The following is a 57,094-nucleotide window of genomic DNA, read 5'->3' on the forward strand; positions in this document are numbered from 1 at the left end:
GGCGCGGGCATGGTCGTGGGCGCCCTATCCGCACCGAAAATTTCGCGCTTGCTACCCTTTGGCCGGGTGCTCATCGTCGGGCCGTTGTGCGGGCTCGCCGCCTCGTTGACGCTGTGCGCCACCCTTCTCGTGCCTTCGCCATGGATCGCGGCCGCCGCCTACTTTCAACTCGGCTTCGGCCCGATCCTGTGGGTCATCAGCTCGACCACATTGCGTCAAGCAATCACACCCCAATCGATGCTCGGACGCGTCTCGGCCCTGATCAGCACCGCCACGTATGGCTCGCGTCCGCTTGGCGCCTTGATCGGCGCAACACTAGGCGGCGCGGCGGGCGCTCGTCCTTGCCTCGTCGTGGCGGTCGCGGCATTCGCCATCCAAGCGCTCATCATCTTGCGCTCGCCCGCCGCGCGCCTCGCCAAACTTCCCGATCACATCGAATAGCGGAGCAAACGCGGCTCAAGCGCGACCGGCTAGCGCCTTATCGAACGCCCCATCCGACCCATGCGAGGACCGCCGACAGTCGACCGCTCCAAGGAACAACGGCACGGTTAGACGAAGCCCCGCTCCAATGGCCGGCGCTGCGTGCCGCATCAAACCAGCGCCGGTTTGGTCACCATCAAAAAGTAGACGATGACCATGGCGACGAATGCCGGGTAGCCGAGCCATTCCCATGTCCGCGCGTAAGTCCAATACGTCAGCGGCAACGACGCATCGCCTCGCTCCGCGCAATCCGCGGCAATGCGCGTCATTTGAATCTGAATCCAGACAACAGGTAACCAACACAGCCCCGCAATCACGTAAAGCGCGACGGATGCAACCACCCATGGCGTGTTCCAAGGCCAGCCCGCGGTATGCACGAGCCACAATCCCGATATCGGTTGAAACAGAACGGCCGGTGTCGTGAACCACCAGTCGGCACGCACGACCAAGCGGGACACAGCGGCGATGGCTTGAACGGAACCCGTGCGGTTGATGAAGAACAAATAGAAAGCACTGCCGAATCCCGTACCGACAAGCAGTACCGAAGACAAAATGTGCAATGTCTTGACGAGCAAATAGGCATTCATGCCCGCGTCTCCTGGCTGAATAGAATGAAAAGAATCGCGAGAATCGGCACGTTCTTCAGAATCGGCGCGAACGGCTCGATCAGGAATTCGGGAAGTACCACCGCAATCAGAAGCGTGTAAGCGGCGATGAGCGTGGCCTGCACGAGCCAAAGCACCCTCCCCGGCTTGATCAACGTGGCCATGCCGAACGCGAGATCGAGCGCGCATGCGCCATAGAGCGCGACGTGAGCGGCAAAGCCGTGCAATCCGAATCGGCTCAATCGTTCGAGGCTCGCCGCTTGTGGGTACGCGACGGCACTCACGAACGCGGTCCCGATCCATACGATCGCCAGCGCAATGCGAAGCAACAATGCATGCCACCCGGCAAGCGCCTCGATTCGCGAACTGCGCGCTTCGCCGGCGCCGATAAATGTCTCGATACCGCGCGGTGTTCGCCCCAATGCCGTCGCGAACGGCCCCGGCGCTGCGGTATTTCCACGCTGCAGCATCCGCCATGTATCGGGCGTCAACATCGCGCCGGGCACCTTGGCACCGCAAGCCGCGCTAATACGCATCACTGCGGGCGCAACTCGCACCGAAAACGCAGCAGGCAGTCCCATCGATTCACGATAGATCTTCAACATCTCGCGATACGTCACCTCGGTGGCGCCTACCGCCTCGATACACGAGGATGAAACCGTGCCACTCGAGTTCAACAACTTTGCAACGAGATCGCAGAGATCGTCGATATGGACAGGTCTCAGAACTTGCTCGCCGCCCCCGGGTAGGAAGTGAACCGGCACGCTCGCCAAAGCGCGAAAAAAACGCGCCGACGTCCCTTGCGAGCCGTACACCAACGCAGGCCGAATGACATGCGCCTTTGCGGGGCCCTCGTCCGATAACAGAAACTCGTCGGCCCGGCACTTGCTAGCGAAGTACGGAGTCTCGCGCGATTGCGCGCCCAGCGCCGAGATCTGAACCACATGCCGCACGCCTTGCAGACGGCAGGCCGTGAACAGCGCAATCGGTGCCTCGGCGTGCATGCGCGCGAACGTCTGCGGGCCTCGCTCGACGATGATGCCCGCCGCGTTGACCACGGCATCGATCCCCCGCAGTTTGTCGAGCCAAGCTTCCACGGTGACGTCCGTGGCGTAGTCGATAGCGACGTCTCCCACGCGTTCGGCTCGCCGCACGCCGCGCACGACTTCATGTTCTTCGTCCGACAGTCGCCGGCAAATCGCACTGCCGATAAAGCCGCTCGCCCCGCACACCAAAACCTTCATGACGCGCTCCTACTTGGTTGGCGCCGACGTGAACCTGCCGTCGCGCGCGACATCCTCTCTATCCATTCGCTTTTACAGTTATTTCTGTAAAGAGAGAAATTACTATCGCAAAAAAAAAAACGGGCCGTCGGCCCGCCATGCCAGCGCACTACGTCTTGCTTCCACGAACCGTCCGACTGATGCGCGCCCCGATACCCAGTGCCTTCATCAATGTTTCGGGCTTCAGTCGCAGCATCTCGTCGGCCCATGTGGTCAACGTTTCGAGAAATTCCATCGTCTCCTTGATCCGCTGCGCGCTTTCCTTCGGCTCCTGCGTCAACTCGGGACTCATCAAACAGTCGCGCAATACGGTCAGCGTCGGGTCGATCTCGCGTTGACGCCGCCCTTCCACGATCAACCGAAACAACTCCCAAACGTCGGTGGACGTCTGGAAATGGTCGCGCCGGTCGCCAATCGTGTGCGCCACGCGCACGAGGCGCCATGCCTGCAATTCCTTGAGGCTCGTACTGACATTCGAACGCGCGACCGAAAGCGTTTCCGCGATCTCATCGGCCGCCATCGGCTTACCGGCCAGAAACAACAACGCATGAATCTGAGCAACGGTGCGATTCACCCCCCACCGCGAGCCCATTTCGCCCCAATGGAGAATGAATTTTTCGGAAACAGGTGTGAGGTTCATAGGGCCAATATAGTTATTTCTGACATTTCAGTCAAGACAGAAATTTAAAAAGTCAAAAGCCCTACGCACGGGGCCCTGTGCCGTGACCTACCCTCGCACCGAGAGCGCCCGCACACCGCCGTCTCGAGCGCTACCGCCTTCCAGCAGCGCTTCATAGACGTCCACGTACTCGAGCGCCATGCGCATGCTCGTGAAGCGGGTTTCGAAGACGGTCCGGCAACGGCGTCGATCGATCGCGCCCAAACGCGCGATCGCATCGACCGCGGCATCCGCGTCGTCCACGATGTACCCCGTCACTCCATCGTCGAGCACTTCCGGAACCGCGCCGCAACCAAACGCAATGGTCGGCGTGCCGCACGCCATCGCCTCGATCATGACCATGCCGAACGGCTCCGGCCACTGAATCGGAAAAACCAGCGCGCGCGCTTTGGACAGCAATTCGATCCGCGCTTGGCCGCCCACCTCCCCCAAATAATCGACGGTATCGCGGTTGGCCTCGATCAACGGCGCGATCCGCTCTTCGAAATACTGCTTTTCGCCGGGATGCACCTTGGCGGCCATCTTCAGTCGCACCCCGGCCCGGCGCGCGATGTCGATCGCAAGATCGGGCCGCTTTTCGGGCATCATTCTGCCGAGAAATAGTAAGTAGTCCTCTGGATCTTCACACAGCCCGAAAGCCTCTTCGGGCAAACCGTGATGAATCGTCGCTTGCCAATTCGCCCAAGCAATCGGCTCTCGCTGGCAGTTCGATATCGACACGAGCGGCGCCTCGGAAAACTCACGGAGCAACGGGCCATGATCGGCCGGTAACAGGCGCCCATGCAGGGTCGTGACATGCGCGCACGGCAGGCGGCGCGCCGAAGGGAAGTACAGCGGGTCCGTATGAAAATGGACGACGCCGAAACGCCCGGCCCGTTGGACCACGGCTTCCACTTCGCGCACGTGATGCGTCAGCGTGTCCCATACCGCGGCGTCCCGCCACAATCCGCGCTCACAGATGGGGACGAGTTCGGCCGAGGTCGTCGAATCGGCGGTCGCGAATAGCGTGACATGGTGCCCGAGCGCGACCAGGGCCTCTGTCAGGTAATGAACAACGCGTTCCGTGGCCCCATATCCATAGGGCGGCACCGATTCGTACAACGGCGCGACTTGGGCAATACGCATCGATAGGCCTCCACGTCCAACGAATTTTCCGCGATCGCACCCTCGATAGGCGCGCGGCGCAGCGTGAGGGCAGATGCACGAGCCGTGCCCGTGTCTGCCCCGCGGCCGTTGCGCGCACATGCGCAATGACGCCAAGGCCCCGGCTCCCGCGGCAGGCTGTTAATATGCCCGGACGCCAATCCCTTCTTCCGCCATCATGACGCGTACGTTCGATCACCGGAATCTGGCCATGCTGTTGTTGCAGGCGCGCGAGGCGCTAATGGGCGTATTTCGGCCGATCCTGAAGGACTTTTCGCTGACGGAGCAGCAATGGCGAATACTTCGCACGCTCGATGAAGCGCCGCGCAACGAACTCGAAGCGGGCCAAATCGCCAAGTTGTCGTGCATTCTGAGCCCAAGCCTCACCGGGGTGCTCGATCGAATGGAGCGCGACGGGCTCGTGTCCCGTGAGCGGCCACCCGAGGACCAGCGCAAGTGGATCGTCGGCTTGACCCCGAAAAGCCGCGCGATGATCGCGCAAATCCGGCCGCGGGTCGATGCACAGTACGCGCTGCTCGAAACGCGCCTGGGCCAGCCGATGCTCGAGGACATCTATCATCGCCTCGATACGCTGATCGAAGCGGTGCCGGCCGGTCAAGATAACGGTGACACGATGGCGGCCGCTTTGGTCAAGGAGCCCGGCCTGTGACACACCTCGTTTTTATCTGCGGCCACGCCGGCACCGGTAAGACGACGATCGCCAAGCGCCTCGTCGGCTCGCTCATGCGCGAGACGGGCGAAGCGTTCTGTCTGCTCGACAAAGACACGCTCTACGGGCGCTACAGCGCCGCGGCAATGGGTGCATTGACGGGCGATCCCAACGATCGCGACAGCCCGTTATACCTCGAGCATCTCCGTGACCCGGAATACCAGGGGCTCCTCGATACTGCCAGGGAAAACCTCGAGTTGGGCGTCGGCGTGATCGTAGTCGGGCCGCTTTCGCGCGAAGTACGCGAGCGCAAGCTCTTCGATCGCGCCTGGCTGGGCATCGGAGCCGATATCGAAATTCGGATCGTCTGGGTCTACACGTCGGAAGAAACGGCGCATGCCCGCATCGTCGCGCGTCACAATCCGAACGACGCCTACAAGCTCGCGCATTGGGACGAATACCGGCAGCGCCGTTTCGTTCCGAGCGGATCGGCGCGCGAGGGTCTCATCATGTTCGACAACACGGCGCCGACGGCAGCCGAATTCGACGCGCTCTTACGCAACGTATTGAAACCGGCCGGGAACAGCTGAAAGCGGAAATTGCGCAATCGCTTGGCGGGAGGTTCGCCACGCATGCGCTGGCGCATGCGTGGCTGCCCTCTTCTTCGAGCGGCATTCTCGAGGCCCTGCTCAGTGCCGCTTCTTCTTCGCGGCGCGCCGCATGGCGCCGCCGCTCTCTCAGGCCGCCCTCGGTCCGGCGTTGCGCCGGACGGGCGATCGTCTCCCTCGGCTGTCGGCCGCGGCTGTGGCTATGGCTGTGCCCCCAATCGTTAGGCCGCCACCATCGTGTCGAGCGTCGCGCCTTCGTACAGACGGCCGAATCGGTTATCGAGAAACTCGACGAGCGAGACTTGCTCTTGCCGCACGAAGCCGTTTTGCGGCAGCTTGCCTTCGCGGAACAAGTCGAGCACCGCGCACATGGCGCCCGCCGTCGTGATTTGAATCGCGCTCATAGGCATGCCGCACACCGTCTTCGCGAAGATCTTGCGCGTGAAGACGTCTTGCACCAATTGACCGTTGCGCATGCCCGTCACCGTCACGAAGATCAACACGACGTCTTGCGCGGTGGACGGCACGGCACGGCGCATGATCGTCTTGAGCGTGTCGCGGTCTGTCGCCAGACGCAGATCTTCGAGCAAGAACTTCACGAGGTCGCGGTGGCCCGGATAACGCACCGACTTGTAATCGAGCGTTTCGACGCGGCCCGACAGCGTCTCGCACAGCGTACCGAGACCGCCCGACGTGTTGAACGCCTCGTATTCGGTGCCGTCGAGCGAAAAATGCTCGAGCCCTTCCAGCGGCTGCACCCATTGCGTACGCGCGTCGCGGATCGCTTCGCACGGTTGGCAATATTCGTTGATCAGGCCATCGACGCTCCAAGTCAGGTTGTACTTGAGCGCGTTGGTCGGAAACTCGGGCAGCGCCCCGACCCGCATCTTCACTTCGCGCACTTCCGAAAAGCGCTGGGCGAGTTCGTGCGCGGCAATGCCGATGAAGCCGGGCGCGAGGCCGCACTGCGGCATGAACGCGTGCGAGGCGCCGTCGGCGAGCGAGCGGATCGCATGCGTGGCACGCACGTCTTCGGTCAAATCGAAATAATGGACGCCCGCCGCCTTGGCCGCACCGGCGACATTCACGGCCAGGTAGTACGGCAGCGCATTGATGAGCACGTCGAAGCCTTCCACCGCCGCGCGAATCGCATTCGTATCGGCCGAATCGACGCGTTGCGTCGCAATGCCCTGCGCGGCCAGCTTCTCGAGCGCAACGCTATCGCGATCGAACGCCACGACTTCGTAGTCGCCGGTCTCACGCAACATATGGGCGATGGTATGGCCGATCAGCCCTGCACCGACGATGGCTACTTTCATGCGCTTCTCCTTCGTTTCATGTTTCGCGTTGTTGTGATCGTTATGCGCGGGTGCACGCCATGAGCGCGCCGTCGCGTTCGAAACAGTTTAGGAAGGTGTAAAAACGGAATATACGACCAAAATGCTGCGTTTCGACGTGACTTTTCGACGAAACGTCGGAACCCCACTACATTTCGTCGAAACGTGTCTTCGAAGGCCCTGCAGCGGGCCGGACGAGGCCCGGGATTTCAGTTGCCGAAGGTGCCGCGGTCGATCTTGCGGGCGAGGATGATGGAGGTGGTCGTGCGCTCGACGCCTTCCAACTGGCCGATCTGGTCGAGCAATTCGTTGAGGCGATCCGGCGAGGCCGCGCGCAGCCACGCCACGTAGTCGTACTCGCCGCTCACCGCGCACAGCAATTGCACCTCGGCCATCTTTTCGAGCCGCTTGAGCGCACTGGGGCCGAACTTCGGCGCGAGGATGATACCGACGTAGGCGTTGATGCTCGCGTCGAGCACATCTTGGCCAAGCCGCACCCCGTACCCGGCGATCACTTGCATGCGTTCAAGGCGCTCGATGCGCGCCAGCACGGTGGTGCGCGCCACGCTCAAGCGGCGGGCCAAGTTGGCAACGCTCTCGCGAGCATTCTCTTGTAGAAGCGCAAGGAGGTTGCGGTCGAGTTCGTCGAGCTGGTCGAGGCGCGGTGGTCTCATCGATTCGAAGCGGCTGGCAAGAATGAAAGCCCCGAATTATCGCCCATGCCGGGCTTCGTAGGCTTTGACGTGCGTATAGGCGAGCTCGAGCAGCGTCGGCGCCGCATCGGTGGGCTTTTCGGCACGGAGCCTTGCAAGCAGATCGCCGAGCACGTGATCGCCCTCGGTACGCAGACCGTTTTCGATATCGCGCAGCATCGATGCGGTCAGCGACGAGCCGGGCGCGAACAACATGGCGCGCGAGCGCTCGGCAAACGGCTCGCGCATGGCGTGCCCATGTTCGGCCGCCACCGAGGCGCATTCGTCGAACAGCGCGCGCATCGCGGCCTCGCCGCCGGGCGCGGACAAAATTTCGCCGACGCTCGCCCGGAACAAACAGGTGCTGCCGGCCAGTGTCGCCAGGAACACCCACTTTTCCCACATCTGCTGGACGATCGCATCGATTGCTTCGACGTCGAATCCGCCGGATCGCAACGCGCCCGCGATGGCCTCGACACGCGCACTCTTCGTCCCGTCCAGTTCGCCGAATACGATCGCGTGCATGTTCGTCATTTGGACGATCGCACGCGAAGCATCGAGCGTCGCCGCGATCAGACACACGCCACCCAACACGCTCGCGTTGCCGAAGCGGTTGCGCAGCACGTCCAAGTGCCGCATGCCGTTGAGCAGCGGCAATATCGTCGTGGACGGCCCGACCGCCGGCGCGAACGATGCCATCGCGCTGTCCAAGTCGTACGCCTTGCAACTGAGCAAAACGAGATCGTAGGGCGCGTCGATTTGCGAGCTGAGGACGGTCTTCACTTCGGAAAGCGTCGCATCGCCCCTTGGACTCTTGATGACGAGGCCGTTCGCGGCCAATTCCCGCGCCCGCGCTTCGCGTACGAGAAAAGTCACGTCTTGCCCCGCCAACGCCATCCGCCCGCCGAAATATCCGCCGACCGCGCCGGCGCCCACCACCAGAATTCGCATCTTCGATCTCCGAAATCGCCAAGTCCCAACGTTGCGGCAGCCACTGTAATACAGCGGCGCAAACCGTGCCCGCACAACAGATCGGTTTCAGATGTAAGCGTATGTCTCACCGCGCCGAAACCTCACCCTTGCCTGGTTACACTAACGGCGGATCAATGAACATGCGCCAAGCATGCAGGGTCCCGCGAGCCGGCACCGAGGCGCCGGCTTCGACTTCGTCCACACGACTGCAGGAGGTTCGATGAAACGGACAATCGTCATTCTCGCGTGCGCGCTCGCAACGAGCGGAGCGTTCGCGCAAGCGTCGGCGCCGCAAGCGGCGTCGGGCATGGCGGCCAGCGCGCCGGCCGATGCACGCGCAGCCAAGCGCGAGGCGCACGTCGAGCAGCGTATCGCATATCTGCACTCGCAACTGAAGATCACGGCGGCGCAAGAGCCGCAATGGAAGGCATTCGCCGACGTCATGCGCACCAACGGCCAAAACATGGGCCGTTTGTTCCGTCAGCGCACGCAGGCCGAACAAACGCAATCGGCGCTCGACAACATGAAGCAATACGCCGAAATCGCGCAAGCGCACGCGGACGACATGAAGCAATTGGTCGACGCCTTCCAGCCGCTTTACGACAGCTTCTCGCCCGAGCAAAAGAAGCTCGCCGATACGACGTTCCGGCAACCGCATGAGGCGGGCGAGCGCCGCGGCAAAACGGCGGCACCGGCCAAGAACTGATCGCGACCGAACGAAAGGCGTGCGCGTCGCGCGGTTTACCGCTACGCTCACGCCTTCTCGACGTTTGGCTTGCTTGCTATGAACGAATTGAAAGACATCGACCTGCGCGACGACCCCGGCGCGGGACGGTATGTGAAAGACGAGGTGGTCGCCGTCGAGTTCGCGCAGCAGCACGGCGAGTTGATGAGCCTCGAGGGGGCCAACCGTTACGCGCCCGGCGATGCACTGATCACGGGCACGGGCGGCGCACGTTGGGTCGTCGATCGTGCTCGCTTCGACGACAAATACGTTCCGGCGGATGCGGAGCTTGCGCACGGTGCGCCGGGCCGTTACCGAAACCGCCCCGCCGTCGTGCTGGCTAAACGCATGGATGCGCCATTCGCGATGGCTCGCCGGGCGGCAGGCGACGTATTGAACGGCAACGCCGGCGACTGGGTGTTGCAATACGCGCCGGGCGATTACGGCGTCGTGCGCGCCGACCGGTTCGCTCAGGTCTACCGGAGCGCGTAGCCGAATTGCCGTAGGCGCGCAAAGCGCCTCATGCCCGCCTACGCGAATTCGTCGCCGAGTTCGATCGTCACCTCGCGCGGCACGGCTTGCCCGGCCGCGTATTGCTCTTCCAGCGATCCGAGCGCGGCTTCCACGTACGCCCGCAAGACGGCAAAACTGCGTGCCCGCGCACGAGGCAGCGAAGCCCGGTAGCGCGCGAACGCGGGAGCGGCGAATTGAACGGTCAGCGTCATGCGGCGCGCCGTCGATCCGAACCGCATCGCAACCCACTGTACGTCTAGATACGGGGTACCGTTTTCTCCGCTGCGCTCGGCAAAGACCGTCTGCTCCGGAAAGAGGTCACTCGCGGCTTGCCCGAGCGCCTCGACGTCGGCGCTCGGGCATTCGAATCGGTAAAGTTCCATCGTGGGGCTCAATGCTTTGTGGTGCTAGCCACGCGCCACACTGCCTCGAAAGGGCATGCGCCGCGCGCGCCGTGTAAATCTATCGATCAGTCCTCTTCGCGCCAGGCGGTCGATCGGCGAACGACCAATTCACCGGCCAGCATCGCTTCGCGCGCCGGCTCCACGCCGCCTTCGATACGCTCGTGCAAGAACTCCACCGCGCGATAACCGATCGCGTAGGTGGGTTGGCGAATCGCCGTGACGCCGATCAACTCCGCCCATTCGGAGTCGTCGATCGACATCAGCGCCACGCGCTCCTGCCAACGCGAGCCATAGCGGGCATGCAAATGCAGGGCGAGCGAGAGCGCGACCGGACCGTTAGCCGCGAAGTATGCCACGCGCCGGCCGCCGGCCTCTTGCAAGTGCCGGTCCACGGCCTCATGCGTACGCGCGACCGCTTCGGCATCGCTCAGATCGAGCACCATGGTTTCGCCTCGCAACGGCTCGGCACCGGCGCCGCGAAGCGCATGCGCTTGTTCGAGCGCGGCGCGAAACGCCGCTTCGCGCAGGCGTCGCGAACTCACGCTCTCGTAGGGCTGCACGGCAAAACGGATATCGTCGAATCCTTGCTCGAGCAGATGCCGCATGCCCATCGCCACGGCTTCGCCGTTGTCGAGCCCCACCATGTCGGCCGACAGCCCCTCGATCGAACGGTCGACGAGCACGGCGGGCGTGCCGCCTTCGCCGACGGGACGAAGCGTTTCTTCCTCCACGCCGAGCGCATTGACGATGACGCCTTCCACGCGATAGGTCGTCATCAATTGCAAGTAGCGGCGCTCCATCTCCACTTCGTTGGCCGCGTTGCACACGAGCGGCATCAAACCGAGCGCGTGGCAGGCCGCTTCCACGCCTCGCAGCACGCCCACGGTGTAGGGATTCGTGATATCGGCGACGAGCAGTCCGACGAGGCGATTGCGTCCGCGCTTCAAGCCCCGGGCCATTTGATTGGGCCGGTAGTCGAGCCGCTTGATCGCGGCTTCGATGCGCGCGCGCAGATCCGAAGACAGGACGTTCGTCTCGCCGTTCAGGTAGCGCGACACGCTCGTCTTGCCGGTACCGGCTTCGCGCGCCACGTCGCTGATCGTCGCTCGGCGGGCGATGCCCATGGGGCCGATGCTCATCGCTCGGCGGCGCGGCGCGCGCCCGGGTCGAAAGATACGGAAACCAAGGCAAACCTCCTCGTCAAAGGCCCATGCGCGAGCACCTCTGCGCGGCACGGCGGATAGAGAAAAGCGCGCCGGGGCGCGCTTTGCAATTCGTTCGGTGGCGGCATCATAGCGCAGCGCTTCCCGACGCACCACCCGTGCAAGCGCACGGCCCGAACCTACGACTAATTCTAGTAGGCACGCGCGGCTCAGCGCCCCAAAACCTCGGGGTTCGCGACGTTGTGCGTGAGCCGTCCGGCGAGCGCATCGAGGAGATTGTCGGCGGCACAACGCGCCATCGCGTACCGTGTCTCGTGCGTGGCCGAACCGATGTGGGGCAACGCCACGACGTTACGCATCGCGAGCAGCGGCGAATCGGCCGCAAGCGGCTCTTGCTCGAACACGTCGAGCCCGGCACCGGCGATCGTGCCTTGCGCGAGCGCCGCGATCAACGCCGCCTCGTCGACGATCGCGCCGCGCGAGGCATTGATGAGGATCGCGCTGCGTTTCATCGCGCGCAGCTCGGCTGCGCCGATCAGATGCCGCGTTTGCGGCGTGAGCGGCACTTGCAGGCAAACGAAATCCGATTGCGACAGCAGCTCGGCGAGCGGGACGTGCTTGGCGCCATACGCGCGCTCGGCGGCCTCGTTCGGATGCCGGTTCGTATAGAGCACGCGCATGTCGAAGCCGAGCGCGGCTCTGCGCGCGAGCGCACCGCCGATGCGCCCCAACCCGACGATGCCGATCGTTTTGCCGTTCACATCCACGCCGTATTGGTCCGGGCCGATGCTGCCGTGCCAGTGGCCGGCCTTGACCCACTCGGCGAGCTCGACCACGCGCCGTGCGCTCGACAAGATCAGCGCGAATACCGTATCGGCGGTGGATTCCGTGAGCACGTCGGGCGTATGCGCGAGCACGATACCGCGCCGGGTCAGATCGGCCAGATCAAAGTTGTCGACACCGACCGAGATCGTCGAGATCGCTTTAAGCTTCGGCGCGCGCGCGACCATCTCCGGCGTCACCTTCACGCTTGCGCCGATCGCGCCGTCGGCATCGGCCCATGCGGCGCCGAGGGCATCGGCGAGCGCTGCGTGGCCGCCACCGTGCGCGGGCGCCAGTTCGACGACTTGCGCGTGGCGGCGCAGATCATCGAGCACGTCTTGCGGCAATTTTTTGTAGACGACGATCTTCGGTGTCATTCGGCTCATTTCCCGTGGGCAGTGGCCCGCGCCGTGAGCATCGCCTCGCCCGCGGGCTGCGCCTTGACGGCGAGCGTGAACAATACGGCGGCCACGAGCGCTACGCTCATGAACGCGTACGACGCCGCGGGCGAGCCCGTCGAGCCATTCAGATAACCGACGAAGTACGAGCCAACGAACGAGCCGAGCGCGCCCATGCTGTTGATGAGCGCCATCGCCCCGCCCGCCACGTTCTTCGGCAGCAGCTCGGGGATGATGGCGAAGAACGGTCCGTACGGCGCGTACATCGCAGCCCCGGCCACGACGAGCAGCGCGTAGGACCACCAAAAATGCGTGGAGCCGACGGCATAGGAAAGCGCGAACGCAACGGCGCCCACGAGCAGAAACGGCCACACGAAGGCTTTGCGTGCGTCGAGCTTGTCGGAAGCCCAGGAAGTCACGAGCATGGCGACCGTTGCCATCAAATACGGCAGCGCCGAGAGCCAGCCTGTCGCGACCATGCCGAGCGCGGAGCCGTTTTTCAAGATCGACGGCAACCACAAAACGAAGCCGTAGACACCGATACTCCAGCAGAAGTACTGCGCGCACAGCTTGACGACGGCGGGCGAGCGGAACGCTTCCGCGTAATTGCGCACCGGCTTGATGGCTGCTTGCTCGGCCGCCAAGGTTTGCTCGAGCGCGCGCTTGTCTTGCGCCGAGAGCCAGGCGACCTCGCTCGGCTTGTCGCGCGCTACGAACCACCAGCACACGGCCCAGACGATCGCCGGGGCCCCTTCGACGACGAACATCTCGCGCCAACCGAATGCGTGCACGAGATAGCCCGAGACAACCGACATCCAGAGCACCGTGACCGGATTGCCCAGAATCAAGAAGGTATTCGCGCGCGAGCGCTCGGCTTTCGTGAACCAGTTGCTGATGAAAATCAACATGGCCGGCATGACGGCGGCCTCCACGACGCCCAGCAAAAACCGCAGCGCGATCAGCGACGCGATATTGCTCACGACACCCGTGAGTGCCGCGCAGCCGCCCCAAAGCACGAGGCTGACGAACACGAGGCGTCGTACGCTACGCCTTTCCGCATAGATCGCACCGGGAATCTGGAAGAAAAAATAGCCGAGAAAGAACAACGCGCCGATCAACGAGGCAAGCGAGGGACTGATCCCCAAGTCCTTGTTGATGCCGGCTGCGGAGGCGAACCCGAAGTTCGCGCGGTCGAGGTAAGCGAGGCTGTAAGTGATGAAAACGATCGGCATGATCATCCACCACCGGCGAGGTGCAATCGTGACGGGCATGGGTGTCTCCTCCTATGCTGCGTTTTAAATGAGCAGCGGCGAAAAGCTCCGCCTGCTCGCTCCTGTTAGGCGTGAAGTGTAGGCAAACGCGAAGGCGTGCGCTGACAGCCCGGCTCAAACCGGAGCGCTCGACTTCTCGAGCCGCTCCAGTTCAACGCGCGTGGGCAGACCTTCCGAGTCGCCGATTACTTGGATCGCCAACGCGCCGATGCGGTTGCCGCGCGCCACCGCGCTCGGCAGGTCGCGCCCTTCGAGCAGCGCGCTGACCACGCCGACGGCGAACCCATCGCCCGCCCCGACCGTATCGACCACTTGCGCCACCGGTTGCGCGGCGACATAGCCCGAGGTATCCGCCGTGCGGAAATACGCACCCTGCGCGCCCAGCTTGACGACGACCCCGCGCACACCGAGATCCAGATAAAACCGTGCGATGTCTTCGGGCGCTTCGTAGCCCGTGAGCACGAGGCCCTCGCCTACGCCGGGCAGCACCCAATCCGACAGCTCGGCGAGCGCATTGAGCGAGGCAGCCATGACTTCGCGCGAGGACCATAGCGTCGGGCGCAGGTTCGGGTCGAACGAGATCGTCTTGCCCGCGGCGCGCATCGATTGCGCGAGACGAAAAGCGAGTTCGCGCGAAGAAGCCGAGATGGCCGGGCCGACGCCCGTCAGATGCAGATGCCGCGCTGAGTCCACGTACCGGGGATCGAAATCGTCGATCGACAGGTGGCTCGCGGCCGAGCCTTTGCGGAAATACTCGACGCTCGGGTCGCCGCCCCCCACCTCCTTCGACTTGAGCTGAAAGCCGGTTGGGTAGCGCGTGTCGATACTCACATGGCTCGCATCGATGCCTTCACCCGCGAGCGTATCGAGCACGTAACGTCCGAACGAGTCGGCGCCGACGCGGCTGATGTAGCCGACCCGAAACCCAAGCCGCGACAATCCGATCGCGACGTTCAAATCCGCGCCGGCGATGCGTTTCGTGAAATGCTCGACCGCCGCAAGCGGGCCGGCATCGTTCGCCACGAACAGCGCCATGGCTTCACCGTAGGTCAACACGTCGATCGCGCTAGACATCTATGCCTCCTTTATTCAACCCTTCCAACCGTGCCGCACCTTCGCTCTTCTCTTCGTCACGGCACAGCGCGTGGCGTTTCATGCCGCGGCAAGCCAGGCGACATGGCGCTTCGCATCGTCCTCGATCGCGTGCTCGTCCAGCGGAAACTCGATCCCTCTAGGGGCGGTGCGCGGCAGCGTGCCGAAAATGGCCCGGATACCCGGGTCCTCCGCCTTCGGAGCAACCGGAAAGCGTCGTGCGCCATGCCCTTCGGACGACTTGCAATGCACGTACTCGACATAGCGCGCAAGCGCCCGGGCCGCGTCGAGCGACGCTTGCCCGGCCCAATCCCAATTGCCGATGTCGAAGGTCATCCCGAGCACGTCGGCGGCACCTTCTTGCGCGAGCGCGGCGAACAGCGCCTCGAACCGAGCGATCGTACCGTCGCCCTGACCTTGGCCGTTTTCGACGACGAGCCGAGCCCGCCGCCCCGCCCCGACGCGCGCGATGCGGGCGCCGTCGGCCTGTCCCGCGAAACCGCCCAATTGCAACTTTAGCCACCGGGCACCGAGCGCGTCGGCTTCCGTGTACGCGCAGGCCAGCGCCGCCGCATCCAATCCGCCGTCGTCCCGATAGAGCGCGGTGGGAGTCGAATAGACCGACCATAGTCCCCGAGCATCGATCGCGGCGCCCAGCGCGCGAAGCGCCTCGAACGAAGCCTCCGCCTCATGCGAGAACAGCTCGCGGCGCACTTCGAATCCGCTCGCGCCGGCACGCCGCACCGTATCGAGCCAGGCCGCGTGCCCGGCGCGCCGCACCGCTTGCGCCCCGAAGGCGCTCGCCACGACGACGACTTCCACTGCGTCGCCGCTAGATGAGGTGCCCGCCATGTTCGACATAGAATGGAACCGGTTCCAAATCACACTGAAAAAAATCGAGCGGTAGGCTCGAATGGCGTCATCTTGCCCGCAGCCTCGGCACGCTCGCCATCATGGTTATCCCTACGGATGCGGCGCCGGCTCGAATTTCCGCGAACTGGACGATGCGTCGTGGGCGGAGGCTGTGCAAAGCGCTAAAAAGCCCGCGGCCACGCGCGATGGCGCACCCTCATGCGGCACGAGGATCGAGAAGTGGCGCGTGAGCGGTTCGGGAACGATCGACAGTTGCACGAGCGCGCCGTCCTCGTGCCGCATCGACATGGCGGAGACGAAGCCCACCCCCATCCCCGCGCGCACGGCCTCCTTCACGCCCTCGACGCCCGCCACGTTCAAGGCGACTTGCATGGCGAGACCGGCCGCCTCGTACGACTGCTCGACGAACTGCCGCACACCCGAGCCCTCTTCCCGCATCACGATCGGGTACCGGCCCACGTCCGCCAACGTCGGATTCGCGCCTTCGTGCACGGCCCGTTCCGCCAGCGGGTGGCCACGCGGTACGATCGCTACGACCGAGTCCTCGCGCCACATCCTTACGCCCGTGCCTTCCGGCAAATCCGTCCCGACCGGCCCTTCGATCATTGCGATGTCGAGCGCCCCGAGCGAAGCAACGATTTCACCCGTATTGCCGCCCGCGGTCTGAATCTCGACTTCGGGATACCGGCGCTGGAACTCGGCGATCAAGTACGGCAGCAGATAGCTGGCGATCGTCGTACTCGCCCCGATACGCAAGGTGCCACGCCCAACGCCCCGCAGTGCGTCGCGATACGCCTGCGCCTGGTGGAACGCGTCACGCACTTTCAGCGCGTACTCGGCCAGTTGCGCACCGCTTGGCGTCAGCCGGACGCCTCGGCCGTCGCGCCGGTAAAGCGGCTCGCCGAATTCCTCCTGCAATTGGCGCAACTGCCCCGATACCGCGGGCTGCGACAAATGAAGCGCCTCGGCCGCGCGGCTGATGTTCAAGCGCTCGGCAACGGCAGCGAAAGTTATCAGTTGATCGGGTGTCATCGCGGGAGAAATATCGGTAATGCCGATATATTACGTCACAAATGACGATTTTTCATAAGCTTATATCTAATTTAGGATTGGACCATCGCAATCGAGTCCGCCTAGAGGCACCCCAGATGTCCCATTCGCCTACCCTGTCACATTCGTCTTCGATAACGTCGCATGGCCAGCTCAACGGCATCTTGTTCGTCGCGCTGTTCGCCGCCGCCGTCATCCGGTTGGCCGCCTTGCCCGCCATTGCTGGGTTGGGCGTTAGTCCGCTGATCGTCGGTATCGTCGGCGGCGCCCTCTACGGCAATACGTTGCGCGCCGGTATGCCCGCGCACTGGGCGGCCGGCGTGAATTTCTCGGCGCGCAAGCTGCTGCGTATCGCGGTAGCGTTTTTCGGGCTGCGCGTCAGCCTCCAAGAAATCGCGCAGGTCGGGCTTCCCGGGCTGACCGAGTCGGTGCTGATCGTCGTCAGCACGCTCGTGCTCGGGACGTGGCTCGGCATGAAGCTCATGAAGCTCGATCGCGATACCGCCATTCTCAACGCCGCGGGCAGCGCCATTTGCGGCGCCGCCGCCGTGCTCGCGTTCGAATCGACGCTGCAGTCGAAGCCGGAAAAAAGCGCCGTCGCGGTGGGCAGCGTGGTGCTGTTCGGCACGCTGTCGATGTTTCTCTATCCGCTGATGTACCGTGCCGGCTGGATTCATCTCGACACGCTCGGCGTCGGCCTGTTCTTCGGCGGCACGATTCACGAGGTGGCGCAGGTCGTCGGCGCGGCCAGCAACGTCGGCGCGGAGGCCACCCATATCGCCACGATCGTCAAAATGACGCGCGTCATGCTGCTCGTGCCGGTACTGCTGTTGCTCGGTGTTTGGCTGGCGCGCTCGGCTCGCCGCGATGCGGGCGGCGCATCCGGCCAGACGCACGGCTCGCGCAAAATCGCCGTGCCTTGGTTCGCGCTCGGCTTTCTGGCTTGCGTGCTCGTGAACTCTCTGCACGTCTTGCCCGCTCTCGCCACGCAAGCCGTCAACGCGCTCGATACCTTCGCGCTCACCATGGCGATGACGGCCCTCGGCATCGAAACGCATATATCGCAAGTGCGCAAAGCAGGCCCGCGCGCGCTGGCCACCGGTTTCATCCTCTACGTTTGGTTGATCGCCGGCGGCTTGGCTATTACTTGGGGCGTCCAGCACGTGTTCGCCTGATCATGCCGATCGCCCGATCGGGCAGGCCGCGCGCCGCTCCCTCGCGTTGTCGCCCCCCTCACCGGGGAGCGATGATAGAGGGGCGGCGCGTCGCCGCTTTCCGGAGATGCAGATGCCTTACGAACTCTATTATTGGAATGGATTGCAAGGCCGCGGCGAATTCGTCCGGCTCGCCTTGGAAGAGGCCGGGGCGCCTTATGTCGACGTCGTCCGCGGCAGCGAAGACGAAGGCTTGGGCGATGCGGCGATGATGGCGCTGCTGAACAGCAAGACGGAGCCATCGATTCCGTTCGCGCCGCCGTTTCTAAAGGACGGGGATCTGATCGTGTCGCACACGGCCAACATCCTGCTCTATTTGGGCCCGAAAATCGGCCTCGCCCCCGAGACCGATCAGCGTTACGTCGTCCATGGCTTGCAGTTGACCATCGCCGATATGGTGACCGAGGTGCACGATACGCATCACCCGATCGCGAGCGGCCAGTACTACGAGGACCAAAAAGCGCCGGCCAAGGCGCGGGCGACCGATTTCCTCGCGCATCGCCTGCCCAAGTTCATGCACTACTTCGAGCGCGTGCTGGCCCAAAATCCGCACGGCGCGCAGCACCTCGTGGGCGAGCGACTGACGTACGTCGACTTGTCGATGTTTCAGTTGATCGAGGGACTCCATTACGCTTTTCCGCGCGCCACCGCGCGCTTCGCATCGCACTATCCGCGCCTCGCGGCGTTACGCAAAGCCGTCGCGGCGCGTCCGAACATCGCCGCTTATCTGGCCTCCGATCGCCGCCTGCCGTTCAACGAAACGGGCATTTTCCGGCATTACCCGGAGCTCGATAGTGCCGGCCATTGAGCGGTACGGGCAATCCGAGCGGACGGGGGCATTCGCGAGCCCCCCGCCGATGCTATGCTTGCGCTCGCGCTAATTTCATCGAACCCGAGCCGACGTTTTCTCAGTGCTTTCATTCCTGCTTCGACTGCGCGCGCGCGCACAATCGCTGTTTCGTCTATCCGAAGCCCACACGATGCTCGTTTGGGCCGTCGTCGTCGGCGTGCTCGGCGCGTTCGCCACGGTCGCGTTTCGACATGCGATCGACGCATTCCAATGGGCGTTATCGGGGCGCAGCGGCAGCTTCGTCGCCATGGCGCAAGCCCTGCCCTGGACCGTCCGGTGGTGGCTGCCGGCCGCGGGAGGATTGATCGCCGGGTTCTTCCTCATCGTCGCCCGGCGCAGCGCCGATAAACAAGCCAATTCGGATTACATGGAAGCCATCACGATCGGCGATGGCGTCGTGCCGATTTGGCATAGCGTATGGCGCAGCGTTTCCTCGCTGTTTACGATCGGCTTCGGCGGATCGATCGGCCGCGAAGGGCCGATGGTGCAACTCGCCGCGTTGGCAGGCTCCGTCGTCGGCCGCTGCGTCCATTTCGATCCGGCGCGGCTGCGCCTGCTCGTGGCCTGCGGCGCGGCCGCGGGGATCACCTCCGCTTATAGCGCCCCCATCGCCGGCGCGTTCTTCGTCACGGAAATCGTGTTCGGGTCGATCGCGATGGAGAACTTCGGCCCGATGCTGGTCTCGTCGGTCGTGGCGAACATCGTCATGCGCGAATTTTCGGGCTATAAGCCGCCGTACGAGATGCCGGTGTTTCCGGCCGTCGCCGGCCCCGAAGTGCTGCTGTTCGTCGCGCTCGGTCTACTGTGCGGCGCCGTCGCGCCGCAATTTCTCCACCTGATCGAATCCTCGCGCGCCCGCTTTCGGCGCCTGCCGGTGCCGCTACCCGTTCGGCTCGCGCTCGGCGGCGTCATCGTCGGCATCATCTCCGTCTGGGTGCCGGAGGTCTGGGGCAACGGCTACAGCGTCGTCAACTCGATCCTGCACTCGCCTTGGACCTGGAGCGCCCTCCTCGTGGTGCTCGCATGCAAAATCGTCGCGACGGCGGCCACCGTGGGCTCGGGCGCCGTCGGCGGCGTCTTTACGCCGACGCTGTTCGTCGGTGCGACGCTCGGGTCGCTGTTCGGCCTGCTCGTCCACGGCTGGTGGCCGCATGGCACCTCGGGCGCATTCGCCTATGCGATCGTCGGCATGGGCGCGTTCCTCGCCGGGGCGACGCAAGCCCCGTTGATGGCGATCCTCATGATCTTCGAGATGACGCTCAGTTACCAAGTCGTCTTGCCGCTGATGCTCTCGTGCGTCGTCGCCTATTTCGTCGCCCGCGCGATCAACAAGACCTCCATGTACGAGGTGACGCTGCGCCGCCATGCCGACGAGCAGGAACGCACACGCTTGCGGGCCAGCCAGGTCAGGGAACTCGTCAAGCCCGCCGACACCGTCGTTCGCCTGGACGCGTCCGTGCAGGACATGGCCCGCGTCTTCTTGGAATACCCGGTCAAATACCTGTACGTCACCGACGACGCGGGGCTTTTCCGCGGCGTCGTGGCCTTGAAGGACATCACCTCCGATCTGCTCGAAAAACGCGACACCTCGTCACGCACGGCCGCCGACTATCTGCAGCCTCAGTTCGCCGTGCTGACCCCCGAGATGCCGATCGGCACGGCGTTGCAGCATTTCCTCGCATTCCAGGGCGAGCGACTGCCCGTCGTCGCGTCCACCGCGGCGCCGACGCTCGTCGGCGCCGTCTACAAGACGACGCTGCTCGACGCCTACCGTCGGATGAATCCCGCTATCTGACCCGCTCCCGGGGACCACGCGGCCGACGTTCGCCGCGATGGCAAAGCGCCACATATTTTCTACAATGAAAAGCAGGCCGCCGAGCCCGCCGCGCGCCGCCCCCCGGCGCGCCCAGCGCAGCCCTTTCGATCGCTAGTCGATCAGGAGCGAAGATGAGCGAACCGTCCCTCGACGCCGTGCGTCGTGACCACGCGGGTTGGATTTTCGTGCATATCGAAGGCGAACCGTACGATCGCGGCGAGATGCACGGTAAATTGCTCGCCAATGAAATCAAGAACGCGATCCGAACCGCGAAGTACCTGGCGAGTTGGGAGACGGGAGAGGATTTCGAGACTTTCACGAAGGCAGCCGTGTCGCAATTCGCGTCGAAGCTCGACACCGAGTTCGCCGACGAAATCCAGGGCATCGCCGACGGCGCCAAGCTGCGGTTCGACGAGGTGCTCGCGTGGAACGGCTATATGGATCTGCTGCAAAGTTGGTGGCCCGCGCAATTGGCCCAGCACCCGACCGAGTTGGACGGCAAGCACTCACCGAGCCGGCGCGGCCATCATTGCAGCGCGTTCATCGCAACGGGCAGCGCGACGCGCGACGGACGCATCGTCATGGCGCATAACTCTTGGGACCGCTACGCCGCGGGCGATGCGTTCAACGTGGTATTCGACATCGTGCCCGATTCGGGCCACCGCATCATCATGCAAGGCCTACCGGGCTGTATCTCGAGTCTGACCGACTTCTGGCTGACCTCGGCCGGGCTCATGGTCACGGAAACGACGGTGTCGAATTTCGCCGGCTACAACAGCGCCGGCGCGCCGGAGTTCTACCGCTCGCGACGGGCCACGCAATACGCGAACAGCATCGGCGACTGGTGCGAGATGTTCTCGTTATCGAACAACGGCGGCTACGCCAACAGTTGGCTGCTCGGCGATACGAAAACGGGCGAAATCGCGCGCTACGAACTCGGCCTGCATTATTCAGGGTTCGAGAGCACGAAGGACGGCTTTTTCAGCGGTTACAACAGCGCGACCGACCGGAAGATTCGCGACCAGGAATGCGTCCACGAAGGTGAAGGCGAAAACGCGGGCGACGCGCGCAACAACGGTGCACGCCGCCTGCGGTTCATGCAGCTAGCCGAGATGCACCACGGCAAGATCGACCTCGAGTTGGCCAAACAGATGATCGCCGACCATCACGACGTCTATCTGAACCGCGACGACAGCCCGTCTTCGCGCACGATTTGCGGTCACCTCGAACTGGACGACGTACGCTCCGGCGGGACCGATCAGGGTCCGTTCAATCCATGGGGTGCGAGCGACGGCAAGGTCGTCGATAGCGAGATGGCGCGCGACTTGGCGTTTTGGGCCCGTTGGGGCCACCCGTGCGGAAAACCATTCGACGCTCAAGCGTTCATGAAGCGCCATCCGCAGTGGAATTGGCTAAACGGGTATATGCGTGACCGGCCGTCATGGCCTTGGACGCGCTTTGAGGTGCTGCGTTAGGGCTACGATGGGTCGTGGCCCAGGCACGAGGCGTGCTGCGAAATGTGGCGCAAAGCAAGAGACGTCGGACCCGATCGACCGGTCCGGACGCATCGACGCACGCCCTATCGAAAGGAGGTCGAGCGATGAAAGTCTCGACAATGACAACGATGGCCCTACTCTCGGCTTCGTGCTTCGCGGCACCGATACATACCGGCAAATTCGACAGCGCCACGGCTCACGCCGCGTTGGCCGCCGCCCGCGCCAATGCCGCTCCGGTCGCACCGCCCGCGCCGGACGTCATGAGCGATCCGGGCGCCTTGCGTGGACATTGGCGCCGCATCGCGTTGCCTAAGCAGCATGAACTGGCGAGCCACTTCGCCGCCCATGAACGGAGGGCCCGTACGTGAACGCACCCGGGAAGCGACAGCCTTCATCCTCGACGGCGAAGACGCCGGACCTGTCGGCCGTGCCGGCCGAGGCGATCGACTTGCAGATCTCCGACGTCCTCGGCGCGGTGCGATATCCCGCCAATAAGGACCGTCTCGTGGACGCGGCGCGCGACGCCGGTGCGAGCAACGAGCTGCTGGCCATCCTCGATGGCTTGCCCGAACAAGACTACGCGGGCGTCGACGACGTCACGCGATTGATCGGCAGCAATTACGGTCCGGGGCTCGGGCTGTAAGCGCCCCGCTATGGGCGCCGGGCAAATCGCTCGTTCGGCGCTCAGTGCGCGCCGAATACCGCCTTGGCGAAGAATCCCGCCAGCACGGCTTCGGTCAGGTCGTCGGTGATGTACTGCGGGTCGCACATGCGAAACGACTGGACGCCCTCGCACAGCCCGATCAAACCGAGCGCGAGTACTTCCGCCGGCATCTGCAACGGCGTACCGACACGCTGCGCGAAAGCGCGCGCATAGCCCGTGAAAAACGCATGCTTTTCGCGCGAGAACGCGTTGAAGTGCACGCGAAACTTCGCATCGCGCGAGGCCAGCAGCTTCGCCTCGGCCCACAGCAAGAAGCAGCAGTCGTTCTCGCGGAAAAACTGGCTATAAAACGCGAGCGCGCGTGCCTCCATTTCTTCTCGCGTCGCCCCGTCTTGCAAAATCGAGTTCAGATCGATCTGCATCCGTTCATGGTCGCGCCGCAACAGCTCCATCAGCAGCTCGGCCTTGCTTCGAAAATTCGAGTAGAACGCCCCGCGGGTGTAACCGGCCGCTTCCGCGACGTCTTCGACGCTCGCGGCCACGAACCCCTTCTTCATAAAAATCGTCTGCGCAGCATCGAGCAGCCGCAGGCGCGTCTGCTCTTTGCTCTCTTCACGGGTCAAGCGTTTGCGTTTCATGACGCGCAGTTTAGCACCATCGTTCAATTTAATCCGGCTTTGCATCCAAATACATACCTGTATTAGAATCCGCTCCTGTAGTTGGAACCGGGTCCGGCGGCGATCGCTCCGAGCGCCGCGCGGCCCTTGCCTTGCGAGCCTCACGCGCTTGCTCGGTTCGCACATCTCTTTTGCGTGGGGTCATCGTGATTCGTCCCGGACTAGATGCGCCGAGTCAGGCGCGCTTGCAGGTCAACAGCATCCAGTTACTCGCGTCGCGCGCGGCTTGGCGGCGATACGCTCTGGCGGCGGCCGTATGCGGGGCGCTCGCGCTCGCCGGTTGCCACCAGCGCGCCCCCGTCGCGACGGCGCCCCGCCCCGTGGTCGCCGTGGCCGTCCACCCCGACGGCATCCCGCCTAACGAAAGCTTGCCGGGCGATATCGAAGCGCGCTACAACACGCCGCTCTCGTTTCGCGTAGGCGGCAAGATCGTCGAGCGCAACGTCCGGCTCGGGGATACGGTCAAGAAGGGGCAAGTCCTCGCTCGGCTCGATCCGGCCGATTTGCAAAAGAATCTGGCCAACGCGCAGGCACAGCTCGACAGCACGCAACACCGCCTTGTCTACGCGAAACAGCAGCTCGATCGCGATACCGCGCAGGCGCACGAAAAACTGATCGCGCCCGCCCAGCTCGAGCAGACGCAGGACGCGTATGCTTCGGCCGCCGCCCAACGCGACGCCGCGCAGGCGCAACTCGCGCTCGCGCGCAATCAACTCGACTACGCCGAACTCGTCGCGGATCACGCGGGGGTCATCACAGCCGAGCAAGCCGATACAGGACAGAACGTCGCGGCCGGGCAAGCCGTCTATGCGCTGGCGTGGTCGGGCGAGGTCGACGTCGTGTGCGACGCGCCCGAAAGCGCGCTGAACTCGCTGAGCACCGGCGCCACGGCCCAAGTGACACTACCGGCCTTACCGGGCAAGGCGTTCACGGCGCACGTGCGCGAAATCGCACCCGCGGCCGATCCGCAAAGCCGCACTTACCGCGTGAAACTGACGCTCGCCGCCCCCGACGCCCAGGTGCGCCTCGGCATGACCGCGCAAATCGATTTTGCCGCCACCCGGGCGCAGACGGGCCCGCACCCGTTCACACTGCCCGTGACCTCGCTCTTCCATAGCGGCGGCACGCCGGCGGTGTGGGTCGTGCACGCGGGCACGGACACGCTAGAGTTGCGGCGCGTGACGGTCGGACGCTACGACGAACGCACGTTTTCCGTGACGCAAGGCCTGCAAGACGGCGATCGCGTGCTCTACCAAGGCGTTCGCACCGTGAGCGCAGGCGAGCACGTCCGCGTGGTTCCCCCGCTGCATCCGGAGGACTTCGCATCATGAGCGGCACCGATCGCCGCGAGCCGGCCGCATCACCCGAATCGCCCGAAGCGCACCACTCCGCTGCCGCGCCCGCCCCGGACAACGCCCACGAGGAGGGTCGCTTCAATCTCTCCGCTTGGGCGCTGCGCCACCAGGCGCTCGTCGTGTTCCTGATCGCGCTCGCGACGCTGGCCGGCATCCTCGCCTATACGCGCCTCGCCCAGTCGGAAGATCCCCCGTTCACGTTCCGGGTCATGGTGATCCGAACGCTGTGGCCCGGCGCGAGCGCGCGCCAAGTCCAGGAGCAAGTGACCGACCGCATCGAGCGCAAGCTGCAAGAAACGCCCTACATCGATTTCCAGCGCAGCTACTCGCGCCCCGGCGAATCGATGATCTTCTTTACGATGAAGGATTCGGCGCCGGTCAAAGACGTGCCGCAAACCTGGTATCAAGTCCGCAAGAAGGTCGGCGACATCGCGGCGACGCTGCCGCCCGGCACCGTCGGCCCGTTCTTCAACGACGAATTCGGCGACGTCTACACCAACGTTTATACGCTCGAGGGCGACGGGTTCTCTCCCGCCCAACTGCACGACTACGCCGACGAGTTGCGCACGGTCTTGCTGCGCGTCCCCGGCGTCGCGAAGGTCGACTATTTCGGCGATCCCGACCAGCACGTCTTCGTCGAGATCACGAACGCCCAGCTCACGCGTCTGAACATCTCGCCGCAGCAATTGGCGCAAGCGATCGCCTCGCAAAACGCCGTCGCCTCCACCGGCACCGTCACGACCGCCGACGATCGCGTGTTCGTCCGCCCGAGCGGGCAGTTCGACGATATGCGCGCGCTGGCCGATACGCTGATTCCCGTCGGGCATCGCAGCGTGCGGCTTGGCGACATCGCGACGATCAAACGCGGCTATGACGACCCGCGCGTCACCGAAATGCGCAACCGCGGCCACGCCGTGCTCGGCATCGGCGTGACGATGCAGCCGGGCGGCGACGTGATTCGCCTCGGCAAGGCACTCGACGCCACCGCCGTCCAATTGCGCGCGCATTTGCCCGCCGGGCTCACGCTCGAACAAGTGTCGAGCATGCCGCTCGCCGTCTCGCATTCGGTCGACGATTTTCTCGAAGCGGTCGGCGAAGCGGTGGCGATCGTGCTGGTCGTGAGCCTCGTTTCCCTCGGGTTGCGCACCGGGATGGTCGTCGTGATCTCCATCCCGATCGTGCTCGCGGTGACCGCGCTCGTGATGTACTTGTTCGACATCGGCTTGCACAAGGTGTCGTTGGGGACGCTCGTGCTTGCGTTGGGGCTGCTCGTCGACGATGCGATCATCGCCGTCGAAATGATGGCCGTGAAGCTCGAACAGGGGTGGAAGCGCACGCGCGCCGCCGCCTTCGCCTATACGAGCACGGCATTCCCGATGCTGACCGGCACGCTCGTCACCGTCTCCGGCTTCCTGCCCATCGCGCTGGCCAAATCCAGCACGGGCGAGTACACGCGCTCGATCTTCGAAGTGTCGGCCATCGCGCTGATCGCCTCGTGGTTCGCGGCGGTGGTCCTGATTCCGCTGCTCGGCTACCACCTGCTGCCCGAACGCAAGCGCCAGCAGCACGAGGCGCACGACTACGAGCACGATATCTACGACACGCGCTTCTATCACCGGCTGGCCGGTTGGATCAGCTGGTGCGTCGAACGCCGGTTCATCGTTCTCGGCATCACGGCGGCGCTGTTCGTCGCCGCGCTCGCCGCTTTCTCGCTGGTACCGCAACAATTCTTCCCGAGCTCCGACCGGCCCGAATTACTCATCGATTTGCGCTTGCCCGAAGGCGCCTCGTTCGAGGCGACACTCAAGCAAGCCAAGCGGCTCGAACAGACGCTCGACGGCCGGCCCGAGATCGACCATTTCGTCGATTACGTCGGCACGGGCGCTCCGCGCTTTTATCTGCCGCTCGATCAGCAATTGCAGCAACCGAACTTCGCGCAGTTCGTCGTCACGGCTAAATCGGTCGAAGCGCGCGACAAGCTGGCCCAATGGCTCGACACCCGCTTGGAAAACGACTTCTCCGCCGTTCGTACGCGCCTGTCGCGTTTGGAAAACGGTCCGCCGGTGGGCTATCCCGTGCAGTTCCGCGTGAGCGGCGACGATATCGGCACCGTGCGCACGATCTCGGAGAAGGTCGCGGCGACGATACGTGCCGATGGGCGCACGCGCGGCGTTCAGTTCGATTGGGACGAGCCCGCCGAACGCTCCATGACGTTCGAGGTCGATCAGAACAGGGCGCGCCAGCTCGGCGTCAGCTCGGAAGACGTCTCGAACTTCCTCGCGATGACGCTCTCGGGTTATACCGTGACGCAGTATCGCGAACGCGACAAGCTCATCAGCGTCGATCTGCGCGCACCCAAGCGAGAGCGGGTCGACCCGGCGCGCTTACTGGGTTTGGCGATGCCCACGCCGAACGGTCCCGTGCCGCTCGGCTCGCTCGGGCATATGCGCAACACGCTCGAGTACGGCGTGATTTGGGAACGCGATCGTCAGCCGACGATCACCGTGCAAGCCGACGTACGCGGCGACGCGCAAGGCATCGACGTGACCCACGATCTCGACCGCGCGCTCGCGCCAGTGCGGGCCGCGCTGCCGCTCGGGTATCGCATCGAGGTGGGCGGCTCGGTCGAGGAAAGCGCGAAGGGGCAATCGTCGATCAACGCGCAGATGCCGCTCATGGCGATCGCCGTGCTTACGTTGCTGATGATTCAGTTGCAAAGCTTCGCGCGCGTCCTGATGGTCGTGCTGACCGCGCCGCTCGGGCTGATCGGCGTCGTCGCGACGCTGCTCTTGTTCGGCAAACCGTTCGGCTTTGTCGCCATGCTCGGGGTGATCGCGATGTTCGGCATCATCATGCGCAACTCGGTCATCCTCGTCGATCAGATCGAGCAGGACATCGCGGCGGGTCATCGAAGATGCGATGCCATCGTCGGTGCAACCGTACGCCGCTTCCGGCCGATTACCCTCACGGCCGCGGCCGCCGTGCTTGCGTTGATTCCGCTGCTGCGTTCGAACTTTTTCGGGCCGATGGCCACCGCGCTGATGGGCGGCATCACGAGCGCCACGATCCTCACGCTCTTTTACTTACCCGCGCTTTACGCCATGTCGTTTAGGGTGCGGCTCGACGAACGCGATCCGCCGCCGGCCGCCACCGCGCATACGGGGAATTAATCATGAATGTCTCGCGTATCGCACATGAACGCCGCGCGCTCGTGCTGTCGCTTGCAGCGGCTTGGAGCTTAGCCGCTTGCTCGCTCGGGCCGAGCGGCAAGCCGCCGGGCCTGCCCTCGCCGGCTCACTACGGGCAAACAGCCCTGCCGGAACGAACCGACGCGGCGGGCGGCGTTGCCCAGCAGTTCGATGTCGGCGCGCAGCCGGTGCCGAACTGGTGGCAGCTATATCGCTCGACGCAACTCGACGCGCTTGTCGAGGAAGGCTTGAAGAACAGTCCGACGCTCGCGGCCACCGAGAAGAATCTCGCCGGCGCTCGCGAGCAATTGCGCGCGCAGATCGGCTCCTCGTTGCTGCCCACCATCGATGCGCAAGGACAGGCCACGCGCAACCGCGCACTCGGCATTCCAAACGCGGGCCCGCAGACGGTGCTGTACAACGTCTTCGTCGGGCAACTCGAGGCACACTACACATTCGATCTGTTCGGCGCGGTTCGCTATGCGAACGCGGCGCTCAACGCACGCGTCGATGTCCAAGCGTTCGAACTCGACGCCGCGCGGCGAACCTTGGCCGCCAATATCGTCACGACGGCGATCAACGCGGCCGCCTTGGGCGATGAGGTGGACGCTACCGAGCGGCTCCTCGTGTTGGCGCGGCAAACGGCGCAAGAAGATGCGCGCCGTTATGCGCTCGGCGCGGTGCCGCATGCCCAGGCCCTTGCTTCACAGCAAAGCGCGTCGGACCTCGAAGCGAGCTTGGCGCCGCTCGTCCAGCAGCGGCAAGCGGCCCGCCATGCCTTGGCCGTGCTGATCGGCCGCACGCCCGATGCCGTTCCCGACATTCCGGCGCTCTCGAGCCTTACGCTGCCCGAGCACGTGCCGGTTGTCGTTCCGTCGTCGCTGCTGCATACGCGTCCGGACATCGCCGCGTCGGAAGCAGCGCTTAAGGCAGCGGCTGCCGACGTCGGAGTGGCGACGGCGCAGTTGTTCCCGAGTGTGTCGCTGACGGCGTCGATGGGACAAGCGGGGTTCAGTTGGCCCACCGCGCTATCGGGAGCGGGCGCGATATGGAGCATCGGCGGTTCGCTGACGCAGCCGCTCTTTCACGGCGGTGCCTTGCTCGCGCAGCGGCGGGCGGCGATCGATTTCTACGAAGCGGCGGCCGATCAATATAAAGCCGCGGTGCTCACGGCGTTCCAAAACGTGGCCGATACGCTCGCCGCGCTCGAATACGACGCCACAGCGGCGCGCGCGAGCGATACGTCCGCCTCATCGGCTCGAGAGGCCTTCGACGAAACGGCTGCGCGCGGCAAGCTCGGTGCGATACCGGATTCCGCCGTCCGCGGCAGCGAGCAGCAGTATTGGAATGCTCGACTGGGCGCCATTCGCGCGTCGGGACGGCGGTTGGGCGACACCGCGCTGCTGTTCCAGGCGATGGGCACGCCGCAGACGAGGCAATAACCGGCCGCCCGGGGCGCTTACGCGGCCCCGGCGAGCCTGCGCTTCTCGGCGCGCAGCATGAAGAAGTTGATGCCGATGACGCCGACGGTCACCACGCCGATGAACAGCGTCGCGAGCGCGTTCATCTCCGGATTCAACCCAAGTCGCACACGCGAGAACACGACGAGCGGCAGCGTCGTCGAGCCAGGACCGGACAAGAACGCCGACAGCACGAGATCGTCGATCGACAGCGTGAACGACAGCAGCCAACCGGCCATCAAGGCCTGCGAAATCAACGGCAAGGTAATCGCGAAGAAGACCTTGAACGGCGTCGCGCCGAGATCGAGAGCGGCCTCCTCCAACGACGGATTGAGCTCTCGCACACGCGATTGCACGATGATCGCGACATACGACATGCACAGCATGACGTGCCCGATCCAGATCGTCGCGAACCCGCGCCGCTCGGGCCAACCGATCCACTTGCCCATTTCGATGAACAGCAGCAGCAGCGAAATGCCCTGAATGACCTCAGGGATCACGAGCGGCGCGTTGATCATCCCGCTAAAGAGCGTAAAGCCGCGAAAGCGCCCCATCCTCGCGAGGACGAAGCCCGCCCACGTGCCGATGAATACCGACGCGAATGCCGTCAGCAACGCGATGCGCAACGAGAGCCAGAACGCCGTGATGAGTTCGTCGTCTTGCGCGAGCGCGGCGTACCAGCGCGTGGAAAAGTGCGTCCAGACGGTCACGAGCTGCGACTCGTTGAACGAGTAGACGACGAGGCTCAGGATCGGAATATAGAGAAACGCGAAACCGACGCCGAGCGCCGTCACTTGCAATGTACGGTTCGGTTTGATCATCGCCGCGTTTCCAGTTGTTTAGCCTGAAAATGCTGGAACATCGCCATCGGCACGAGCAGCAGCAAGACCATCGCGCAAGTGACCGCGGATGCCATCGGCCAGTCCGCGTTGTTGAAGAACTCGTTCCACATGACGCGCCCGATCATGAGCGTGTCCGCACCGCCGAGCAGTTCCGGGATCACGTACTCGCCCACCGCGGGGATGAACACGAGCAGGCAACCGGCGATGATGCCGTTTTTCGACAGCGGCAACGTGATCTGCACGAATGCCTTCCACGGTTTCGCGCCGAGGTCGTAGGCCGCCTCGAGCAACGTCAAATCCATCTTCACGAGGTGCGCGTAAAGCGGCATGACGAGAAACGGCAGATACGAGTAGACCATCCCGATGTAGACCGCCGTATTGGTGCGATACAGCTCGATCGGCGCGTGGATGAGCCCGATCGTCATCAAGAAGTTGTTGAGCAGCCCGTTGTTTTTCAGGATGCCGATCCATGCGTAGACGCGAATGAGGAACGACGTCCAAAACGGCAGCATCACGGCCATCATCAAGATGTTGCGCGAATTGGGATTCGAGCGCGCGATGTAGTAAGCCATCGGATAACCGAGCAGCAAACACAGCAGCGTCGTGACGCCCGCGACGAGCACCGAGTTGACGTAGGTGGCGAAGTACAGGCTATCGGTGAACAGGAACGCGTAATGCGCGACGTTCAACGAAATTTGGACCACGCCATCCTTGATGGCGACGAGTTCCGTGTACGGCGGGATGCCGAGCTGCAACTCCGCGAAGCTGATCTTCACGACCAGCAGGAACGGCACGAAGAAGAACATCAGCAACCAGATGAACGGCCCCGCGACGACGGCGGTGCCGCCCGTCAGCCTCATGCGCCGGGCCGGCCAGGTTGCGAGCGAGAGCAGATGCGCTTTCATGCCGTCAGCACCACGCCTGCCGACGCGCTCCAGCGCACATAGATCTCGTCGCCCCACGTGGGCGATTCGATTTCCGACAATGCCAAGCTGGAGACGTTGGCCACCACCGTCTTACCGGAATCGAGCTGCACGTGATAGAGCGAGTAGCCGCCCATGTAGGCGATGTTCGCCACCGTGCCGTGCCCCCAGTTGTAAGCGCCTTCGGGCGGCTTGCGCGTGAGCGCGATGCGCTCGGGACGCACGGAGATCGTGACGGGCATGCCGAGCGGCCCCGTAATGCCGTGATTGACGTAAAGGCGGCAAGGCAGCTCGGTCGTTTCGACGAACACGTGATCCGGCTCGTCTTCCACTACGTGACCATCGAATAGATTCGTCGAACCGATGAACTCGGCCGAGAAGCGCGAATTCGGATACTCGTAGACCTCGTGCGGCGTGCCTAGCTGCACGATCTGGCCTTCGCTCATGACGGCGAGCCGGCCGGCCATCGTCATCGCTTCTTCTTGATCGTGGGTGACCATGATGCACGTGACGCCGACCGAATCGAGGATGTTTACGAGCTCGATCTGCGTGCGCTGCCGGATCTGCTTGTCGAGGGCGGACATCGGCTCGTCGAGCAGCAGCAGCTTGGGCCGTTTCACGAGCGAGCGGGCAAGCGCGACGCGTTGTTGCTGCCCGCCCGATAGCTGATGCGGCTTGCGCTTGGCGAAGCGCGCCATCTGCACGAGTTCGAGCGCCGCGTGCACGCGGTCCTTGAGCTCGGCCTTTTGCACGCCTTCTTGTTTGAGCCCGAACGCGACGTTCGATTCGACCGTCATGTGCGGAAAGAGCGCATACGACTGGAACATCATGTTCACGGGACGGCGATACGGCGGCATCTGCGCGAGGTCTTCGCCGTCGATGAGGATCTTGCCCGAGGAGACCGACTCCAGCCCGGCCAGCATCCGCAGCAGCGTGGACTTGCCGCAGCCGGAACTACCGAGCAATGCGAACAGCTCTCCTTTCGCCACCGACAGGCTGACGTTCTTGACCGCGACCGTTTCACCGAACTTCTTGACGACGTCGACGATCTGCACAAAGTTGTCGGCCGATACGTTGCCGGCCGAAGTTGAACCTGCGGGGCGCGCGCCGGCGGGCGGCTGCGAGCTCGACTGATCGCTCATGATTTGCTGCTTGACTCCACTCGTTGGACGTACAAAGCCCCCGGCGTTAGGCTCCGGGGGCTTCGTGACTGCGTGCCGCGCGCGGCGACGAAATTATCGGCCCGTCTTGAATTCGGTCCACAGACGCGTCTGCAGACGTTGGATTTCAGGCGGCAGCGGCTTCAGCAGGAACAGCGTCTTGACGATATCGGCCGGCGGATAGACGGCCGGGTCGTTGGCGATACTGGGATTGACGTACTTCTTCGCTTCGGCGTTGGCCGTCGGGTAGTAGACCGCGTCGGTGATCGCGGCGTTGACTTGCGGCGTCTCGATATAGTTGATCCACTGCTGCGCCGCATCCTTGTGCGAAGCGTCCTTCGGTATCGCCATCACGTCGAACCAGACCGGTGCGCCGCCCTTCGGGATGTAGTACTCGACCTTGTACGGCTTCTTGGCTTCGAGCGTGCGATGCTTGGCGATCACGACGTCGCCCGACCAGCCGTAGGCGAAGCAGATATCGCCGCCGACCATATCGTTGATGTAGCCCGACGAATTGAACTGCGTGATGTACGGACGGATCTTTTTCATCATCGCGAGCGCGGCCTGGTAATCGGCCGGGTTCGTGCTCATCGGATCTTTGCCGATATAGTGCAGCGCCGCCGCGAAGAACTGATCCGGTGCATCGAGCACCGACACGCCGCAGGCCTTCAGCTTGGAGATGTTTTCGGGCTTGAACAGGATGTCCCAGTTATCGAGCGGGACGTTCTTGCCGAGGATCTGCTGGGCCTTGGTCACGTTGTAGCCGAGGCCCGTCGTGCCCCATGCCCAGGGCACCACGTATTTGTTGCCCGGGTCCGCGCCGGCCACGAGGGCCATCAATTGCGGATCGAGGTACTTCAGATTGGGGATCTTCGATTTGTCGAGCGGCGAGAAAATGCCGGCTGCGATTTGCTTGCCCGCGTAATTGCTCGTCGGCACGACGATGTCGTAGCCGGAATTGCCCGTCAAGAGCTTCGCTTGCAGCGTGTCGTCGCTATCGTAGTTGTCGTAGCGAACGTGAACGCCCGACTGCTTTTCGAAGTTCGGAATGGTGTCTTTGGCGATGTAATCCGACCAGTTATAGACATTCAGCTGCGTATCCTTGGCCGACGCCGCCCACGGCGCCGCGCACAAGACCAGTGCGACAAGCCCGCCCATCACCTGTTTTTTCATCCCGTTCTCCGATGCGGACCGGTTCGCCCGGCCTCAACCCCGCCCATGCCGCGACGAAACGCCCGCGGCTCCTGTGAAAAACCCGAAAGCTACCATCAATCATTGGCGCGCGGCACAAAAATGCGAGCCGCTCGGACTAGCTGTCGCGCAAACGGCACAAACGCCCGCCGTCGTCCGTGTGGACCCCACGACTGCGCGCGGTACCCAATGTCGAATCGGGCGCAATTTTATCGGGTTATAGGCCCTTGTCCACTTGAAAAAAACCTCGGTTAGCCTTTCGGATAGCCTGCAGCCGGCGGCAAGCACGCCGGGCCGCGCCGCCCCGTTGGCGGTATGGAGTTTCGCAGCGCACGCGCGGGCTCGGCTACCATACGGTTCGCACCCGCAATCGAGAAATGGTTTCATGGCATCCAACCTCCACGCGCTTCCCGACAGCCCCTGCATCGGCGTCTGCTCGACGCTTTTCGACGAAGTCTGCAAAGGCTGCGGCCGCACGGCGTCGGAAGTCTCGAATTGGGTCTTCATGAGCGACACCGAAAAGCGTGCCGTCTGGGTGCGCATCGAGCGCGAAGGCAAGGCGATGCGTTTCCGGGACGACAAGCTCTGAATCGGCATCGCCGCCGCAAACGAAAAACGCCGGGGTGAGCCGGCGTTCGAATGCGCTAGTGAGGCGGGATAGCGGCGCGTGCCGCGTCTCGGTCAGAACTTCATGCCCACACCGAGGCCCACGACGAGCGGGTCGATATGCAGCGTCCCGAGCGACTGGCCGTTCAGCGATGCGCCGGTCTTCATCCAAATCTTCTTGATGTCCGCGTTCAGGTACAGGCGCTTCGTGATCTGCACGTCGACGCCCGCTTGCACGGCCGGGCCGAAGCTGTGGTTGTCGATCGAGATCGACTGCCCGCCCGCGTTCAGACCGTTGTTGTAAAACAGCGTGTAGTTAAAGCCCGCACCGACGTAGGGCCTGATACGCCCTTGGTGATTGAAGTGGTACTGCAGCAAGATCGTGGGCGGCAGCACACCGACTCCGCCCAAGTTACCGAGGCTGGACGTCACCTGGTGCCGCGACGTCGCAAGAATCAACTCCACGCCCAGGTAATCGCGAATCATGTACGTGAAGTCGAGTTCCGGCACGATCGCATTGTTCACGCCCACGTTGAGCGCCGAAAGCGTTTCTGTCGTGCGGGCGGCCGGCTCGATGCTGATCGCCCGTAACCGCACCAGCCAATCGCCGGCATGTAGCGCGCCGTTGCCGGCATAACCCGGCGTGGCGGTGGCTGCCATGACGGGCGGGGCCGTGGACGCTGCGTCGTCGGCTGCGAACGCGGAAGGTGCGGCCAGCGAAGCGCTGATAAGCGATGCCGCGATAGTGAATTGCTTGATTGTGGTGCAGCGGTTGGCTTGCATGTCGATTCCCTCTCGTCGAAACCCCTACATTCTTTGTGGGTTTCGGCCGAGAGGGGTTGACCCCAATCAAGTCAGGGTCAAGGCATGCCGCGGTGCGACAGCCGGTCGCGCCTCAGGCCGCGCGGTGGCCCTTGCAATGCGTCATGCCGGCTTCGGCACCTTCAGTTGCATCGACTTGTACTCGAGATACTCCTCCAAGCCGTAGACGCCGTTTTCGCGGCCATAGCCCGATTGCTTGAAGCCGCCGAACGGGGCTTGCATGTTCCAGGCACCGCCGTTGATGTCGACTTGCCCAGTCCGGATGCGCCGGGCCACGGCGATCGCGCGCTCGTCGCTGCCGGCCCACACCGCGCCGCCTAAGCCGTAGATCGAATCGTTGGCGATCCGCACGGCTTCCTCCTCGTCTTCATAGGTCAAGATCGACAGAACCGGGCCAAAGATCTCTTCCTGGGCGATCGTCGCTTTCGGGTGCACGCGGCCGAAGACCGTCGGTCGCACGAAATACCCTTTGGTCAAACCATCCGGCATATGCGCGCCGCCCGTGACGAGTTCGGCGCCTTCGGCGATGCCGCGCTCGATGTACTCGCGCACACGCGACAGTTGCGCGGCGGACGCAAGCGGCCCGAGGCGCGTGGCTTCGTCGCGGGGATCGCCCACGACGAATGCCTCGGCGGCGGCCTTCGCCAGTTCCCGCACTTCTTGATAGCGTGCTGCGGGCACGATGAGACGCGTGTGCGCCGAGCACGTTTGGCCGGAGTTCAAGTAACACGCCGCGACCGTACTTTTCACGGCGGTCGCGAGATCGGCGTCGTCCAGCACGACGGAGGCGGACTTACCGCCTAATTCCAGCGCGACGCGCTTGACGGTCGCGGCGGCCAATTCGGCCACGCGCTTGCCCGCGCGCGTCGAACCGGTGAACGAAACCATATCGACGAACGGATGGCTGGCGATGACCTCGCCCACGACGGGGCCGTAGCCGCTGACGAGATTGAATACGCCGGCGGGCAGCCCCGCTTCGTCGATCGCCTCGGCCAGCATGAACGCGTTGAGCGGCGCGACCTCGGACGGTTTGAGCACGACGGTGCAGCCTGCGGCGAGCGCGGCGGCCACTTTGAGCGTGATTTGGTTGAGGGGGTAGTTCCAAGGCGTGATTGCCGCCACGACGCCTACCGGCTCGCGCACCACGACGGAATTGCCGACGTGCGCTTCGAACTCGAATTCGCGCGCGAGTTTGGCATAGAGATTCCAGTTATAGACAGGGCTGCCGACTTGGATCGCGCGCGAGAGTTTGAGGGGCATCCCCACTTCGCCGCAAATGGACGCGGCTAATGCGTCGGTCCGTGCCTTCAGGTTGGCGGCGATCTTCTCGAGATAGCCGGCGCGAGTAGCGGCGGGGGTGGCCGCCCAACTGTCGAAGGCAAGCTTCGCCGCTTCGACCGCTGCCTCGGCGTCGGCGACCGCACCTTCGGGAATACGGCCCATCACCGCTTCGGTGCCCGAATCGATGACGTCGATGGTGCCCGTGCCCGAGGGGGTGAGCCATTGGCCGCCGATGTAAAGCCGATCGTAGATTTTCATGCGAGTGTTCACCTTGTGGGTTTCGACTCGCCCATTTTACTCAGTGCGGCGTTTGCATCGATCGGCCGGCACGATTCACTCGTCCCGGCGCGGGTTTGCTCAAAGCGATCATGCGGCGCCTTGGGACGCCGTGGGACCGTTACTGCAGGCCTTGGCTCGTGAGGAATTCCTCGTAATTGCCGCCGAAGTCGTACAGCTTGCCGTCCGTGCGCACTTCGATGATGCGATTGGCCAAGCCGCTGACGAACTCGCGGTCGTGCGAGACGAAGATCAGCGTGCCTTCGTACTTATCGAGCGCGATCTGCAGCGACTCGATCGACTCCATGTCCATGTGGTTCGTCGGTTCGTCCATCAGCAGCACGTTGTGGCGGCCCAGCATCAGCTTGCCCCAGATCATGCGTCCCTTCTCGCCACCCGAGAGGACCTTGACGGACTTCTTGATGTCGTCGGCATTGAACAGCAAACGACCCAGCGTGCCGCGCACCATTTGATCGTCGTCGCCCTCCTTGCGGTAGGCGTCGATCCAATCGGTCAACGTGACGTCGTCCGGGAATTCCTCGTACGTGTCCTGCGGCATATAGCCGACGTTCGCGTTCTCGGCCCACTTGATCGAGCCGCCGTCGAGCGTCAGATTGCCATACAGCGCGCGCAGCAACGTCGTCTTGCCCGCACCGTTCTCGCCGATGATCGCGATCCGCTCGCCCGGCTGCACGCTCAAATCGAAGTTTTCGAAGATCGTGCGCTCGTAACGCTTCGTGATGTGCTCGGCCACCACCGCGATGTTGTGCAACTTCTTTTCGTACTCGAAACGAATGAACGGGTTTTGGCGCGAGGACGGCTTGAATTCCTCGATCTTGATCTTGTCGATCTGCTTGAGGCGGCTCGTCGCCTGACGGGCCTTCGATTTGTTCGCCGAGAAGCGGCGCACGAAGTCCTGCAAGTCGGAGATACGCTCCTTCGCCTTCGCGTTGGCCGCGGCCTGCCGCTCGCGGGCTTGCGTCGATGCGAGCATGTAGTCGTCGTAGTTGCCCGGATAGATCTTCAGCGTGCCGTAATCCATGTCCGCCATGTGCGTGCAGACCTGGTTCAAGAAGTGACGATCGTGGGAGATGATGATCATCGTCGAGTTGTACTCGTTGAGGATATTCTCCAGCCAGCGAATCGAGTTGATGTCGAGGTTGTTCGTCGGCTCGTCGAGGAGCAGCACGTCGGGATTCGAGAACAGCGCCTGCGCGAGCAGCACGCGCAGCTTCCAGCCCGGCGCAACGTTGCTCATCGGACCGTTGTGATCCTCGATGGCGATGCCGATACCGAGCAGCAGCTCGCCCGCGCGGGCCTCGGCCGTATAGCCGCCGTACTCGGCGAACTTGGCCTCGAGCTCGGCCGCGTGCATGTAGTCGTCGTCGGTCGCCTCGGGGTTCGCATAGATCGCGTCGCGCTCGGTCATCGCGGCCCACATCTCCGTGTGGCCCATCATGACGACGTCGAGCACGCGCATGTCCTCGTAAGCGAATTGGTCCTGGCGCAATTTGCCCAGACGCACGTTCGGCTCCAGCATGACGGTGCCCGAGCTTTGCTCGAGGTCGCCGCCGAGGATCTTCATGAACGTCGACTTGCCGCAGCCGTTGGCGCCGATGAGACCGTAGCGGTTGCCCTCGCCGAACTTGACCGAGATATTCTCGAACAAGGGCTTCGGCCCGAATTGCATGGTGATATTGGCGGTAGACAGCACGGCGCGTCCCTTCGAATGGTAATCGGCGAAAAACTCGACATTTTACCAAGCTTTCGCCCACCCCACCCGCTTGCCGCCGCCGGCTGCTCCGGCCCCGTGCGTCCGCACGCCCTTAGTGTGCCGGATGCGCCCCGGGCGGGGGCGCCTTCGGCGCTTTGGTCATCTGTGCCAAAAGCGCGTCGCAAGGCGTCGACTTCGTATGGCTCGGAGCAATCAACGGAATCAAGGCCGCGAACGGATTGATCAATCCAAGTCCCACCGCCGCGCCCGCCCGCAGCGCGAGCGATGTCTTGTCCACGCCCACGTCGGGCTTTTTGAACGTCCCCTTCACGTACAGCGGAGAGCGTAGCGTAAAGATCCGGAAGCCCTTCGTGTGCGGATGGATGGTCAAGTCCATCGTCTCGTCTTTCAAGTCGATCTTGCCGGCCATGCCGACGACGGCGTCCGACGTATCGAGCGCGAACGTGCGCGTGTCCAGCACGCCGTTCGTCGCGTTGAAATCGGCGGCCATGCAATTGATTTCCACATCGTGCGTGCCGAAGAGCTTTTCGTAGACGACGTTCGCCACGTTCAGGCCCGCCGCCTCCAGGATCAATCGGCTCAGCTTGCCCTGCGTGACCAACGCCTTGACCTCGCCGTCGAGCGTACCGGCCAACGCAGCCGGCGAATTGCCCGTCGCCGACAAGCTCGCGTCTCCATTGATCTCGCCCATCGCCGATTGCATCGTCTTTTGCGTCGGGAACAGTTGTTTGAGCTTCAGATGCCGCGCCGATAGCTTCATGCGCGCCTGCAGCGGTTCTTTCGAGCCGTCGAGGTGAAAATCGGAAGACAAGGTCCCGCCCGCGACGCCGAAATTCAACGGCTCGAACGTCAACACGCCGTCTTTCAAGATGACGTGCGCATCGAGATCCGTGATCGGCAGCGCCGGATCTTTGATGATCCGCCGGCCCTTGAAGGTCACGTTCGCATCGATCGCCTTCCAGCGGTCGGTGTGAAACGGTTCCACCGGGAGCGCCCGCGTGCTCGGTTGCTTGACGCTCTCCCCGCGCCGTGCCTTGCTCGCGTTCGAATCGGCCCCGATGATGGGCGCGAGATCGGAGAACTGCAATAGATTGGAGGTGACATGCCCGGTCAGAGACGGCCGCGGTTTGCGCTGCGCATACGTGAGCGTGCCCGCCAAGTCGCTGCCGCCGACGCGCCCCGTGAAATCGCTGTACGTAAATTCGCTCGCACCCGTTTGGAAGTGCCCGACCAAGTGGCCATCGGTCGCGTAAGGCGGCGTTTGGGGCAACGTTACGCCGAGGATAGAGTACAGATGAGCGAGATCTTGACCCTGCAGCCACACGCGCAAATCGAGCGCGGACAAATGGACCGGGTCGGTCAGCGTGCCGACGAGCGCAAGACGCGTATCGCCGATCTTGATGTCCGCCTGCATCGGGAAAGGACGCGTGGGGTCGCGTAAGGCAAGCACGCCGCCGAGCTTGCCGGTGCCCGAGATGTCGGCCTTGCGGTAAGTTCCGTTCGCTTGCCAAGCGAGTGCGTAGACGAGCGACGAGCGCGAGCGTGTCTGCGCATCCGACGCCTGCGGTGCCGACGAGGCGGAAGCAGGCACAGTCGACGACGGCTGCGGACTCGATGCCGCAATCTCGGCCGACGCTTGCTGCGGGCCCGACGCGCCCTGCTCCTGCGCCGCGAGCTTGCGCGCGCCGCGCTCGCCGATGACGTTGGCGGCCGTGCCTCTCGAGGCCTTTTCCTGCTCCTTCATAACCTCGCCGATCGGCAACGGCTTACCGAGCGTGTCGACGTTCACGTGAAACGACACTTGCTTCATCGCATCGGACAGCGCGATGTGGGCCTTGGCGACCGTCAGATCGGCCAGGCGCAGCGTCCAGTTCGAGGGGGTGCTCGACTTCGGCAGTGTGAACGTCCAATTCTCTCGCCCGTCCTTGAGCCGCTCGAGGTCGACGGACGGGTTGACGAGATCGATCGACGGAATCGAAATGACGTGCGCCAGCAGCGGCAGCACCTTCACGTCGAAGCTGATCGAATCGAGTCGGGCGAACGTCATCGAGGACGCCCATGGCGGGTTGCCGATCGTGACGTCATAGGCGGTGAACCGCGGCCAGGGCACCCATGCGCGCCAACCATGTTCGTTCGTGGGATGTTGCCAACCCACCCTTAAGTCGCCGTTGATCGCGAACGGCCGCCCGATCGCTTGGGTGACCTTATCGTCGACCCACGGCCGAGCCCGGTTCCAATCGAAAGTGACGACGAAAATTGCCAGCGCGGCGCACAGCACGAGCACGACGACGACGATCCAGGCGAGAATTTTGCCGGCGATGCGACCGGCGGTGGCGGGATGCGGCATGCACAGGGTCTCGATGGTTCATTGGGCGGCGCGACGCGACGCCATTGCGGCGCGCACCGCTTTCCTGGTCGATTTCGCAGCAATCGACGTGCCGCGCGACCCGAGCCATGGTCTATCATGCCCGTTCGCGAACCGCGCACATTCGCTCGAATCCATCAGATGACAGTCTCCCCCCTCATCGAAGCGCGCGCCGTTCTCCGGCGGGCCGCCCGCACGGCGGCGACGTTGCTTGGTCCGCTCGACTTCTCGCTGGGCGCGGGCGAGCGCGTTGCCGTCATCGGACGGTCGGGTTCGGGTAAGAGCGTCTTCATGCGCGTGCTTGCCATGCTCGATCCGAGCGACGGCGGCGAGTTGCTGTGGCATGGCCGGCGCGTCGAACGTCATGCGATTACACGGTACCGGCGCAGCGTCGCCTACGTGCAGCAGCGGCCCGCGCTCATCGACGGGACGGTCGAAGACAATCTGCGCTATCCGTACTCGCTGCGCGCCTACCGCGATGCGCGGTTCGACCGCGAGCACGCTGCGCGGCTCGTCGCTGCCGCCGGCAAAGACGCGGACTTTTTGTCCAAACGCGCGAGCGATCTTTCAGGCGGCGAAGGACAGGTTGCCGCGCTGATCCGTGTGCTGCAGCTCGCACCTGAAGTTTTGCTGCTAGACGAGCCCACCGCCTCGCTCGACCCGCAGTCGGCACGCGCCATCGAGTCGCTCGTGCAAGCGTGGTTCGACGCCGACCGCGCGGCGCGGGCATCGATTTGGGTGTCACACGATCCGGCGCAGGCCGAGCGGGTCGGCGAACGACGGCTGACGATGCACGCCGGCACCCTCACCGATCATCGGGAGACCCGCACGTGAACCCCGTCTTGCATGAATTGAGTTTGGTCGACGTCGCGATCGCCGCGCTGCTCATCGTCGTCAACGGCGCGATCTCGATTGCCCTCTCGTTGGGGCTCGGACGCCAGCTTGCGTTGGCCGCCGTGCGCACCGTCGTCCAATTGCTGCTCGTCGGCTATGTCTTGGGCTGGGTGTTTTCCGTCGATCGCTGGTACGTCGTGCTGGCGCTGATGGCTTTGATGACGATCATCGCCGGTTTCGCCGGCGCGGCGCGCGGCGCGCACACTTATGCGGGCCAGCACCTCGACAGCCTCGTCTCGATCTGGCTGAGCGCTTGGCTCATCGCGGCCGTGGGTCTGTTCGCGGTCATGCGCATCCATCCCTGGTACGAGCCGCAGTACGCGATCCCCATCCTCGGCATGATTCTCGGGAACACGCTAACGGGCGTTTCGCTCGCGATCGAACGCATGACCGAGGAGTTGACCGCGCGGCGCGACCGCGTGGAAATGGCGCTCGCACTCGGCGCCACGCGCTGGGAAGCCGCGCGCGGCCCGGCGCGCGGGGCCGTGCGCGCGGGGATGATCCCGACACTCAATCAAATGGCGGTGGTCGGCGTGGTCAGCTTGCCGGGAATGATGACGGGCCAAGTGCTCGCGGGCCAATCGCCGCTGCAAGCAGTGCGCTACCAGATCGTCATCATGTTTTTGATCGCCGCGGCATCGGCGCTGGGCACCGTCGGCGCGGTCTTGCTCACGTATCGGCGCTTGTTCAGCGCCGACCATGTATTCCTTGCGGCAAGGCTGACGGAACGAAGCGCCCGGCGTTGATCGAGCAAACGCCGGCGGCTAGAAGGCGCTATCGGGCTATCGGACTAACGCTGCGCGGAAACGGTTACTTGCGTGCCGTCGCTGAGGCTGACCGTCTTCGCGCTGCCGTTCGTCGGCATCGTAAAGCGCACCACTTGGCTAAGCGTCGCGACGCTCGGGCATTGGAGCACCTTGCCGTGCACCTTGACGGACGACTTGCCGCGCGGGGTGCTAGCCTGCACGCTCATCTGAACCGTCGCGGTACCGTCGGCGGCAACCGTCGGCGCGAGCCGGATTCGCATCTGCCGCTGCACCGTGCCGTTCGCATCGAGCGACATCGATCCGTAGTTCGGGCATTGTTCCAATGCGGTCACCGCACTACCGGACGGCGTGTTCTTCCACGTGTAGTCGTCGGTCTGCCCCGAACGAATCGTCCGCGTGTCCTGCACGTCGCCGTACGTTTTCGATGCGACCTTGACCGTGTACTTGATCGGCCCGTCAGCCGGTGTCTTCGACGTGATCGTAATGGGCGGTGCCGCCTGCGCCAGTCCGGCGAGCGCGGCTGCGAACGTGGCGACGGAAAGCCAAACGGCTACAGGTTTCAGACGACCCCTCATGTGCACCTCCTGGCTAGCCGCGCCAGGCGGCGCGGTCGATGTCGATGACGCGCTCCCAGTCTAATCCCAACTCGAGCGAAAGACTGCCTCGGCCAGTGGGGGGTTGCCCCGCTTGCGCCCGGCATCGTTATCGGGTTGGATCGGCGCGCTCCGCGCCAAGCCAGCACGCGCATCGGCTTCGGCTACGAGTGCGGCAAGCTTCATGCCGCGACCGTTGCGACGATCGGGCGCAGCGGATCGAACCGGCTACAATAGCCGCATTTGTCGCCCGCCGGCTCCGGCGGCACTCCTTGGCGCATCGTTCATGAATCTCGTCGTACAAAGCCCCGAGCCGTTAGCGGCCGCCCACGTCAAGCCGCTCGTCGCGCTCGCGCGCGGTGGGCAAGCGCATTCGATCGACCTTTGCGCGCTTCGTATCGCCGAAGCCGATCCGGCTCAGCGCCCGGACATCGAGTCGTATTGCGCGACTCACGCGCTCGATTACGCGTACGTGCCGTCCGGCCGCGCCCTGCGCGACTTCGGGCTCGTTGCCATGGATATGGACTCGACGCTGATCACGATCGAATGCATCGATGAAATCGCCGATTTTTGCGGGCTCAAAGCCGAAGTCTCGGCGATCACCGAAGCGTCGATGCGCGGCGAGATCAAAGACTTCAACGAAAGCCTGACAGCGCGCGTCGCGCTGCTCAAAGGGCTCGACGCGCAAGCGCTCGAACAGGTCTTTGCCGAACGTCTAAGGCTTTCGCCCGGCGCCGAAACGATGCTCGCTGCCGCCAAGGCCGCCGGCCTTCGCACATTGCTCGTATCGGGCGGCTTCACGTTCTTCACCGAGCGGCTGAAAGCGCAACTCGGGCTCGATTTCGCGCATGCGAACACGCTCGAGATCGTCGACGGGAAATTGACAGGCAAGGTTGTGGGAGAAATCGTGAACGCGAGCGTGAAAGCGCGGACCGTGCGGGAAACCTGCGCCAAGCTGGGTATCACCACATCGCAAGCCATTGTGATGGGCGATGGTTCGAACGATCTGGAAATGATGGCCGAAGCCGGTTTGTCGGTCGCGTTTCGCGCTAAGCCGGTCGTTCGCGCGGCGGCCAGCGTCGCGTTCAATCACGTAGGCCTCGACGGTTTGCTGCGTCTGTTCTGAGATTCGCGGGCACGCGATGTCGAAGTGAGCGCGCAGGCCCGCGCTCACTCTTGCTGCTACCTCCGGTTGCTTAGCGCAACGCAAGCCCCATGGCGCGCTCGATATCGTCGCGCAGGTCGGTTTCTTCTTCGAGCCCCACGTAAAAGCGCACCAATATGCCCCGGTGCGGCCAGCGCGACGCGGAGCGCATCGACGCGATGTCGTACGGCATCGCCAAGCTATGCGCGCCGCCCCAACTCCAGCCGATGGCGAAGAGTTCGAGCGCCTCGACGAACGCATCGACTTGCGATGCACTGTAACGCTCGTCGAATATCACCGAGAACAGCCCCCCTGCCCCGGAAAAGTCGCGCATGAACTCGGCATGTCCCGGACAATCGGGTAACGCCGGATGCAAGACGGCCGAGATCTCCGGACGCGCCTTCAGCCAATGCGCCAGCGCCAGCGCACTGCGGTCGTGTGCCTCGAACCGTGCCTTCACACTCGGCAAACTGCGCAGCACGAGCGAGCAATCGTCGACGGAGACGCCGATCCCCATGCGCATACGCGCAAGCTTGAGCGCGTGATGCAGCTCGTCGCTCGCCGTGATCGTCGCGCCCATGAGCACATCGCTGCCGCCCGACTGATACTTCGTCAGCGCTTGCACCGAAATGTCTACTCCATGTTCGAGCGGACGAAACGCGAGTCCGGCCGAATACGTGTTGTCGATTGCGGTGACGACCTTGCGCGCGCGCGCCGCGGCGGCGATCGCGGGCACATCGGGTACTTCCATCGTCACCGAGCCCGGCGCCTCGATCCAGATCAGACGCGTGTTCGGCTGGATCAGATCCGCGATCCCCGCTCCGACCATCGGATCGTAGTAGCGCACCGACAGACCGAAATCATGCGCGAGCCAATTGCCGAGCTCGCGATTGGGCGAATAGACGTTATCGGGGATCAACACGTCGTCGCCTGCTTTGACGAGGCCGAAGTACACATTCGAAATCGCCGACAAGCCCGACGGCTGCAGCAGCGCATGCTTGCCGCCTTCGATTTGAGCGAGCCGCTGCATGAGCGCGGCCGAGGTCGGGGTAGCGTGCAGCCCATAACGCCATTGCGCGTCGTTGCGCCAATCGGCGCCACGTACGGCGGCCAAGTCGGGAAAGACGACGGTGGACGCGCGCATCACGGGTGTCGCGAACGACTCGAAACCAGGAGCGAGCTCGAGATCGGGATGGACGATGCGGGTCTGGCGTGCGCGGGACGATGCGGAATCGGTCATGGTCAATGCGTCGATAAAGGGCTTGGGAGCGGATGGAGGACGAACGGCAGCGGGTTGGAATCGTCCGCGTTCATGCGGTCTCCGGCAAGCGAGCCGTCGCTCGTGAAGCGACCGACCCAATTGCCCGCGATAGCGCTACCGTCGGCGGAATCTTCAATCTCTAGGACGTCGCCTTCGCGATCGCCCGCCACGAGCACCACCTGGCCCGTGTCGGCGAATTGGTATTCGCCGTGGACGCCCGTCGGATCGTCGGTTTTCTTGCCGAGACGCAATACGATACGCCGCGCGCCGAGCATGCCGGCGTAGGACGGGAAATGGGCGTACTCGGGATTGGGCACGAGAGGCCGCGGCACACGCGGCACCGCGAAAGCGGCGGCATCGGCGGATTGCTGCGCGATCGCGCCGGCGGCGTCCGAAGCTTGAATGGCGATCGATGCGGCGGCATCGGACCGGCCTTGGGAGACCGCGGCTGCCGCATCCGAACGCTGCTGCGCCACCCAGCCGGCCGCGTCGTCGGCTTCGTCGGCAATCGCAGCCGCCGGCAGCGTTGCCTGCTGGGCCCATGCGCAATTGAGCGATGCGCCGGCGATCAACAGCGCCGACAACGATCGCGCCAGCACGATCCTACAGAGGGCATGAAGACCTCCATGCCGGACTAGGTGACCGCGGCTCAACATTGGATCCCTCCCGCTCTCGAGCACATCGTGCTCCGGGGCGCACAGCACCATCGCTCGCATACCGCGCAGCGCAACGGGCGCGCGCGGTCGCACGCTCGGTGCGCTCAGACCTCGCCCCATAGGTCGTGGCCGTCCGCGCCCGTGATCCTGACCGACACGAAATCGCCGGCCTTGTAGCGCTTGGACGCCTTCGACGCCGGCGCCACATAGACGACGCCGTCGATTTCCGGCGCATCTGCCGCCGTGCGGCCAATGCCGCCGTCGGCGTTCACTTCGTCGATGAGGACTTTGAGCGTTTTACCGACCTTGCGCTTCAACCGGCGCGAGGACACTTCCTCCGCGACTCCCATGAAGCGAGCGCGGCGCTCTTCGCGCACTTCGTCGGGCAACGCACCGTCGAGCTCATTGGCGCTCGCGCCTTCGACCGGCGAGTATGCGAAGCAACCGACGCGATCGAGTTCCGCCGCACGAATGAACTCGAGCAGCGTTTCGAACTGGGCTTCCGTCTCGCCCGGGAAACCGGCGATGAACGTGCTGCGGATCGTCAGTTCGGGGCAGACCCGGCGCCACGCCGCCACGCCGCCACGCGCTCGAGCGTGCGCTCCGCATTGGCCGGACGCTTCATGCGCTTGAGCACCTCGGGATCGGCATGCTGGAAAGGAATGTCCAGATACGGCAGCACGTGGCCCTTGAGCGGGCCCTCGGCCATCATCGGGATGATTTCGTCGACGTGCGGATACGGATAGACATAGTGCAGCCGCACCCACGCGCCGTATTGCGCCGCGAGCTCGCCGAGCGCGCCGACGAGTTCCGTCATCCGCGTTTTGAGCGGCTTTCCGTTCCAGAATCCGGTTCTAAATTTGACGTCCACACCGTAAGCGCTGGTGTCCTGCGAGATGACGAGCAGTTCCTTGACGCCGGATTTGAAGAGGTTTTCGGCCTCGAGCATAACTTCGGCGACCGGCCGCGAGACGAGATCGCCGCGCATCGACGGGATGATGCAAAACGCGCAACGATGGTTGCAGCCCTCGGAAATCTTCAGATAGGCGTAGTGACGCGGCGTGAGTTTGATGCCCGCGGCCGGCACGAGATCGACGAAGGGATCGTGCGGCTTGGGCAGATGACTGTGCACGGCCTGCATCACTTCACCCACGGCGTGGGGCCCCGTGACCGCGAGCACCTTCGGGTGCACTTCTTCGATGAGCCCGGAGCCGCTCGCGCTTTTCTTCGCGCCGAGGCACCCCGTGACGATCACCTTTCCGTTTTCGGTCAATGCTTCGCCGATCGCGTCGAGGCTTTCCTGCACGGCTTCGTCGATGAAGCCGCACGTGTTGACGACGACCAGATCGGCGCCGTCGTACGTCCCCGATATCTCGTAGCCCTCGGCGCGCAATTGGGTGATGATCTGCTCGGAATCGACGAGCGCCTTGGGGCAGCCCAGCGAGACAAAACCGACCTTGGGCGCGACCGGCGTGGAAGTAGCCTGGGCGGGTACGGCGGAAGAGGGAGTGTGCGGCATGAAGTGATCCAGCGAATGGCAATGACTCCGGGCGACCTGATCGTGCGCAAGGGTCATCGCGCCGCCTCCCGGACTAACCGTGTATTGTACCGCGATGCGGCGCGCGTCTGCAGTGGCGGGCCGCATGACGCGCCGACAGTGCCAAGATGCCCATCCGGCGCCTTCTACAGATCGAGAAACGCGCGCACCGCGTAGCGGATCGCTTCCATTTCTTCTTCGGACGCGCGCTCGCCGTTGTGACGAACGTCACGCGCTTTGAAGGACAGATTGACGATTTGATCGACGAGTGCCACGCCCGGGCGCTCCAGGCTCGCGATGGCGATCTCCGTTTCCCAGCCTCGAATCGTGGACGTAATCGGCAATCCCACCACTCGGCCCGTCAGCGCGTTGATCTCACTGTCCGTCAGGACCACCACGGCGCGATAGCCGTCTTGTTCGTTCCCTTTGCTAGGACCGACATAGAGCCGAATAATGTCGCCGGCCTCCGGGACGTCGTTGTGCATACGTACGCTCTCGGTTGCCAATCAACGCGGCTCTTCCGGCCCGCCGAATTCGGAGCCATAGGCACCGCCAAAATCGATGTCGGCATGCTGCTCGAGCTTACCGTCCCGCAATTGCTGCAGGTATCGCTCGCGGGAAAAGCGCTTGATCGCCCTGCACGCGGAAATCTGAACCTTACCGTCGACCACGACGACGTCGATCGCCTGCCCCTCCGCCAACCGGGCTTCCAGGGCAACGCTCGCCGGGATGCGCACAGCGAGGCTGTTGCCCCACCGCTTCAACATTTGAACCGCCATCGTGAGACCCCATGAATGGACCGTGGGGAAGAACGGCTCGACCAGCGATGCGCCGCATCGGGAAGGCCCGTCTCGCCTCGGATCGAAATGAATGTATCTACGCGTTGATACGGCATTCATGGTAAGCACCTCTCTTCAATGTGTCAACGATGTTGATACATCACTTCGACCGCCGAACTCGACGGGCTCAGCGAATGGCTCGGCACGAACCGTGTGTTCGCGCCTCGATGTAATTGGCATGAGGGGACGATCATCAGCGCATATTCAAACGTTCAAGCGAGTTCCGCCGAAAATCCGACGGTTTCACCCCCTGCCACCGGGCCACCGGGCCACCGACGAGCAAGAGGGAACGGGATGGGGGCGTGCAACCGGCACGTCGCCCAAAACGAGAGAGGGAATGGCCGCGCGAATAAAGGCGGCATTTCGAATGAAGCGGCGAGCCGATCTCGGCGACGCCGTAAGAGGAGCGAGCAAGCCAGCCGCGGATACCCGCGGCACCCAGCTACCTAAGAGCAAGCGACGCTTGCGACAGGACCTACTTCTTTTCCGGTTCCGGGCCGGTACCTGGCTTATTGAACGTAAACGAGCTGAACATCGATTTGGCCTGGTTCTGCATCTGCTCTTGCATCTGCACGAACATGTTCTTCGACTGCTCGATGTAGCTCGTCATCATCCCTTGCATCATCGGCGCCTGCATGTTCATGAACTGTGACCAGACCTCGGGATTGAGCGCGTTGCCTTCATAGAGGTTCTTCGATTGCTCGGCGAGCTTGTTTTGGATATCGATGAACGCCTGGATGTTCTTTTCCAGGTACGTGCCCATCATCCCTTGCATCGCATGACCGTAGAACCGGATGATCTGCGAGAGCATCGACGAAGAAAACATCGGCACGCCACCGCTCTCCTCTTCGAGGATGATCTGCAGCAAGATGCTGCGCGTCAGATCTTCATTGGTCTTCGCATCGATGACCTTGAAGTCCTCCTGATCGAGCACGAGCTGTTTCACGTCGCTGAGCGTGATGTACGTGCTCGTTTCCGTGTCGTAGAGCCGACGGTTCGGGTACTTTTTAATGAATCGTTCGGCTGTTTTCTTTGTAGTCGACATGTAATGCCTTTTATGAACGCAACACAGCGCAATAACGGCGCCCTCGTAGTTCGCCGCGTCTCCCGCAGCGAACCGGACCCCCGAAACCCATACACTTTAACGCGTTTTACGCCAGCCGCAATATGAGCCGCGGCCGGCGCAAAACGCATCAGCCCATGTGCAAGCCGCCGTTCAGCGAAAAATCGGCGCCGGTCGAGAAACCCGACTCATCGGAGGCGAGCCAAGCGACGATCGAGGCGATTTCCTCCGGCGTGCCCAACCGGCGGACCGGAATGGTCGCAATGATCTTTTCGAGCACGTCCGAGCGGATCGATTTCACCATATCCGTACCGATATAGCCCGGCGATACCGTGTTGACCGTCACGCCCTTGGTCGCCACTTCCTGCGCAAGCGCCATCGTGAAGCCGTGAATGCCGGCCTTGGCCGTCGAATAGTTCGTCTGCCCGAACTGGCCCTTCTGTCCGTTCACCGACGAAATGTTGATGACGCGCCCGAAGCCGCGCTCCACCATGCCGTCGATCACTTGCTTCGTGACGTTGAACAGGCTCGTCAAGTTCGTGTCGATGACGGCCGTCCAATCCTCGTGCGTCATCTTGCGGAACACGACGTCGCGCGTGATACCGGCGTTGTTCACGAGCACGTCGACCTCGCCCACTTCGGACTTCACCTTGTCGAATGCGTTCTTGGTGGATTCCCAATCGCCGACGTTACCTTCCGAGGCGACGAAATCGTAGCCGAGCGCCTTCTGCTGCTCGAGCCAAGTGACACGCCGCGGCGAGTTCGGCCCGCAGCCGGCCACCACCCTGAAGCCTTGCCGATGCAGGCGCTGGCAGATACCAGTGCCGATGCCGCCCATCCCGCCCGTTACGTAAGCAATACGCTGAGTCATGAGTCACGCTCCATTCCTGTTTTTCTTGCGAGCGCCTCGCGGCGCCCCTCGTCTGTACCGCCGCGCACTGCCCAGGGCGGCGGCGCTTCGCGCTTCGATCAGAAGCGCTCGACCGCCAATGCGACGCCCATCCCGCCGCCGATGCAAAGCGAGGCCAACCCGCGCTTCGCGTCGCGCTTTTGCATCTCGTGCAGCAACGTTACGAGAATGCGGCAGCCCGATGCGCCGATCGGATGGCCGATCGCAATCGCGCCGCCGTTCACGTTGATCTTCGACGTATCCCAGCCCATTTGCTTATGGACCGCGAGCGCCTGCGCAGCGAACGCCTCGTTGATCTCCATCAGATCGAGGTCGCCGACCGACCAGCCCGCGCGCTCTAGGCAACGGCGCGATGCCGGCACCGGGCCCATGCCCATCACTTTCGGATCGACGCCGGCATTGGCGTAAGCCTTGATGCGCGCAAGCGGCGTCAAGCCGAGCGCCTCGGCCTTCTTCGCCGACATCACGAGCACGGCCGCGGCGCCATCGTTAATGCCCGATGCATTCGCCGCCGTCACCGTGCCTTCCTTCGAGAAAGCAGGCTTTAGGCTCGACAGTGCATCGGCCGTCACGCCATGACGGACGAACTCGTCGGTCACGAAGCTGATCGGGTCGCCCTTGCGCTGCTGAATCTGGACCGGAACGATTTCGTCGTCGAAGCGCCCGGCCTTTTGCGCCGCCTCGGCCTTGTTTTGCGAAAGCGCGGCAAACTTATCCTGCTCCTCGCGCGTAATGCCGTATTCCTTGGCGACGTTCTCGGCCGTGATGCCCATGTGATACTGGTTGTAGACATCCCACAACCCGTCCACGATCATCGTGTCGACCAGCTTGGCATCGCCCATGCGGAAACCGTCGCGCGAACCCGGCAGCACGTGCGGCGCCGCGCTCATGTTCTCTTGGCCGCCGGCCACCACGATGTCGGCGTCGCCCGCGATCACCGCATTCGCGGCCAGCATCACGGCCTTCAAACCCGAACCGCATACCTTGTTGATGGTCATGCCCGGCACGGCGGCGGGCAAGCCCGCCTTGATCAGCGACTGGCGCGCCGGGTTTTGGCCCGAGCCGCCCGTGAGCACTTGGCCCAGAATGACCTCGCTCACCTGCTCGGGCTTGACGCCCGCACGCTCGAGCACCGCCCGAACGACCGTTGCGCCGAGTTCCGGCGCCGGAATCTTCGCGAGCGAACCGCCGAATTTGCCCACGGCGGTGCGAGCGGCCGATACGATCACTACGTCAGTCATTTGTGACTCCTTGCGGGTGAGGCGGCTCGAACGATGAGCCGCGCATCGTAGTTGGAAATCTGGTTGGACGCGATCAATCGCGCTCTTGAACGTATCGGCCCGGCGCCGGCTCGATGACCGGATATTCGGCCGATCCAAGCTGCGCGCGGACCTTCACTTTCTTGCCGCCGTACGGCTCGAGCCATGCCATCCAGTCCGGCCACCAGCTACCGGGCTTCTCGACGGCTTGCTCGAACCAGTCGTCCGGGTTCTCTGGCAGCGTCTTCTCATTGCCTTCATGCGACCAATAACTGCGTTTGCCCTTCGCCGGCGGATTGATGACCCCCGCGATGTGCCCCGATGCGCCGAGCACGAACCGCTGCGGTCCCGTCAACAACGGTGCCGACGCATAGGCGGTACGCCAAGGCACGATATGGTCGTCCCGCGAGCCGTAGATGAACGTCGGCACGTCGATGCGCGACAGATCGAGCGGCTCGCCGCAAACGCTCAACGCGCCCGGCTCGCGCAGCTTGTTCTCGAGATACGTGTTGCGCAGATACCAGACGTACATCGGCCCGGGAAGATTCGTCGAATCGCCGTTCCAATAAAGCAAGTCGAACGGTGCAGGCGTGCGCCCTTTGAGATAGTTGTCGACCACGTAGTTCCATACGAGATCGTTGGGCCGCAAAAACGAGAACGCATTGGCGAATTCGATACCGCGCATGAGCCCCGGCGGCGCGCCGTTGCCGCCGCCGATCGCTTGTTCGCGCATACGCACGTGAGCCTCGTCGACGAAGACGTCGAGCACGCCCGTATCCGAGAAATCGAGCATCGCGGTGAGCAGCGTCATCGATGCCGCCGGATGCTCCCCGCGCGCCGCGAGCACCGCGAGTGCGGTGGCGATCATCGTTCCGCCGATACAGAAGCCGAACGTGTTGATCTGCTCTCGCCCACTCACGCTTTTGACGACGTCGATCGCGGCCAGCACACCGTCATTGACGTAGTCGTCCCAGGTTTTGCCGGCTAGCGACGCATCGACATTGCGCCACGAGATCATGAAGACCTGATGTCCGGATTCGAGCGCGTGCGCGACGAGCGAGCTTTCGGGCTGCAGATCGAGAATGTAGAACTTGTTGATGCAAGGCGGCACCATCAACAGCGGCCGCTCGAACACGCTCGGCGTACGCGGTTTGTATTGGATCAGTTGAATCAGTTCGTTTTCGAAGACGACCGCGCCTTCGGTCGCGCCGATGTTCTTGCCGACGACGAAGCGCGACTCGTCGCTCTGCGAAATCTTGCCGCGGCGCATGTCTGCCAACAGGTTCATGACGCCTTGCCGCAGGCTCTCGCCGTGCGTATCGAGCAGCGCCTTTTGCGCCTCGGGGTTCAGCGCGAGGAAGTTGCTGGGCGAGGCTGCCGCCGTCCACTGCTGCACCGCGAATCGAATCCGCTCGCGCGTCTTCGCGTCGGCTTCCACAGCATCGGCCAACGCTTGCAGATAACGCGCGTTGAGCAAATACCAGGCGGCCGTATAGGCGAACGCGGGCGTCGCTTTCCAGGCGTCGGAGTTGAAGCGCCGATCGGGCAACTCGGGCGCCGCGTTGCCGGTCCCGCTCGCCTGCTGCAACAGCGCGAGGCAATCGCGCGAGTAATCGGCTTGCAGCGCCTGCAGGCGCTCGGGCGAGATCGAGGCGACGGGCAGCTTCATGCCGGCGAATGCCTGTTGGGCGTCGGACATCGAAGGCAGCCCCATCGCGGACATGGCCGGCATCGGAGGCATCGGGGGCATTTGCGGCATCTGGAAAGCGAATGGAAACGCTCCATTGCCCGCCTGCCCATTGCCCGCCTGACCGGGCGTCGCGCCCGCTTGCGCCGTGGGCCACTTGCTCGGATCGGCCAACGAGCGCCACGCGCCCATCCAAGCCTCGAACATCCGTTGCATGTCCGCGTTACCCGCTTCGGCTTGCTGCTCGCGGCTCGAAGAAGTTTCGGAGTGAGAAGAAGTCGATTGACGTTTTGATGCAGTCATACCCGCTTTTGGCCGTGAGTCTAGGAAGACTGGTTGAGAGGCGGGCGTCGAGCATACGTGGGCGAACCCTCGCGACCCTCGCTGCGCTCACCCTTGCGAGCGGTCATTCTTGCTCCCCGCCACGAGGCATGTCAATGCTTCGGACCGATTTTGCCGCAGCGCGATAGGTTTTTTATTATCGTTTTCCCGATGTCGATGGCGCGCGCGCAAGCCAAGCGCCATCGGCATGTGCGCGCGCTCGCATAAACGAGAGCCGCCGCCCGCAGGGCGCCGCCTGGGGCTTTCGTAGTAGCGCCGTTGTGCGGCGCGGGGGTGCCCCGGCGTTAATCGGCTAGCCAAACAAGCGCGGCCATCCGGCCCGTCACGCGATCGCGCCGGTACGAATAAAAGCGCTCCCGATCGGTCACCGTGCAAGCGTCCCCGCCCGTGACGCGCGTCACGCCGAGCCGCGCAAGGCGCAGGCGCGCGAGCGCGTATAAATCGGCCAAGTGCTTGCCCGGCGTACCCACGCGCGGCACGAACGCTTGCGCGGTAGCCTCGCGCTCGGTAGCCGCGGCGGCCGCCATGAACGCGTCTCGCACGTCGTCGCCGACTTCGAAGGCGCTCGGGCCGATGGCCGGCCCGAGATACGCGTGCAGCGTGTCCGTGGGGCATTGCGCGAGATCGGCAACCCGTCTCGCGCTCTTTTCGACGATGCCGGCAACGAGACCACGCCAGCCCGCATGCGCCGCCCCGACCGCGCGGCCTTGTTCATCGCACAGCAGCACCGGCAGGCAATCGGCCACCATCACGAGACAAGCGACGCCCGGAACCGACGTCACGCTCGCGTCGGCCCGCGCGGGCGTATCGGACGGCACTTCATCGGCACGCACGAGTTCGTCGCCGTGGACCTGCTCGAGCCACGCGGCCCGCACGCCCGCGAGCGACAACAGGCGTGTCCGATTGCACGCGACGCGAGCGGGATCGTCGCCCGTATGCAATCCCAAGTTCAAGCCGCCCGCCGCTTCGCGCCCGCCGCTCCAGCGGCCGTAGGGCGGCAAGCTGACGCCGCCCGAGCGCGTCGTCACGAGTGCGCGTACGCGCGGCGATACATCCCAAGCCGGACGCAGGCAATCGGCTTCGGTCAAAAGCGGCTCACTTAGCGACAATTGATCGGATTTCGTCATATTCGGTTGCCTTCTCGATTCGTTCGTTTGCCGATCCGGCATTCGATCCATAGGCGGCTTCTATGTGCCGAGCGCGAGCCCGGCGCGACGGCGGTGTGTGCCCGCCCACAGTCATTCGAGATCGGCGTCGTCGTCCTCGTCTTCGTAACCTACCTGCATCGCTTCCGATTCGTCGTACGTCTCGTCGTCGAACTCGCCCTGTTCGAACTGCGCGGCATCGTTCCCGAAGCCGAGCGCTTGCACGAGTTCGGCCATATCGTCGGGCAAATCGGCTCGCCAACGCATCGGCCGTCCCGTGCCCGGATGCACGAGCCCGAGTTGCCATGCATGCAGGGCCTGCCGCGCAAAGCCGCCGGGTAACGGCGCACTCGAACGGCGCCCGCGCGCGCTACCGTAGACCGGGTCGCCCAGCAACGGATGCCCGGCATGCGCGCAATGCACACGAATCTGATGCGTGCGCCCCGTTTCGAGATCGCAATGAACCGCGCTGACGGTTTGTTGCTTCCAAATCGTTTGATCGACGAGCCGAAAACGCGTACGCGCGCTCTTTCCAGACGCACCCGCGACGACCGCCATACGCGTGCGTTCGCGCGGATCGCGTCCGATCGGCGCATCGATGATGCCTTCAGCGGGCATCGCGCCCCACACCAGCGCGACATAACGGCGCTTGACGGTGCGCGCCTGCAATTGCCGCACGAGATCGGTTTGGGCTTCGAGCGTGCGCGCGATCACCATCAAGCCCGACGTCTCCTTATCGAGCCGATGGACGATGCCGGCGCGCGGCAAACCGGCCGCGTCGGGGTAACGATGCAGCAGCCCGTTCAGGATCGTGCCGCTCCAATTGCCTGCGGCCGGATGCACGACGAGACCGGCGGGTTTATCGATGACGACGAGCGCGTCGTCTTCGTAGACGACGTCGAGCGGCACCGGCTCCGGGGTAAACGCAAGCTGCTCAGGCAGGCGATCGGGGGTAAGCTCGATGCGCGCGTCGAGCGGCACGGCCTGACGCACTTTCGCGGGGGCGCCGTTCAGCAAGACGCGCCCGGCCTCGGTCCAGCTTTGCAAGCGGCTGCGCGAGTATTCCGGAAACACCTTGGCGAGCACCTTGTCGAGCCGCTCTCCGGCGAGCGCGGCCGGTACGAGTGCGACGCGGAGCGCATCGTCGGAAGCATGAGCGGGGCTGAGCGCGCGAGCGGCGGGCGGCATATTCGAGGCCTTGTCTGCGCAAGCGTCGGCGGGGCTGCCGCTTCGGCTATAATCGGCGCTTTCATCGATAGGGCCGAGCATGTTGCCGGAAGGACGTGTGCGGGTCATTGAAACTGGGTCACTGAGTGAGACTGATTGCTAGGAAGCGTGGAGAAATGCGGCGAGCCTTCAACACCATGATGCGCACGGCCTCGTGCGCGGCAAGCCGCGCGGCGAAGCGTGCGGTCCATTCCGCTTCGGCCGGCCTGGCCCTTGTCGCGGCCGCGGTGCTCGTGGCAGGCTGCCACGGCCTGCCGCAAAAGACCGATGAGACGGCGAGCTGGGCAAATAACAAATTATACTCGGAGGCCCAAGATGCATTGACGAGCGGCGATTGGGGCAAGTGCGCAAAATACTTCGAGGCACTCGAAGGCCGCGACCCGTTCGGTCATTTTGCTCAACAGGCGGAAATCAACGTCGCCTATTGCAATTGGAAAGACAGTGAAACCGCCGCCGCGGACGAAGCCATCGATCGCTTCATTCGGCTGCACCCCGATCACCCGGATATCTCCTATGCGTACTACCTGAAGGGGATGATTCACTTCAACGACGACCTCGGTCTGTTCGGGCGCTTCTCGGGCCAGGACATGAGCGAACGCGATCCGAAGTCGCTGCGCCAGTCGTACGATGCCTTCAAGGTCGTCGTGGATAAATATCCCGACAGCAAGTACGCGCCGGATGCGGCCGCGCGCATGCGCTACATCGTGAACGCGCTCGCCTCGTACGAAGTTCATGCGGCCGATTACTACTATCGGCGCGGTGCCTACGTCGCGGCGATCAACCGCGCGCAGACGGCCGTCAAGGAATACAAGAACGCACCCGCGATCGAGGACGCGCTTCACATCATGATGTTGTCGTACACGAAGCTCAATGAAACGAAGCTCGCCGACGACACGCGCCGCGTGCTGGCCGGAACCTTCCCGGATAGTCCGTATATCACGGGCCATCCGCGCGCCGGCACGAAGAAGTCCTGGTGGCAGTTCTAAGCCGGCCATCGCGAAGCGCTTCATTTGGGGCGCTTGCGAAGGCCGCAAAAAAACCGGTCCATGCGACCGGTTTTTTGTTGGCTG

The 57,094-nt window shown here is 63.8% G+C and carries 53 protein-coding genes and 1 pseudogene (1 of these 54 cut by a window edge); 19 read left to right on the plus strand and 35 right to left on the minus strand.

The genetic code is table 11. From position 1 onward, the window contains the following. A protein-coding gene (locus C0Z18_RS23925; protein WP_102647934.1) for an MFS transporter crosses the window boundary here: on the plus strand, positions 1 to 441 show its end. 807 nt of this gene lie to the left of the window's left edge; 441 of the gene's 1,248 nt are visible here — the last part of the coding sequence; the start codon falls outside the window, past its left edge; it ends in the stop codon at positions 439 to 441. Between the two features lie 149 nt (positions 442 to 590). Here C0Z18_RS23925 and C0Z18_RS23930 read toward each other — a convergent pair whose 3' ends face one another. The 4 genes from C0Z18_RS23930 to C0Z18_RS23945 all read right to left on the minus strand — a co-directional run bounded on the left by C0Z18_RS23930 (position 591) and on the right by C0Z18_RS23945 (position 4,172). Further along, positions 591 to 1,067: a DUF2269 family protein gene (locus C0Z18_RS23930; RefSeq protein WP_102647935.1), complete on the minus strand. Its 477-nt coding sequence runs from the start codon at positions 1,065 to 1,067 to the stop codon at positions 591 to 593. Continuing rightward, positions 1,064 to 2,329: an SDR family oxidoreductase gene (locus C0Z18_RS23935; protein WP_102647936.1), complete on the minus strand. Its 1,266-nt coding sequence runs from the start codon at positions 2,327 to 2,329 to the stop codon at positions 1,064 to 1,066. Before C0Z18_RS23935 ends, C0Z18_RS23930 begins: the two co-directional genes overlap by 4 nt. A gap of 148 nt (positions 2,330 to 2,477) precedes the next feature. Next, entirely contained in the window at positions 2,478 to 3,008 is a 531-nt protein-coding gene (locus C0Z18_RS23940; RefSeq protein WP_102647937.1) for a GbsR/MarR family transcriptional regulator, read from the minus strand. 87 nt (positions 3,009 to 3,095) lie between these two features. Then, positions 3,096 to 4,172 (minus strand): glycosyltransferase family 4 protein, encoded by a 1,077-nt coding sequence (locus C0Z18_RS23945; RefSeq protein ID WP_102647938.1) that lies wholly within the window; start codon positions 4,170 to 4,172, stop codon positions 3,096 to 3,098. Between the two features lie 196 nt (positions 4,173 to 4,368). On the opposite strand from C0Z18_RS23945, the gene hpaR reads away from it, so the two are divergent. Further along, a complete protein-coding gene (gene hpaR / locus C0Z18_RS23950) occupies positions 4,369 to 4,860 on the plus strand; it encodes a homoprotocatechuate degradation operon regulator HpaR (protein WP_102647939.1) in 492 nt (163 codons plus the stop codon). After that, positions 4,857 to 5,450 carry an AAA family ATPase gene (locus C0Z18_RS23955; protein ID WP_102647940.1) on the plus strand — a complete coding sequence of 198 codons (594 nt, stop codon included), beginning with the start codon at positions 4,857 to 4,859 and terminating at the stop codon, positions 5,448 to 5,450. The genes hpaR and C0Z18_RS23955 overlap by 4 nt, the downstream gene beginning before the upstream one ends. A gap of 239 nt (positions 5,451 to 5,689) precedes the next feature. Here C0Z18_RS23955 and C0Z18_RS23960 read toward each other — a convergent pair whose 3' ends face one another. From C0Z18_RS23960 to panE, 3 genes are all read right to left on the minus strand, one after another. After that, positions 5,690 to 6,787 carry a saccharopine dehydrogenase family protein gene (locus C0Z18_RS23960; RefSeq protein ID WP_102647941.1) on the minus strand — a complete coding sequence of 366 codons (1,098 nt, stop codon included), beginning with the start codon at positions 6,785 to 6,787 and terminating at the stop codon, positions 5,690 to 5,692. 227 nt (positions 6,788 to 7,014) lie between these two features. Beyond that, on the minus strand, positions 7,015 to 7,479 hold the full coding sequence (locus C0Z18_RS23965; RefSeq protein ID WP_102647942.1) for an Lrp/AsnC family transcriptional regulator: 465 nt from the start codon (positions 7,477 to 7,479) through the stop codon (positions 7,015 to 7,017). Between the two features lie 36 nt (positions 7,480 to 7,515). Next, positions 7,516 to 8,448 (minus strand): 2-dehydropantoate 2-reductase, encoded by a 933-nt coding sequence (panE, locus tag C0Z18_RS23970; protein WP_102647943.1) that lies wholly within the window; start codon positions 8,446 to 8,448, stop codon positions 7,516 to 7,518. Between the two features lie 241 nt (positions 8,449 to 8,689). Here panE and C0Z18_RS23975 point away from each other — a divergent pair, with 241 nt between their 5' ends. Continuing rightward, positions 8,690 to 9,175 (plus strand): Spy/CpxP family protein refolding chaperone, encoded by a 486-nt coding sequence (locus C0Z18_RS23975; protein WP_102647944.1) that lies wholly within the window; start codon positions 8,690 to 8,692, stop codon positions 9,173 to 9,175. 78 nt (positions 9,176 to 9,253) lie between these two features. Next, on the plus strand, positions 9,254 to 9,685 hold the full coding sequence (locus C0Z18_RS23980; RefSeq protein ID WP_102647945.1) for a PGDYG domain-containing protein: 432 nt from the start codon (positions 9,254 to 9,256) through the stop codon (positions 9,683 to 9,685). A gap of 38 nt (positions 9,686 to 9,723) precedes the next feature. Here the strand turns inward: C0Z18_RS23980 and C0Z18_RS23985 are convergent, their stop codons facing one another. The 7 genes from C0Z18_RS23985 to C0Z18_RS24015 all read right to left on the minus strand — a co-directional run bounded on the left by C0Z18_RS23985 (position 9,724) and on the right by C0Z18_RS24015 (position 16,761). Beyond that, on the minus strand, positions 9,724 to 10,089 hold the full coding sequence (locus C0Z18_RS23985; protein ID WP_102647946.1) for a DUF3022 domain-containing protein: 366 nt from the start codon (positions 10,087 to 10,089) through the stop codon (positions 9,724 to 9,726). Positions 10,090 to 10,175: 86 nt separating this feature from the next. Beyond that, positions 10,176 to 11,249: a LacI family DNA-binding transcriptional regulator gene (locus C0Z18_RS23990; RefSeq protein ID WP_102647947.1), complete on the minus strand. Its 1,074-nt coding sequence runs from the start codon at positions 11,247 to 11,249 to the stop codon at positions 10,176 to 10,178. Between the two features lie 233 nt (positions 11,250 to 11,482). Further along, positions 11,483 to 12,472, minus strand: coding sequence for a 2-hydroxyacid dehydrogenase (locus C0Z18_RS23995; protein ID WP_102647948.1), 990 nt, complete (start codon positions 12,470 to 12,472; stop codon positions 11,483 to 11,485). Between the two features lie 5 nt (positions 12,473 to 12,477). After that, positions 12,478 to 13,764, minus strand: a complete 1,287-nt coding sequence (locus C0Z18_RS24000) for an MFS transporter (RefSeq protein WP_102647949.1) — start codon at positions 13,762 to 13,764, stop codon at positions 12,478 to 12,480. Between the two features lie 114 nt (positions 13,765 to 13,878). Continuing rightward, on the minus strand, positions 13,879 to 14,838 hold the full coding sequence (locus C0Z18_RS24005; protein WP_102647950.1) for a sugar kinase: 960 nt from the start codon (positions 14,836 to 14,838) through the stop codon (positions 13,879 to 13,881). Positions 14,839 to 14,916: 78 nt separating this feature from the next. After that, entirely contained in the window at positions 14,917 to 15,717 is an 801-nt protein-coding gene (locus C0Z18_RS24010) for a sugar phosphate isomerase/epimerase family protein (protein ID WP_233217457.1), read from the minus strand. Positions 15,718 to 15,819: 102 nt separating this feature from the next. Further along, a complete protein-coding gene (locus C0Z18_RS24015) occupies positions 15,820 to 16,761 on the minus strand; it encodes a LysR substrate-binding domain-containing protein (protein ID WP_102647951.1) in 942 nt (313 codons plus the stop codon). Between the two features lie 116 nt (positions 16,762 to 16,877). Here C0Z18_RS24015 and C0Z18_RS24020 point away from each other — a divergent pair, with 116 nt between their 5' ends. From C0Z18_RS24020 to C0Z18_RS24045, 6 genes are all read left to right on the plus strand, one after another. Continuing rightward, a complete protein-coding gene (locus C0Z18_RS24020; RefSeq protein WP_102647952.1) occupies positions 16,878 to 17,954 on the plus strand; it encodes a YeiH family protein in 1,077 nt (358 codons plus the stop codon). A 112-nt stretch (positions 17,955 to 18,066) separates the two neighbouring features. Next, complete coding sequence (locus C0Z18_RS24025; RefSeq protein WP_102647990.1) at positions 18,067 to 18,801, plus strand: glutathione S-transferase; 735 nt, start codon at positions 18,067 to 18,069, stop codon at positions 18,799 to 18,801. A gap of 103 nt (positions 18,802 to 18,904) precedes the next feature. Continuing rightward, on the plus strand, positions 18,905 to 20,638 hold the full coding sequence (locus C0Z18_RS24030; protein ID WP_102647953.1) for a ClcB-like voltage-gated chloride channel protein: 1,734 nt from the start codon (positions 18,905 to 18,907) through the stop codon (positions 20,636 to 20,638). 152 nt (positions 20,639 to 20,790) lie between these two features. After that, positions 20,791 to 22,134 (plus strand): C45 family autoproteolytic acyltransferase/hydolase, encoded by a 1,344-nt coding sequence (locus C0Z18_RS24035; protein ID WP_102647954.1) that lies wholly within the window; start codon positions 20,791 to 20,793, stop codon positions 22,132 to 22,134. Between the two features lie 125 nt (positions 22,135 to 22,259). Further along, complete coding sequence (locus C0Z18_RS24040) at positions 22,260 to 22,523, plus strand: hypothetical protein (protein WP_102647955.1); 264 nt, start codon at positions 22,260 to 22,262, stop codon at positions 22,521 to 22,523. Positions 22,524 to 22,573: 50 nt separating this feature from the next. Continuing rightward, a complete protein-coding gene (locus C0Z18_RS24045; RefSeq protein WP_102647991.1) occupies positions 22,574 to 22,798 on the plus strand; it encodes a DUF2795 domain-containing protein in 225 nt (74 codons plus the stop codon). Between the two features lie 41 nt (positions 22,799 to 22,839). On the opposite strand, the gene C0Z18_RS24050 is transcribed toward C0Z18_RS24045, so the two are convergent. Next, positions 22,840 to 23,457 (minus strand): TetR/AcrR family transcriptional regulator, encoded by a 618-nt coding sequence (locus C0Z18_RS24050; protein ID WP_102647956.1) that lies wholly within the window; start codon positions 23,455 to 23,457, stop codon positions 22,840 to 22,842. Between the two features lie 239 nt (positions 23,458 to 23,696). Between C0Z18_RS24050 and C0Z18_RS24055 the strand changes: the two genes are divergently transcribed. The 3 genes from C0Z18_RS24055 to C0Z18_RS24065 are packed head-to-tail and all read left to right on the plus strand — an operon-like array spanning position 23,697 to position 29,481. After that, on the plus strand, positions 23,697 to 24,827 hold the full coding sequence (locus tag C0Z18_RS24055; protein WP_233217459.1) for an efflux RND transporter periplasmic adaptor subunit: 1,131 nt from the start codon (positions 23,697 to 23,699) through the stop codon (positions 24,825 to 24,827). Continuing rightward, positions 24,824 to 28,021: an efflux RND transporter permease subunit gene (locus C0Z18_RS24060; protein WP_102647957.1), complete on the plus strand. Its 3,198-nt coding sequence runs from the start codon at positions 24,824 to 24,826 to the stop codon at positions 28,019 to 28,021. Before C0Z18_RS24055 ends, C0Z18_RS24060 begins: the two co-directional genes overlap by 4 nt. Before the next feature lie 2 nt (positions 28,022 to 28,023). Then, positions 28,024 to 29,481, plus strand: coding sequence for an efflux transporter outer membrane subunit (locus C0Z18_RS24065; RefSeq protein WP_102647958.1), 1,458 nt, complete (start codon positions 28,024 to 28,026; stop codon positions 29,479 to 29,481). A gap of 17 nt (positions 29,482 to 29,498) precedes the next feature. On the opposite strand, the gene C0Z18_RS24070 is transcribed toward C0Z18_RS24065, so the two are convergent. The 4 genes from C0Z18_RS24070 to C0Z18_RS24085 all read right to left on the minus strand — a co-directional run bounded on the left by C0Z18_RS24070 (position 29,499) and on the right by C0Z18_RS24085 (position 33,597). Further along, on the minus strand, positions 29,499 to 30,317 hold the full coding sequence (locus tag C0Z18_RS24070) for an ABC transporter permease subunit (protein ID WP_102647993.1): 819 nt from the start codon (positions 30,315 to 30,317) through the stop codon (positions 29,499 to 29,501). Further along, positions 30,317 to 31,246 (minus strand): ABC transporter permease subunit, encoded by a 930-nt coding sequence (locus C0Z18_RS24075; protein WP_102647959.1) that lies wholly within the window; start codon positions 31,244 to 31,246, stop codon positions 30,317 to 30,319. Before C0Z18_RS24075 ends, C0Z18_RS24070 begins: the two co-directional genes overlap by 1 nt. After that, positions 31,243 to 32,406, minus strand: coding sequence for an ABC transporter ATP-binding protein (locus tag C0Z18_RS24080; protein WP_199189531.1), 1,164 nt, complete (start codon positions 32,404 to 32,406; stop codon positions 31,243 to 31,245). The genes C0Z18_RS24075 and C0Z18_RS24080 overlap by 4 nt, the downstream gene beginning before the upstream one ends. A 93-nt stretch (positions 32,407 to 32,499) precedes the next feature. Then, entirely contained in the window at positions 32,500 to 33,597 is a 1,098-nt protein-coding gene (locus tag C0Z18_RS24085; protein ID WP_102647960.1) for a polyamine ABC transporter substrate-binding protein, read from the minus strand. A gap of 403 nt (positions 33,598 to 34,000) precedes the next feature. Between C0Z18_RS24085 and C0Z18_RS24090 the strand changes: the two genes are divergently transcribed. Then, complete coding sequence (locus C0Z18_RS24090; protein ID WP_102647961.1) at positions 34,001 to 34,204, plus strand: DUF1289 domain-containing protein; 204 nt, start codon at positions 34,001 to 34,003, stop codon at positions 34,202 to 34,204. Positions 34,205 to 34,296: 92 nt separating this feature from the next. Here C0Z18_RS24090 and C0Z18_RS24095 read toward each other — a convergent pair whose 3' ends face one another. From C0Z18_RS24095 to C0Z18_RS24110, 4 genes are all read right to left on the minus strand, one after another. Further along, positions 34,297 to 34,881, minus strand: coding sequence for an OmpW/AlkL family protein (locus C0Z18_RS24095; RefSeq protein WP_408647112.1), 585 nt, complete (start codon positions 34,879 to 34,881; stop codon positions 34,297 to 34,299). A 264-nt stretch (positions 34,882 to 35,145) separates the two neighbouring features. After that, complete coding sequence (locus tag C0Z18_RS24100; RefSeq protein ID WP_102647963.1) at positions 35,146 to 36,582, minus strand: aldehyde dehydrogenase family protein; 1,437 nt, start codon at positions 36,580 to 36,582, stop codon at positions 35,146 to 35,148. A gap of 139 nt (positions 36,583 to 36,721) precedes the next feature. Further along, positions 36,722 to 38,314, minus strand: coding sequence for an ABC-F family ATPase (locus C0Z18_RS24105; RefSeq protein ID WP_102647964.1), 1,593 nt, complete (start codon positions 38,312 to 38,314; stop codon positions 36,722 to 36,724). Positions 38,315 to 38,426: 112 nt separating this feature from the next. Next, positions 38,427 to 40,682 carry an AsmA family protein gene (locus tag C0Z18_RS24110; RefSeq protein WP_102647965.1) on the minus strand — a complete coding sequence of 752 codons (2,256 nt, stop codon included), beginning with the start codon at positions 40,680 to 40,682 and terminating at the stop codon, positions 38,427 to 38,429. Positions 40,683 to 40,841: 159 nt separating this feature from the next. Here C0Z18_RS24110 and C0Z18_RS24115 point away from each other — a divergent pair, with 159 nt between their 5' ends. Continuing rightward, the gene (locus tag C0Z18_RS24115; RefSeq protein ID WP_102647966.1) at positions 40,842 to 41,534 is read left to right on the plus strand and encodes an ABC transporter ATP-binding protein; all 693 of its coding nucleotides are present in this window, start codon (positions 40,842 to 40,844) and stop codon (positions 41,532 to 41,534) included. Beyond that, positions 41,531 to 42,340, plus strand: a complete 810-nt coding sequence (locus C0Z18_RS24120; protein ID WP_102647967.1) for an ABC transporter permease — start codon at positions 41,531 to 41,533, stop codon at positions 42,338 to 42,340. The genes C0Z18_RS24115 and C0Z18_RS24120 overlap by 4 nt, the downstream gene beginning before the upstream one ends. 44 nt (positions 42,341 to 42,384) lie before the next feature. Here the strand turns inward: C0Z18_RS24120 and C0Z18_RS24125 are convergent, their stop codons facing one another. Continuing rightward, positions 42,385 to 42,936 carry a DUF6013 family protein gene (locus C0Z18_RS24125; protein WP_102647968.1) on the minus strand — a complete coding sequence of 184 codons (552 nt, stop codon included), beginning with the start codon at positions 42,934 to 42,936 and terminating at the stop codon, positions 42,385 to 42,387. Between the two features lie 304 nt (positions 42,937 to 43,240). On the opposite strand from C0Z18_RS24125, the gene serB reads away from it, so the two are divergent. Then, a complete protein-coding gene (serB, locus tag C0Z18_RS24130; RefSeq protein WP_102647969.1) occupies positions 43,241 to 44,080 on the plus strand; it encodes a phosphoserine phosphatase SerB in 840 nt (279 codons plus the stop codon). A 70-nt stretch (positions 44,081 to 44,150) separates the two neighbouring features. On the opposite strand, the gene C0Z18_RS24135 is transcribed toward serB, so the two are convergent. From C0Z18_RS24135 to C0Z18_RS24185, 11 genes and pseudogenes are all read right to left on the minus strand, one after another. Beyond that, positions 44,151 to 45,338, minus strand: coding sequence for a cystathionine beta-lyase (locus C0Z18_RS24135; RefSeq protein WP_102647970.1), 1,188 nt, complete (start codon positions 45,336 to 45,338; stop codon positions 44,151 to 44,153). A 2-nt stretch (positions 45,339 to 45,340) separates the two neighbouring features. Continuing rightward, positions 45,341 to 45,943: a hypothetical protein gene (locus C0Z18_RS24140; protein ID WP_408647111.1), complete on the minus strand. Its 603-nt coding sequence runs from the start codon at positions 45,941 to 45,943 to the stop codon at positions 45,341 to 45,343. A gap of 176 nt (positions 45,944 to 46,119) precedes the next feature. Continuing rightward, positions 46,120 to 47,534, minus strand: a pseudogene (rimO, locus tag C0Z18_RS24145) (30S ribosomal protein S12 methylthiotransferase RimO). Positions 47,535 to 47,698: 164 nt separating this feature from the next. Then, entirely contained in the window at positions 47,699 to 48,037 is a 339-nt protein-coding gene (locus C0Z18_RS24150) for a type II toxin-antitoxin system PemK/MazF family toxin (RefSeq protein WP_102647995.1), read from the minus strand. Positions 48,038 to 48,058: 21 nt separating this feature from the next. After that, positions 48,059 to 48,451, minus strand: a complete 393-nt coding sequence (locus C0Z18_RS24155) for an AbrB/MazE/SpoVT family DNA-binding domain-containing protein (protein WP_233217458.1) — start codon at positions 48,449 to 48,451, stop codon at positions 48,059 to 48,061. Between the two features lie 415 nt (positions 48,452 to 48,866). Beyond that, entirely contained in the window at positions 48,867 to 49,436 is a 570-nt protein-coding gene (phaR, locus tag C0Z18_RS24160; protein ID WP_102647972.1) for a polyhydroxyalkanoate synthesis repressor PhaR, read from the minus strand. 148 nt (positions 49,437 to 49,584) lie between these two features. After that, on the minus strand, positions 49,585 to 50,325 hold the full coding sequence (locus C0Z18_RS24165; RefSeq protein WP_102647973.1) for a 3-ketoacyl-ACP reductase: 741 nt from the start codon (positions 50,323 to 50,325) through the stop codon (positions 49,585 to 49,587). Positions 50,326 to 50,423: 98 nt separating this feature from the next. Beyond that, positions 50,424 to 51,605: an acetyl-CoA C-acetyltransferase gene (locus tag C0Z18_RS24170; protein ID WP_102647974.1), complete on the minus strand. Its 1,182-nt coding sequence runs from the start codon at positions 51,603 to 51,605 to the stop codon at positions 50,424 to 50,426. Between the two features lie 73 nt (positions 51,606 to 51,678). Then, on the minus strand, positions 51,679 to 53,613 hold the full coding sequence (gene phaC, locus C0Z18_RS24175) for a class I poly(R)-hydroxyalkanoic acid synthase (protein ID WP_102647975.1): 1,935 nt from the start codon (positions 53,611 to 53,613) through the stop codon (positions 51,679 to 51,681). Between the two features lie 323 nt (positions 53,614 to 53,936). Next, complete coding sequence (pgeF, locus tag C0Z18_RS24180) at positions 53,937 to 54,779, minus strand: peptidoglycan editing factor PgeF (RefSeq protein ID WP_102647976.1); 843 nt, start codon at positions 54,777 to 54,779, stop codon at positions 53,937 to 53,939. A gap of 111 nt (positions 54,780 to 54,890) precedes the next feature. Then, entirely contained in the window at positions 54,891 to 56,093 is a 1,203-nt protein-coding gene (locus C0Z18_RS24185; protein ID WP_102647977.1) for an RluA family pseudouridine synthase, read from the minus strand. Positions 56,094 to 56,164: 71 nt separating this feature from the next. On the opposite strand from C0Z18_RS24185, the gene C0Z18_RS24190 reads away from it, so the two are divergent. Next, positions 56,165 to 57,010 (plus strand): outer membrane protein assembly factor BamD, encoded by an 846-nt coding sequence (locus C0Z18_RS24190; protein WP_102647996.1) that lies wholly within the window; start codon positions 56,165 to 56,167, stop codon positions 57,008 to 57,010. Positions 57,011 to 57,094 lie beyond the last annotated feature (84 nt).

This window comes from Trinickia dabaoshanensis, assembly GCF_002879885.1.
In the GTDB taxonomy this organism is placed as follows: domain Bacteria; phylum Pseudomonadota; class Gammaproteobacteria; order Burkholderiales; family Burkholderiaceae; genus Trinickia; species Trinickia dabaoshanensis.

Coding starts and splice junctions, on each gene's coding strand:
- C0Z18_RS23930 (WP_102647935.1), bottom strand. CDS start 1,067: ATGAATGCCTATTTGCTCGTCAAGACATTGCACATTTTGTCTTCGGTA.
- C0Z18_RS23935 (WP_102647936.1), bottom strand. CDS start 2,329: ATGAAGGTTTTGGTGTGCGGGGCGAGCGGCTTTATCGGCAGTGCGATT.
- C0Z18_RS23940 (WP_102647937.1), bottom strand. CDS start 3,008: ATGAACCTCACACCTGTTTCCGAAAAATTCATTCTCCATTGGGGCGAA.
- C0Z18_RS23945 (WP_102647938.1), bottom strand. CDS start 4,172: ATGCGTATTGCCCAAGTCGCGCCGTTGTACGAATCGGTGCCGCCCTAT.
- hpaR (WP_102647939.1), top strand. CDS start 4,369: ATGACGCGTACGTTCGATCACCGGAATCTGGCCATGCTGTTGTTGCAG.
- C0Z18_RS23960 (WP_102647941.1), bottom strand. CDS start 6,787: ATGAAAGTAGCCATCGTCGGTGCAGGGCTGATCGGCCATACCATCGCC.
- C0Z18_RS23965 (WP_102647942.1), bottom strand. CDS start 7,479: ATGAGACCACCGCGCCTCGACCAGCTCGACGAACTCGACCGCAACCTC.
- panE (WP_102647943.1), bottom strand. CDS start 8,448: ATGCGAATTCTGGTGGTGGGCGCCGGCGCGGTCGGCGGATATTTCGGC.
- C0Z18_RS23975 (WP_102647944.1), top strand. CDS start 8,690: ATGAAACGGACAATCGTCATTCTCGCGTGCGCGCTCGCAACGAGCGGA.
- C0Z18_RS23980 (WP_102647945.1), top strand. CDS start 9,254: ATGAACGAATTGAAAGACATCGACCTGCGCGACGACCCCGGCGCGGGA.
- C0Z18_RS23985 (WP_102647946.1), bottom strand. CDS start 10,089: ATGGAACTTTACCGATTCGAATGCCCGAGCGCCGACGTCGAGGCGCTC.
- C0Z18_RS23990 (WP_102647947.1), bottom strand. CDS start 11,249: ATGAGCATCGGCCCCATGGGCATCGCCCGCCGAGCGACGATCAGCGAC.
- C0Z18_RS23995 (WP_102647948.1), bottom strand. CDS start 12,472: ATGACACCGAAGATCGTCGTCTACAAAAAATTGCCGCAAGACGTGCTC.
- C0Z18_RS24000 (WP_102647949.1), bottom strand. CDS start 13,764: ATGCCCGTCACGATTGCACCTCGCCGGTGGTGGATGATCATGCCGATC.
- C0Z18_RS24005 (WP_102647950.1), bottom strand. CDS start 14,838: ATGTCTAGCGCGATCGACGTGTTGACCTACGGTGAAGCCATGGCGCTG.
- C0Z18_RS24010 (WP_233217457.1), bottom strand. CDS start 15,717: ATGTCGAACATGGCGGGCACCTCATCTAGCGGCGACGCAGTGGAAGTC.
- C0Z18_RS24015 (WP_102647951.1), bottom strand. CDS start 16,761: ATGACACCCGATCAACTGATAACTTTCGCTGCCGTTGCCGAGCGCTTG.
- C0Z18_RS24020 (WP_102647952.1), top strand. CDS start 16,878: ATGTCCCATTCGCCTACCCTGTCACATTCGTCTTCGATAACGTCGCAT.
- C0Z18_RS24025 (WP_102647990.1), top strand. CDS start 18,067: ATGCCTTACGAACTCTATTATTGGAATGGATTGCAAGGCCGCGGCGAA.
- C0Z18_RS24035 (WP_102647954.1), top strand. CDS start 20,791: ATGAGCGAACCGTCCCTCGACGCCGTGCGTCGTGACCACGCGGGTTGG.
- C0Z18_RS24040 (WP_102647955.1), top strand. CDS start 22,260: ATGAAAGTCTCGACAATGACAACGATGGCCCTACTCTCGGCTTCGTGC.
- C0Z18_RS24050 (WP_102647956.1), bottom strand. CDS start 23,457: ATGAAACGCAAACGCTTGACCCGTGAAGAGAGCAAAGAGCAGACGCGC.
- C0Z18_RS24060 (WP_102647957.1), top strand. CDS start 24,824: ATGAGCGGCACCGATCGCCGCGAGCCGGCCGCATCACCCGAATCGCCC.
- C0Z18_RS24065 (WP_102647958.1), top strand. CDS start 28,024: ATGAATGTCTCGCGTATCGCACATGAACGCCGCGCGCTCGTGCTGTCG.
- C0Z18_RS24075 (WP_102647959.1), bottom strand. CDS start 31,246: ATGAAAGCGCATCTGCTCTCGCTCGCAACCTGGCCGGCCCGGCGCATG.
- C0Z18_RS24080 (WP_199189531.1), bottom strand. CDS start 32,406: ATGAGCGATCAGTCGAGCTCGCAGCCGCCCGCCGGCGCGCGCCCCGCA.
- C0Z18_RS24085 (WP_102647960.1), bottom strand. CDS start 33,597: ATGAAAAAACAGGTGATGGGCGGGCTTGTCGCACTGGTCTTGTGCGCG.
- C0Z18_RS24090 (WP_102647961.1), top strand. CDS start 34,001: ATGGCATCCAACCTCCACGCGCTTCCCGACAGCCCCTGCATCGGCGTC.
- C0Z18_RS24095 (WP_408647112.1), bottom strand. CDS start 34,881: ATGGCAGCCACCGCCACGCCGGGTTATGCCGGCAACGGCGCGCTACAT.
- C0Z18_RS24100 (WP_102647963.1), bottom strand. CDS start 36,582: ATGAAAATCTACGATCGGCTTTACATCGGCGGCCAATGGCTCACCCCC.
- C0Z18_RS24110 (WP_102647965.1), bottom strand. CDS start 40,682: ATGCCGCATCCCGCCACCGCCGGTCGCATCGCCGGCAAAATTCTCGCC.
- C0Z18_RS24115 (WP_102647966.1), top strand. CDS start 40,842: ATGACAGTCTCCCCCCTCATCGAAGCGCGCGCCGTTCTCCGGCGGGCC.
- C0Z18_RS24125 (WP_102647968.1), bottom strand. CDS start 42,936: ATGAGGGGTCGTCTGAAACCTGTAGCCGTTTGGCTTTCCGTCGCCACG.
- serB (WP_102647969.1), top strand. CDS start 43,241: ATGAATCTCGTCGTACAAAGCCCCGAGCCGTTAGCGGCCGCCCACGTC.
- C0Z18_RS24135 (WP_102647970.1), bottom strand. CDS start 45,338: ATGACCGATTCCGCATCGTCCCGCGCACGCCAGACCCGCATCGTCCAT.
- C0Z18_RS24150 (WP_102647995.1), bottom strand. CDS start 48,037: ATGCACAACGACGTCCCGGAGGCCGGCGACATTATTCGGCTCTATGTC.
- C0Z18_RS24155 (WP_233217458.1), bottom strand. CDS start 48,451: ATGAATGCCGTATCAACGCGTAGATACATTCATTTCGATCCGAGGCGA.
- phaR (WP_102647972.1), bottom strand. CDS start 49,436: ATGTCGACTACAAAGAAAACAGCCGAACGATTCATTAAAAAGTACCCG.
- C0Z18_RS24165 (WP_102647973.1), bottom strand. CDS start 50,325: ATGACTCAGCGTATTGCTTACGTAACGGGCGGGATGGGCGGCATCGGC.
- C0Z18_RS24170 (WP_102647974.1), bottom strand. CDS start 51,605: ATGACTGACGTAGTGATCGTATCGGCCGCTCGCACCGCCGTGGGCAAA.
- phaC (WP_102647975.1), bottom strand. CDS start 53,613: ATGACTGCATCAAAACGTCAATCGACTTCTTCTCACTCCGAAACTTCT.
- pgeF (WP_102647976.1), bottom strand. CDS start 54,779: ATGACGAAATCCGATCAATTGTCGCTAAGTGAGCCGCTTTTGACCGAA.
- C0Z18_RS24185 (WP_102647977.1), bottom strand. CDS start 56,093: ATGACCCGCACACGTCCTTCCGGCAACATGCTCGGCCCTATCGATGAA.
- C0Z18_RS24190 (WP_102647996.1), top strand. CDS start 56,165: ATGCGCACGGCCTCGTGCGCGGCAAGCCGCGCGGCGAAGCGTGCGGTC.